Raw genomic sequence first — 55,834 nt, forward strand, 5'->3', positions numbered from 1 at the left:
CGTGCTTCAGAGTGTCTGTCTCACTTTGTCAGTCAAGATGTCCTTGACTGCGATGTGTTTCTGTTTTATAACTGCTACAATGACACCGAAGAACTCCACTTTCCTCTTCGTCGGCAGCGTCAGATGTGTATAAGTGAAAACGCTCCCACCCGCCCGTCACGCCTCACCATGACAGCGAATGCCCTGGAGTTACAGTACTGCCACGGAGCGTCAGTTGTCAATGTCTGCGTATCACCGTCATCATGGAAGATGACAGCGAGTGGCGCGAAAGGAATCAGGATGCGCGTGGAAGAGGCCATCGGAGCGCAGATCGCGCGCCTCCGGGAAGCGCGGCGGATGTCGCTGTCGCAGCTCGGCGAGGCGCTGGGGCGGTACCTGGAGCGGCCCTGGAGCCGCCAGGCCGTGCACCAGGCGGAGCGCGGGCGGCGGGCCTTCACCGCCGCCGAGCTGGCCGCGATCGCCCTGGTCCTCGACACCTCCGTCCCCGCCCTGTTCCTCGCCGAGCCGGAGCCCGGATCGGGCGAGCCGGCCGGGATCGACCTCCCCGGCGGCACGGTCAGCCCCGAGGAGTACCGGGGGATCCTCCTGCACGACGCCAAGGACGCCCCGCTCGACGGCATCGAGGAGTTGCTCGTGGCCCTCCACGACATAGGAGAAGTGCTGTCGCGCCCCACCCTGGCCCGCCTGGCGAAGATCGGCCGGGTGGCCGAGCAGGTCGCGAGCCGCCCCACCCCGGCCCGCTCCCCCGCCTGAGCGCCCACCTGACTTTGCGTCAGTCGCGTTCCGGCCCCAACGGCACACCGGAAGTACCGGCATTCCGTCATGCGTTCGGCATTGTCGAACGTCAGTCGGCATGCTACGTTCCACGCTGCCCGACAGCCGCGAAGAAGCCGCGAACGGGATATTCCGGAGGCTACATGCCACGCAACGCTCTGACCGGACGCCTCGCGCGCACCGTCCAACTCGGCCTAGCCGCCGCCCTCCTGTGCGGCTCGGCCCTCATCACCCCCGCCGGCGCGGCGGACACCACGCCGGCCGGCGCCCCGAGCCCGACCCCGATCCCGGACGTGACCGGCCCGATCCCCCAGACGGCCGACTCCCACGCCTTCGGCGCCGCCGCCCACCAGGGCGTCCCCGAGGACCTGCGCCGCTCCGGCTACGTCGAGGAGGAGTACTTCCTCAGCGGCGAGGCCAACGTCTACGACTGGCCCGAGCCCGGCCCCGCCGTCGTCCGTACCGCCGATGTCCCCTACACGACCCGCATGCTGGTCCGCCGCCCCGCCAACCCCCGCCAGGCCAGCGGCAATGTGGTGGTCGAGATGCTCAACCCGTCCGCGTTCTACGACCTCAACATCGGCTGGGCCGCGATGCGCCGGCAGATCATCGAGAACGGCGACGTCTGGGTCGGCGTCACGATCAAGCCCATCTCGATCGACGCCCTCCAGGACTTCGACCCCGAGCGGTACGCGCCCCTCTCCATGGCCAACCCGCTGCCCCCGGACGACCCGCGCAACTGCACGGACATCCAGACCCTCTTCCCCGGCGACAGCACCCAGGCCACCGAGAACGGCCTCGTCTGGGACATCTACAGCCAGGTCGGCGCCCTGCTGCACAGCGACGACCGCGCCAACCCGCTACGCCGCCAGGTCGAACACCTCTACGGCTTCGGCTACTCGCAGACCGGCGGCTATCTCTACACCTACGTCAACGCCGTCCACCCGCTCGCCGTCCGCGGCGACGGCCGTCCGCTCTACGACGGTTACATCGTGGGCGTCTCCGGCGGCGCCTTCGTCGGCTCCGCCCCGATCAACCAGTGCTCCCCCGAGCCGCCGCTCGGCGACCCGCGCCGGCAGTTCGAGGACGTCGGCGTGCCGATCATGCACGCCATGGCCCAGACGGACTTCCTGTGGGGCATCGACAGCAGGCGCCCCGACAGCGACGAACCCGCCGACCGCTACCGCCACTACGAGCTGGCGGGCGCCGCCCACGCCACCGCGGAGGAGCTGATCTACTCGGCCTCCGCCGCCGACGTCGCACAGGCGGGCCGCACCTTGCCCGCGGCGGAATGCAATGAGGGGCCGCGCAGCCGCCTCCCCGGCTGGATCTTCTGGGACGCCATCCTGCGCAACCTCGACCAGTGGGTGCGCCACGACATCGCCCCGCCGCACGCCGACCCGATCCAGATCGCCAACGGCCAACCGGCGCTGGACGAGTTCGGCAACGTGATCGGCGGCGTCCGCTCGCCCTACCTCGACGTCCCGACGAGCACCTGGAACGCCAACTCCACCGGCTCCATCGTCTGCCCCATCGCGGGCCACGAGGTCCCGTTCACCGCTGAGCGCCTGGCGGAGCTCTACCCGACCCACGGCGCGTACGTCCGCGCGGTCACCCGGTCCGCGCTGGGCCTGATCGCCGACCGCCACCTCACCCCGGCCGACGGCATGTACCTGATCCGCGAAGCGGTCAGGGCCGACATCCCGTAGCCCACCGGGCAGGCCCCCGATCGACCCGAATCGGGGGCCTGCCCAGCCGTGATAGGCTGCATCAGCGACAACAGCCCGGCATCCGGGTGATCGCGACAAGCCGGGTCCTGTGGAGCAGTTTGGAGTGCTCGCCACCCTGTCAAGGTGGAGGCCGCGGGTTCAAATCCCGTCAGGACCGCTCCGGCTGGGTAGCTCAGTTGGTACGAGCGTCCGCCTGAAAAGCGGAAGGTCGCCGGTTCGACCCCGGCCCCAGCCACCTTCTTCCCCACCAGCACAAAGGCCCTCGCGGACCCCGTCCGCCAGGGCCTTTCGCGTTGTCCGTCACGCGCCCGGCCTACCCGCTCGTCACCAGCTCGGCCAGGTGGTTCTGGAGCCGCTTCAGCTCCGCGTACGTGGTGATCACGTCGCGGCCGAACTCCACCGGCCAGTTGGTCGCCGCCGTCCACCGGTACGGGACGCCCTTCTCCCGCCACCGCAAGTGGCTGACGCGCCACGAGTTGTAGTGGTCCATGAACGCGAGGTACGAGTCCGGCATGGTCTCGCCGACGATGAGGTGCGCCTTCGAGGACAGGAGGCGCTGCACCTCCTGATTGCGCGGCATGAAGTCCTGGTCGACCCAGAACAGCCAGACGTCGAGGTCCTCGGGCGTGATCGTCCCGCCCGGCCCGAAGACGTACGGCCGCCCCAGATTCCGGCAGAAGTCCTCGAACGACGACTTCCCCTCGTGGACGAGGAAGAAGAGGGGGCCGTACAACTCGCTCAACTGCCTCTCCACATGGGCGAGGCGCGCCTCGCGGCGCCTTCGCAAGCGTTCCGCCCGGGTCGCGAGCAGGTGGTTGGCCAGCCATCCGCCCGCTGTCACCACCGCCGCGATCAGTGCGGCTGCCAGCGTCACGTCCATGCCTGCCCCCTCGTCGTCTCATGCCCTCAGTCCCGGCCGCCCGGGTGGTGGTGGCGGTAGTGCCAGAAGATCGCTGTGGACAGGGTGGCCCAGGCCGTCAGGACCAGGTAGGGCTGGGGGTGGAGGTGGCCGGGGAAGTAGACCGCCGTGTGCTGGGCGTTGACGCAGGCGCCGGGGATCAGCCAGCGGCCGATCGTGCCGAGCAGGGAGGGCAGCAGGGGCCAGGAGACCGCGCCGCCCGACGAGGGGTTGCCGAGCATCACCATCAGAACCCAGGTCGGCAGGATCGCCCAGCGCCCGACCAGGGTGTTGAACATGGTGAAGACCATGCCGGAGGCGAACATGGTCAGCGCGAGTGTCCCCCACGACGGGAGGAACGGCAGCCGCACCGCGTCCAGGACCCAGTCCACCGCCGCCGTGATCGCCAGGCCGCCCAGGGCCGCGTAGCCCGCCGTGAACGCGATCCGCTCGCCGGGACGGAGGGAGGCGGCCTGCACGCCGAGCTGGACCGCGCCCAGGAAGCCGACGATCACGGCCGCGATCGAGACGTAGAACAGGGCCAGGCCGCGCGGGTCTCCCGGGGAGAGCGGTTTGAGGTCCCCGACGGTGAGATCGACGCCGGCCGAGCGGGCGGCGGGGCGGGCCGCCTCGGTCAGCAGTTCGGCGACGGACGCGCCGGCCGCGCTCGCCGTGTCGAGGTGGACGCCGTCGCCGTCCCCCTCCCGGATGACGGCGAAGACGCGCTGTGTCTCCACGGCGTCCACAGCCTGTGGAAAATCGGCGTAGGCGTGGAGCTCCAGCGTCGTGTCGAGGCGGCATTCCAGGGCGGCGACGAACGCGTCGTGGTCGCCGACGACGGCGACCGGCACCTCGCTGGGCGCCGGGTCGGTGATCGCGTAGGTGTACGACCCCGCGAAGAGCCCGGCCGAGACGGCGACGATCAGTCCCACCACCACGGCGGGAAGGTACGGGGAGCGTCGCGGCCCCTCCCGGAGTTCACTCACATCATCACCATAAAGGGACATAACGCCACCAACACGCCCAGCTCAATAACCGGCTCGCCCCCCGCCGCGCGGAGGTGAGACGCTTGAATGCGTATGTCTACCGACCCCGCCCCCGTATCAGCACTGGCCGAGCGGCTGCCCGGACTCATGGCGCGCGACCAGCGGCGGCTCGGCCGCCGCCTCGACGGCGCGCGCCGCATCCGCAAGCCGGCCGACCGGCAGAAGGCGCTCGCCGAGATCGCCGAGGCGCTCGACGCCGCCGAGCGCGTCATCGAGCGCCGGCGCGCCGCCGTGCCCGGGATCACCTATCCCGAGCAGCTTCCGGTCAGCCAGAAGAAGGACGAGATCCTCACGGCGATACGCGACCACCAGGTCGTGATCGTCGCCGGGGAGACCGGCTCGGGCAAGACGACGCAGATCCCCAAGATCTGTCTGGAGCTGGGCCGCGGCGTCCGCGGGCTCATCGGCCACACCCAGCCGCGCCGGATCGCCGCCCGCACGGTCGCGCAGCGCGTCGCGGACGAGCTGCGGACCCCGCTGGGCGAGGCCGTCGGCTTCAAGATCAGGTTCACCGACCAGGCGAGCGACAACACCCTGGTCAAGCTGATGACAGACGGCATCCTGCTGGCCGAGATCCAGCACGACCGCGAGCTGCGCCACTACGACACGATCATCATCGACGAGGCCCACGAGCGCAGCCTCAACATCGACTTCCTGCTGGGCTACCTCGCGCAGCTCCTCCCCCGCCGCCCCGACCTCAAGGTCGTCATCACCTCCGCCACCATCGACCCCGAGCGCTTCGCCCGCCACTTCCGGGACGCCGAGGGGCGGCCCGCCCCGATCGTCGAGGTGTCCGGGCGGACGTACCCCGTCGAGGTGCGGTACCGGCCGCTGCTGGAGGAGGACAGCGAGGCGCCCGACCGCGACCAGATCACCGCGATCTGCGACGCGGTGGACGAGCTCCAGGCCGAGGGCCCCGGCGACATCCTCGTCTTCCTCTCGGGCGAGCGCGAGATCCGGGACACCGCGGACGCGCTGGAGAAGCGGAACCTGCGGCACACCGAGGTGCTGCCGCTCTACGCCCGCCTCTCGCACGGCGAGCAGCAGCGCGTCTTCCAGCAGCACGCCGGGCGGCGGGTCGTGCTGGCCACCAACGTCGCCGAGACGTCGCTGACCGTCCCCGGCATCAAGTACGTGGTGGACCCCGGCACCGCCCGCGTCTCGCGCTACAGCCACCGCACCAAGGTCCAGCGGCTGCCCATCGAGGCGGTCTCCCAGGCCAGCGCCAACCAGCGCAAGGGCCGCTGCGGCCGGACCAGCGACGGCATCTGCGTGCGGCTGTACGCCGAGGAGGACTTCCTCTCCCGGCCGGAGTTCACCGACCCGGAGATCCTGCGCACCAACCTGGCCTCCGTCATCCTCCAGATGAACGCGGCGGGGCTCGGCGAGATCGAGCGCTTCCCCTTCATCGACCCGCCCGACCACCGCTCCATCAAGGCGGGCAGGCAGTTGCTGGAGGAGCTGGGCGCGCTGGACGGCGCGAAGCTGACGCCGATGGGCCGCAAGCTCGCCCAGCTCCCGGTGGACCCGCGGCTGGCGCGGATGGTGCTGGAGGCGGACCGCAACGGCTGCGCCCGCGAGGTCATGGTGATCGCCGCCGCGCTGTCCATCCAGGACCCGCGCGAGCGGCCGGCGGACAAGCAGCAGCAGGCCGACGCCAAGCACGCGCGGTTCCGTGAAGGGCCGGGCGAGGAGTCCGACTTCCTGGCGTTCCTCGCCCTGTGGAACCACGTGCGCGAGCGTCAGCGGGAGCTGTCCTCGTCGGCGTTCCGCCGGATGTGCAAGACCGAGTTCCTCAACTACCTGCGGATACGCGAGTGGCAGGACATCTACGCCCAGCTCCGCACGGTGGGGCGGTCGTTGGGCATCGAGCCCGGTGACGACCGGGAGGACGCCGATCCGCGGCTGATCCACCAGTCGCTGCTGGCGGGCCTGTTGTCGCACATCGGCCTGAAGGACACCGAGAAGCACGAGTATCTGGGCGCGCGCGGCGCGAAGTTCGCGGTGTTCCCCGGCTCGGCGCTGTTCAAGAAGCCGCCGCGCTGGGTGATGTCGGCGGAGCTGGTGGAGACGTCCCGGCTCTGGGCGCGGATCAACGCGAAGATCGAGCCGGAGTGGATCGAGCCGCTCGCCGGCCATCTCGTGAAGCGCGCCTACAGCGAACCGCACTGGGAGCAGAAGCAGGCGGCGGTCATGGCGTACGAGCGGGTCACGCTGTACGGCGTGCCGATCGTGGCGCAGCGCAAGGTCAACTACGGCCGGATCGACCCCGAGAGGTCCCGCGACCTGTTCATCCGCCACGCGCTGGTCGAGGGCGACTGGCGGACGCGGCACCAGTTCTTCCACGACAACCGGAAGCTGCTGGCCGAGGTCGAGGAGCTCGAACACCGGGCCCGCCGCCGGGACATCCTCGTGGACGACGAGACGCTCCACGCCTTCTACGACGAGCGCGTGCCGGCCGACGTGGTCTCCGGCGCGCACTTCGACGCCTGGTGGAAGAAGGCCCGCCGCGCCGACCCCGACCTGCTCACCTTCGAGAAGTCGATGCTCATCAACGAGCGGGCGCGGGACGTCACCAAGGACGACTATCCGGACACCTGGCGCCAGGGGCGGCTCGCCTTCCCGGTGACCTACCAGTTCGAGCCGGGCGCGGACGCCGACGGCGTCACCGTGCACGTTCCGCTCCAGGTGCTCAACCAGGCGACGCCCGACGGCTTCGACTGGCAGATCCCGGGCCTGCGCGAGCAGTTGGTGACGGAGTTGATCCGTTCGCTGCCCAAGCCGGTCCGACGCCACTGCGTTCCCGCGCCGAACTTCGCCCAGCGCTTCCTGCGCGAGACGCCGGAGCCGACGGCCGAGTCGCTGCGCGCCGCGCTGGCGCGCGGGCTGACCCGGATGACGGGGGTCAGGATCGCGCCGGAGGACTTCGACGAGGAACGGATCCCCGGCCATCTGCGGGTCACGTTCCGGGTGGTGGACGAGCGCGGCGGGAAGCTCGGCTACAACGCCGAGAGCAACGCCGAGAGCAAGGACCTGGAGGCCCTGAAGGTGCGGCTGCGGCCCAGCGCGCGGGCCGCCCTCGACCGCGCCTTCACGGCCGCCGCGAGCCGCGACAGCCAGGCCGCGCCCGTGCAGCGCACCGGGCTCACCTCCTGGACGATCGGCACGCTGCCGCGCACCTTCGAGACGCGGCGCGGCGGGCAGCCGGTCAAGGCGTACCCCGCGCTGGTGGACGAGGGCGCGACGGTGGCGGTGCGGCTGTTCGACACCGAGGCCGAGCAGGAGCGCGCGATGCGCCGCGGCACGCGGCGGCTGCTCCTGCTCAACCTCCCCTCCGATCCGGCCAGGTTCGCGCTGCGGCAGCTCGACAACGCGGCCAAGCTCGCCCTGTCCAGCACCCCGCACGGCGGCGTGCAGGCCCTGTTCGAGGACTGTGTGACGGCCGCGGCCGACCAGCTCGTCGCGGCGCACGGCGGACCGGCGTGGGACGAGGAGGGCTTCACCAAGCTGTTCGACGCGGTCCGTTCGGACATCGTGGACCTGACGCTGCGGATCGTGCGCCAGGTGCGGGAGGTGCTGACGGCGTGGCAGGCGTGTGAGCGGCGGCTGGGGTCCCTGACCAGCCCGGTGCTGGCGCCGTCCCTGGCGGACGTCAGGGAGCAGGTGAACGGCCTTGTCGGGCCCGGGTTCGTCACCGAGCACGGGGCCCGGCGGCTGCCGGACCTGCTGCGCTATCTGACGGCGGCCGACCGGCGGCTCCAGCAGTTGCCGCACCAGGCGGAGCGGGACCGGGCCAGGATGGCGAAGGTCCACGAGATGCGCGACGAATACCTGTGGCTGCTGGAGCAGTTCCCGCCGGGCCGGCCGGTTCCGGCGGCGGCGCGGGAGATCCGCTGGATGATCGAGGAGCTGCGCGTGAGCTACTTCGCGCACGCCCTGGGCACGGCCTACCCGATCTCCGACAAGCGGATCATCAAGGCCGTCGACGCCCTGGCGCCCCCGCGCTGACCCGGCGCGGAGGCGATTGGCTACGCGCCCCCGCGCTGCGGTAGAGTCACGTCCGCACGCCGAGGTCCTGTGGAGCAGTTTGGAGTGCTCGCCACCCTGTCAAGGTGGAGGCCGCGGGTTCAAATCCCGTCAGGACCGCTCGTCCCACGAGAATCTGTCAGCCCGGATCCCCCACAAGGGGTCCGGGCTTTCTGTTTGGGTAGGCGTGAGGGGGAGGGACGGCGGAGGAGGATCACCGGGACGCGTACTACCGCAAGATCATCGCTACCATCAAGGCAAGTAGTGTGTGACGGGTGTCACTCAACTCCGTCGCGCACCGAGCTCGTTCGACCCCGTAGAGACACCCGCCAATTTTATATGTGCAATTGCACTGGGTGTACGTAACGTCACCGATACACAAAAAGATCGCGCCGGACCCGGCGGAGTCCGACGCGATCGACAGCCAAGCGGCCCGGAGTGGGGGCTCCGGGTGCCCGGTTCGTGCGGGGTCGTGCTGATCTGCTCAGGCCTCGCCGCGCTGCTGCGGGATGCCCGCGAGCAGTGCGCGCACCTCCGCTTCGCGGTAGCGGCGGTGCCCGCCGAGCGTGCGGATAGACGTGAGCTTGCCCGCCTTTGCCCAGCGTGTGACCGTTTTCGGGTCTACGCGGAACATCGTGGCAACCTCAGCCGGGGTCAGCAGCGGCTCGGCATCAGGGGTGCGAGCGGTCATGAGCGGCCTCCTCGGGAGAACCGAACCATCACGGTTCTTTCCTCTAAATTCTGCACCTTGACCCGCGTTGCCCGAAATGGGCAGGCGCGAGTCGAGTCGGTTATAGGACGAACGGCTTGTCCTCGGCACTACAACTACACCATCCGTCCAGCCGGGTCGGCCAAACCGATGGAATTGCCCTCTCAGGTGTTCAACCTCGGCGGAAGCCGACTGGACTATGCCAGAACGGACAGTCACTCGCCCATAACGGTCCGTCACCGAGCGATGACTCGCCATCGACCTTGCCGAGAAGGAGCCCCTCCGAACTCCTTGTCCTATTTTGACACGAGGAGACTACTTGAAGGCAAGAGTTCCTTACAGTGCCTTCCATCACGCTTGAGGCATAAGTCCGGGATCAGTTGGCGAACTGCCGCTCCCGGATCGCCATCCACCGATCGGTGAGCTCCTCGTAGACACGGCTCGCGCGCTCCAGGTCGCCCGCGGCGAGCGCCGCGAGCCCCTCGGACACCTCGGCCGCCGAGTGATCGGCCGCGAGCTGGTCCTCGGAGATCGTATAGATCAGCCCCCCGTAGTCCAGTTCGACCAGTGAGCGCGGGTGGAACTCCTCCAGCCACCGCCCCACATCGGTGAGCGCCTCCACCAGAGGCCCCTGCGGCATCGCCTCCCGGACCGTGCGCAGCCCGCGCGCCACCCGGCGCCGCGCCTGCACCATCGGCGTCCGGTACGTCAGCCCCGCCACCGCGGTGTCCGCCGGCCCCCGCTCGGCCGGTGCCTCCCCCGCCTTGCGGAAGACCCGCTCCTCGTCCGTGAAGAGCGCGAACCACCGCACCGGGACGTGCCACAGCGCCGAACGGATCCACGGCCTGGCGTCCGGGTTCCGCTCCCGCCAGCGGGCGTAGTCGGCCGCCGCGCGCCGCCGCACGCCCGGCGGCAGCGCCGCGTCCAGCACCGAGTCCGGCATCAGCCAGTGCCCCACCTCGCCCAGGGCCTGCCAGGACCGCAGCCGGGTCCGCCACGGACAGACACACACCACGCCGTCCACCGCCGCCACGAAGGCGTCCGCGCTCTCCCGCGCCGGGGCCACCCGCGGCGGCATCGCCAGCAGCCCCGCCAGCGCGTGGCCCACCTCGTCCTGCGCGGTGGGCAGCCGGTCGCGCCGGGCGTACTCGGCCCAGTACGAGCGCTCCGGCTCCGGAAAGGCCGCCAGCGGCTCGTAGACCCTGAGATACGCCGCGTACGGAACCTTCGCCACGCCACCCTCCCTCTGCCCGTCGGCGCCCGCGGCCGACCTCCCGATCGTGTCAGCCGCCCCGACCCGCGGCACCCCGCGCGCCCTGATCGCCGTAGTCTCATCTCATCAATGCCCTCACAACCAACCGGGGGCATCCGCCTCGACATACAGGAGTCACCACCGTGACTGACGTACGTCCCGCCGTCACCGTCGACGGCCCCGCCGAGGCCGGCCTGTTCGAGACCCTGTTCCAGTCGGACCAGGGCGGCCACGAACAGGTCGTGCTGTTCCAGGACCGGCCCACCGGCCTCAAGGCAGTGATCGCCCTCCACTCCACCGCCCTGGGCCCGGCCCTCGGCGGCACCCGCTTCCACGCCTACGCCGACGCCGCCCGGCCCGAGGAAGCGGCCCTGCGCGACGCGCTGAACCTCGCCCGGGGCATGAGCTACAAGAACGCCCTCGCCGGCCTCGCGCACGGCGGCGGCAAGGCCGTCATCATCGGCGACCCCGAACGGATCAAGACCGAGGAACTGCTGCTCGCCTACGGCCGCTGCGTGGCCGCGCTCGGCGGGCGGTACGTCACCGCCTGCGACGTCGGGACGTACGTGCGGGACATGGACGTCGTCGCCCGCCCCTGCCGCTGGACCACCGGACGCTCCCCCGAGCACGGCGGCGCCGGGGACTCCTCCGTGCTGACCGCCTTCGGCGTCTTCCAGGGCATGCGCGCCTCGGCCGCGCACCGCTGGGGGTCGCCCGACCTGTCCGGCCGGACGGTCGGCGTGGCGGGCGTCGGCAAGGTCGGCCACCTGCTGGTGGAGCACCTGGTGGGGGCCGGCGCCCGGGTGGTGATCACGGATGTCCGGCCGGACGCCGTCGCCCGCGTCCTGGCCGCCCACCCGGAGGTCACCGCCGTGGCCGGGACCGAGGAGCTGATCACCACCGAGGGCCTGGACGTGTACGCCCCGTGCGCGCTCGGCGGCGCGCTCGACGACCGCGCGGTGGCGCTGCTGAGGGCGAGCGTGGTGTGCGGCGCCGCGAACAACCAGCTCGACCATCCGGGCGTGGAGAAGGACCTCGCCGACCGGGGCATCCTCTACGCCCCCGACTACGTCGTGAACTCGGGCGGCGTGATCCAGGTGGCGGACGAGTTGCACGGTTTTGACTTCGCACGTGCGAAGGCAAAGGCGGCGTTGATCTACGACACGACGCGGGAGATCTTCGAGCGCGCCGACACCGAGGGCGTGCCCCCGGCCGTCGCCGCCGACCGGATCGCCGAACACCGGATGGCCCAAGCGCGGGGCCGCTGAACGCGCGTTTACGTAAGACATGTCACCCCCCGCTGGCGAGTCGCGTCCCGAAAGAAGGTAAAATCGCGTCTGACCAGCAAAGAGAGGTCTGTCGGGCATCGTGCGCGCGGCCCGGTCCCGCGGACGGCGTACCGCGGGCCCGGATAAGCAGGTACGGTTGAAGGCCGATGGATCGGGCTCTCGTCCGAGAGCCCGCTCTCGATCATGAACGGATGTCAACACTCCGGGGCCGTCGTGCCCCGTCGTTGAGGGGGTCGAGCCAATGGGGCGCGGCCGGGCCAAGGCCAAGCAGACTAAGGTCGCCCGCCAGCTGAAGTACAACAGCGGCGGGACGGACCTTTCTCGCCTGGCCGAAGAGCTGGGTGCATCGTCAACGCCTGAGGCGCCGCCGAACGGCGAGCGGTTCGAGGACGACGACGATCTGGACGACGACCTGTACGCACGGTACGCGGAGATGTACAACGAGGAGGATGACGACGAGGACGAGTCCTCGCCCGACGCCCCCTCGAAACGGCGTGGAGCCTGAGCGCATCTCGGAGCGGAACAACATCACGACCAGTCGCACCCGACCCGGTTCGGCGACCGCCGGACCGGGTTAAGTGCGTCCGCATGCCCGCCGGGACGCCCCGGTCCGGCCCTTCCGGGACCGGGCCGGGGCGTCCCGTCTCAGGTCGCGTACGCGCCGGTCAGCGTGGCCGCCGCCGGGGGCAGCTCCTCGGTCGCGGGGGTGATCTCGCCGGCCACCCAGGCCGGGACGCCCCGGTCCGCCAGGACCGCGAGCGCCGCCGCCTCCGCCGCCCGCGGAACCACGGCGACCATGCCGACACCCATGTTCAGCGTCTTTTCCAGCTCGCCGCGCTCCACTCCGCCCAGCTCGCCGACCAGGCCGAAGACCGGCGGCGGCGTCCACGTCGCGCGGTCGATCCGGGCGTGCAGCCCGTCCGGGACCACCCGGGCGAGGTTGGCCGCCAGGCCACCGCCCGTCACATGCGCGAACGCGTGCACCTCCGTCGCGCGGGTCAGCGCGAGGCAGTCCAGGGAGTAGATCCGGGTGGGCCGCAGCAGTTCCTCGCCCAGCGTGCCGCCCAGCTCCGGGACCTCCCGGTCCAGCGCCCAGCCGGCCCGGTCGAAGAACACGTGCCGGACCAGTGAGTACCCGTTGGAGTGAAGGCCGGAGGCGGCCATCGCGATCACCGTGTCACCCGCGCGGATCCGGTCCGCGCCCAGCAGGTCGTCGGCCTCGACGACGCCCGTGCCGGCGCCCGCCACGTCGAACTCGTCGGGGCCGAGCAGCCCCGGGTGCTCGGCCGTCCCGCCGCCGACCGGGGCGCAGCCCGCCAGCACGCAGCCCTCCGCGATGCCCTTGACGATCGCCGAGACGCGCTCGGGGTGGACCTTGCCCACGCAGATGTAGTCCGTCATGAACAGCGGCTCGGCGCCGCAGACCACCAGATCGTCCACGACCATCGCCACCAGATCGTGACCGATGGTGTCGTACACGCCCATGCGCCGCGCGATCGCGACCTTCGTGCCGACGCCGTCGGTGGCCGAGGCGAGGAGGGGGCGGCGGTACCCCTTGAGGGCGGAGGCGTCGAAGAGCCCGGCGAAGCCGCCGAGGCCCCCCACGCTCTCCGGCCGCTGGGCCTTGCGGACCCACTCCTTCATCAGCTCGACGGCGGTGTCGCCCGCCTCGATGTCGACGCCCGCCGCCGCGTAGCTGGCTCCGGGCACGTTCTTGGTCATCGGGTCTCTCTCGTGCTCGTGAAGATACGCGCGCGCCCTACGGACGGCGCAGCGCGTCGGCGCCGCCGGGGTGTCCGGTCAGCAGGGGGAGCGGCTCCCGGGGCTCGCCGCCGTCCTGCGGCTGCTCCAGCACGTCCTTGCCGAGGACCGCCGGGTCGGGCAGCTCCATCGGGTAGACCCCGTCGAAGCAGGCCCGGCACAGGTCGGGCTTGGCGATGGTGGTCGCCTCGACCATCCCGTCCAGCGAGATGTAGGCGAGGGAGTCCGCGCCCAGCGAGGTGCCGATCTCCTCGACCGACAGGCCGTTGGCGATCAGCTCGGCGCGGGTGGCGAAGTCGATGCCGAAGAAGCACGGCCACTTGATCGGCGGCGAGCTGATCCGGACGTGCACCTCGGCCGCGCCGGCCTCGCGGAGCATGCGGACCAGGGCCCGCTGCGTGTTGCCCCGGACGATCGAGTCGTCCACGACGACCAGGCGCTTGCCCCGGATGACTTCCTTGAGGGGGTTGAGCTTCAGGCGGATGCCGAGCTGCCTGATGGTCTGGCTCGGCTGGATGAAGGTCCGGCCGACGTAGGCGTTCTTCACCAGGCCGGCGCCGTAGGGGATGCCGCTGGCCTCCGCGTACCCGATGGCCGCGGGCGTGCCGGACTCCGGGGTCGGTATCACCAGATCGGCCTCGGCGGGCGCCTCGGCCGCGAGCCGGCGGCCCATCTCCACCCGGGAGAGATAGACGTTGCGGCCGGCGATGTCGGTGTCGGGCCGGGCGAGGTAGACATACTCGAAGACGCAGCCGCGTGGCTTCGCTTCCGCGAACCGTGTGGAACGCAGCCCGCGCTCGTCCACCGCGATCATCTCGCCGGGCTCGACCTCGCGGACCACGGAGGCGCCGACGATGTCCAGCGCGGCGGTCTCGGAGGCGACGACCCAGCCGCGCTCCAGGCGGCCGAGGACCAGCGGGCGGATGCCCTGCGGGTCGCGGGCGGCGTAGAGCGTCGACTCGTCCATGAAGACGAAGCTGAAGGCCCCGCTCACGCGCGGCAGCACCTTCGGCGCGGCCTCCTCGACGGTCAGGGGCTCACCGTTCTCGTCGCGCTGTCCGGCGAGCAGCGCGGTGACGAGGTCGGTGTCGTTGGTGGCGGCCACGCGGTGGCGCGGGCCGCGACCGCCGGGCAGGGCGGAGACGAGCTCGGCCAGCTCGGCCGTGTTCACCAGGTTGCCGTTGTGGGCCAGGGCGATGGAGCCGTGGCCGGTCGCCCGGAAGGTGGGCTGGGCGTTCTCCCAGGTGGAGGCGCCCGTCGTCGAGTAACGGGCATGGCCAACGGCGATATGCCCGGAGAGGGAGCCGAGGGACGTCTCGTCGAAGACCTGGGAGACCAGGCCCATGTCCTTGAAGACCAGGATCTTGGAGCCGTCGCTCACCGCGATGCCCGCTGACTCCTGTCCCCGGTGCTGGAGTGCGTAGAGGCCGAAGAACGAGAGCTTGGCGACCTCTTCGCCGGGGGCCCAGACTCCGAAGACGCCGCATGCGTCCCTGGGGCCCTTCTCACCGGGGTCGAGGTCGTGGTTGAGGAAACCGTCACCACGTGGCACAACCCCGAGTCTAGGCCAGGTCGGGGGGGCACCGAGAACCCCGCGGTGGTGAGACATGCCCCATAGGGACAGCGCGCGGTCAGCCGAGCACGGGCAGTTGCGCGGCGAGCGCTCCGGCCCGTTCGCCGCCGGCCCGGAGGCGGCCGGTGGCGGTGGCCGCGTCCCACGTGGTGCGGCCGGTGGCCAGCCGCACCCAGGTGACGGGGTCGGTCTCGACGACGTTGGGCGGCGTTCCCCTGGTGTGCCGGGGGCCGGGGAGGCACTGCACGGCGGCGAAGGGCGGCACGCGGACCTCCGTCGAGGAGCCGGGTGCCTTGGCGGCGAGGGCGTCGGCCAGCACCCGGACCGTGATCGCGAGGGCCTGCCGGTCCAGCCGGACGGCGACGGCGGTGGCCCGCGTCAGGTCGTCGCTGTGGACGACCAGTTCCACGATCCGGGTGACCGTGAAGTCCAGTGCGCGCATCGCGCCGAAGCGGTGCGGGATGAGGACGTCCTCGCGGACCGCCGTCTCCAGGACGGCCTCCATCTCCTCGGCCGCCGCGTCGATGGCCGCGATCTGGTCGGGGGTCGCCTCGGCGTCGCGCCGCGTCGTCCGGTCGAGGTCGTCCGCGACGGCGGCGGTGGAGACGGCCCAGCGGTTGAGGTCGGTGGCCGGCCGGGCGACGGCGGGCGCCGGCTGGGCCAGCAGGCGCGGCAGCGCGTCGATCTGGCCGGCGATGTGCGCCAGCAGCGTGCGCACGTCCCAGCCGGGCAGCCCCGACGGCTTCTCCTGCTGCCCCTGGCTCAGTCCGTGCGCGGCCAGCCGGACGAACTCGAGCTGGGCGAGCAGCGCGTCGCGGACCCGATCGGGGTGGTAGGCACGGGGCTTGCCTCGGACTGCGGACATACGAGGGAGCTTACGACGAAGATCCCCGGCCGGAAGGTGACAAGGTCATACCGAGTGGGCCGGCCGGACGCCGCGCCTTGGGGCGCTGTGCCACCATGCGCGCATGCCTATATCGGACCGCCACCTCGCCGAGGACGAAGAGCTGATCTACGAGACGCGGCAGCACTGGACCACGATGGTGGGCGAGTTCCTCCAGCTCTGCCTCATCGTCGCCGTGGCCGCCGTCCTGATCGCGGCTCTGCCGGACGGCGAGGACCGGAACGGGACGGCCGTGTGGGCGATCCTGGGCGTCGCGGTCGTCGCGGCGGTCTGGCGGTGGCTGGTGCCGCTGCTGAAGTGGCGGTCCACGGTCTACTTCCTCACCACCAAGCGGCTGCACAAGCGGGCGGGATTCCTGACGAAGACCGGCACGAGCATCCCGCTGAGCCGGGTGAACGACGTGACGTTCAAGGCGACGCTCTGGCAGCGGATCATGGGGTACGGCACGCTGCGCGTGCAGTCCGCGTCCGAGCACGGGCAGATGACCCTGCGGGCGGTGCCCGAGCCGGAGGCGCTGAAGAACCGCGTCTACCAGGCCATCGACGAGCTGGAGAGCGACGACCCCGGCCACTGACCCGGGGACCGGCCCGGACGTGACCGGGCACGCCGCGAGGTGAATCGCCTCGGCCCCGGCGGGTACTCCGTCGGCATGGCTGGAATCGAACTACGCAGCACCGCTTTCAACGACCAGACGCCCATCCCCGACCGGTACACCAAGGACGGGGAGAACCTCTCGCCACCCCTGGACTGGTCACGGCCCCCGCCGGGCACCCGGGAACTCGCCCTGCTGTGCGAGGACCCGGACGCGCCCTCGGGCACGTTCCTGCACTGGCTGGTGACCGGCATCGACCCGGCGAGCGGCGGGGTGGCGGTCGGCGAACCGCCGCGAGGCGGCACACCGCACACCAACGGCTTCGGCGACCGGGGCTGGGACGGACCCAGGCCGCCGGTCGGCGACCGGGCACACCGTTACTTCTTCCGCCTCTACGCGCTCCCCGAGCACGTGGAGCTGCCGGAACACGCCACGGCCGCGGACGCGCACCGGATGCTGGACGGCCGGAGCCTGGCCGGCGGCACGCTGCGCGGGCTGTATCAGCGACGAGATCAGCGATGAGGAGGACACCCGTATGACTTCCACCGATGTCGGCGAGATCCTGCGCGCGGTCAAGAACGTGGACTTCCCGGCGGGCAAGGAGGAGCTGATCCGGGAGGCGAAGCGGGCCGGCGCGTCCGAACCGGCCGTCAAGGCGCTGCGTGGCATCCCGCCGGAACAGTACGACAGCCGCGCCGAGGTGGCGCGCTCCGTGCGGGTGCCGGCCGACTCCGACCTCGGCCACAGCCCGGCCCAGCGCGCCGAACAGGCCCGCGAGGGCGGCAGGCACGGGCAGGCGCAGCAGTTGCGCGACGTGCCGAAGCCGCCGATCCAGGAAGAGCTCGATCGCTGAGAGGAGGGCGTGCCATGGTGCGCAAGAAGGTCGAGGGCGACGAGGACCAGCGCCGCGCGTGGGCGCGCGAGGCGGAACGGGTGGGCGAGCTGCCCAGCGGCCGGGGCACGACCACCGGCGCGTCGAAGCAGCGGACCCACGTGCCGCACCGGTCGTCGCTGACGCACGACGAGAAGACCGAGCCGCTCGGGCGCGGCAAGCAGCGCCAGGAGCAGGAGGAGGTCGCGGCGGAGCGCCGGGCGGACCGGCCCACGCCGCCGGTGGGCCGGACGTTCACCGGCCGGGGGCGTCCCGAGTACGGCGCGGACCACGAGAAGGTGTTCCAGGCGCTCGGCGACGCGGAGCGGCGGCACGGCGGCGAGGCCGTGTACGTGCAGGAGGTCGCCCGCACGGCCGGGCTGCCGGACGAACGGACGCGGGTGCTGCTGCACGATCTGGTGTCGACGCACCGGCTGGTGACCGAGTTGCAGGGAACGGACCGGCCCGACCTGGGTCCCCGTTACGAGACCAGGCCGGGCCGTTGATCCGCTGATCCGCCCGCCGGGCGGCTCCCAGGCTCGCCGTCAGGCGAAGAGCCCGGGAAGCGTCCGCTCGTGGGCCTCGCGCAGCTCCGCCAGGCCGATGGTGAACGCGTCCTGCACCTCGACGGCGTCCCCGTCGATCACCCCGACGCGGGTCGCCGGCAGGGCGCGGGCGCGGCACATGTCCGTGAAACGGACCTCCTCGCCGCGCGGGACGGCGACGATCGCGCGGCCGGCCGACTCGGAGAAGAGGAACGTGAAGGCGTCGAGGCCGTCGGGCACGACGAGCCTGGCGCCCTTCCCGCCGCGCAGGCAGGACTCGGTGACGGCCTGGATCAGGCCGCCGTCGGACAGGTCGTGGGCGGCGTCGATCATGCCGTCGCGCGAGGCGGCGATCAGGATCTCGGCGAGCAGCCGCTCCCGTTCCAGGTCCACGCGCGGCGGCAGGCCCCCGAGGTGGCCGTGGACGACCTGCGACCAGGCGGAGCCGCCGAACTCCTCGGCGGTGTCGCCCAGCAGGTACAGGAGCTGGCCCTCCTCCGCGAACGCCATCGGCGTGCGGCGCGTGACGTCGTCGATGACGCCGAGCACGCCGACCACGGGGGTGGGGTGGATGGCCGTGTCACCGGTCTGGTTGTAGAGCGAGACGTTGCCGCCGGTGACCGGGGTGCCCAGTGTCCGGCAGGCGTCGGCCAGGCCCCGGGTGGTCTCCGCGAACTGCCACATGACGGCCGGGTCCTCGGGCGAGCCGAAGTTCAGGCAGTCGGTGACGGCGAGCGGGCGGGCGCCGGTGGCGGCGACGTTGCGGTACGACTCGGCCAGCGCGAGCTGGGCGCCCGCGTACGGGTCGAGCTTGGCGTAGCGGCCGTTGCCGTCGGTGGCGATCGCGACGCCGAGGTTGGTCTCCTCGTCCACGCGGATCATCCCGCTGTCCTCGGGCTGGGCGAGCACGGTGTTCCCCAGCACGTAGCGGTCGTACTGCGCGGTGATCCACGTCTTGGCGGCCTGGTTCGGCGAGGCGACGACCTGGAGCACCTGGGCGCGCAGCGCGTCGCCGTCCGCCGGGCGGGGCAGCCGGGCCGGGTCGTCGGCCTGGAGGGCGTCCTGCCAGGCGGGCCGGGCGTAGGGCCGCTCGTAGACCGGGCCCTCGTGGGCGACGGTGCGCGGCGGCACGTCCACGATCTGCTCGCCGTGCCAGAAGATCTCCAGCCGGTCGCCGTCGGTGACCTCGCCGATCACGGTGGCGATGACGTCCCACTTGGCGCAGATCTCCAGGAACCGGTCCACCTTGTCCGGCTCCACGACGGCGCACATCCGCTCCTGCGACTCGCTCATCAGGATCTCCTCGGGGGAGAGCGACGAGTCGCGCAGCGGGACGGCGTCCAGGTCCACGCGCATGCCGCCGGAGCCGGCCGAGGCCAGCTCGGACGTGGCGCAGGACAGGCCGGCGCCGCCGAGGTCCTGGATGCCCGCGACGAGCTTCTCCGCGAAGACCTCCAGGGTGCACTCGATGAGCAGCTTCTCCTGGAACGGGTCGCCGACCTGGACCGCCGGGCGCTTGGCGGGCTTGCCGTCGTCGTCGAAGGTCTCGGAGGCGAGGACGGAGACGCCGCCGATGCCGTCGCCGCCGGTGCGGGCGCCGTAGAGGATGACCTTGTTCCCGGTGCCGGACGCCTTGGCGAGGTGGATGTCCTCGTGTCGCATGACACCCACGCACAGCGCGTTGACCAGCGGGTTCCCCTGGTAGCAGGGGTCGAAGACGACCTCGCCGCCGATGTTGGGCAGGCCCAGGCAGTTGCCGTAGCCGCCGATGCCGGCGACGACGCCGGGCAGGACGCGGCGGGTGTCGGGGTGGTCGGCGGCGCCGAAGCGCAGCGGGTCCATCACGGCGACCGGGCGGGCGCCCATCGCGAGGATGTCGCGCACGATGCCGCCGATGCCGGTGGCGGCGCCCTGGTACGGCTCGATGTACGAGGGGTGGTTGTGCGACTCGACCTTGAACGTCACCGCGTAGCCCTGGCCGACGTCGACCACGCCGGCGTTCTCCCCGATGCCGACCAGGAGGGCGTCGCTGGCCGGGGCCTTCTCGCCGAACTGCCGCAGGTGGACCTTGCTGGACTTGTAGGAGCAGTGCTCGGACCACATCACGGAGTACATGGCCAGCTCCGCGCCGGTGGGGCGGCGGCCGAGGATCTCGCGGATCCGCTCGTACTCGTCCTGCTTCAGGCCGAGTTCGGCCCAGGGCTGGGCGGTCTGGGGGGTGCTCGCGGCGTGCTTGACGGTGTCGAGCGCGGGGGAGGTTCCGGGCATCAGGCGACCAGCTTCCTGAGAACCGAGGTGGTGACGGAGGTGAAGAAGGCGAGGCCGTCGGTCGTCGGGCCGGTCAGGGCCTCGACGGCGTGCTCGGGGTGCGGCATGAGGCCCACGACATTCCCCGCGGCGTTGGTGACGCCGGCGATGTCGCGGCGGGAGCCGTTGGGGTTGCCGCCGAGGTACCGGAAGACGACGCGGCCCTCGGCCTCCAGCTCGTCCAGGGTCCGCTCGTCCGCGACATACCCGCCCTCGCCGTTCTTCAGCGGGACGGTGATCTCGTCGCCCTCGGCGTAGTCGCGCGTCCAGGCGGTGTCGGCGTTCTCCACGCGCAGCCGCTGATCGCGGCAGATGAAGTGAAGATGGTCATTGCGGGTGAGCGCGCCGGGCAGAAGGTGTGATTCACACAGCATCTGGAAGCCATTGCAGATGCCAAGGACGGGCAGCCCGGCCCGCGCCTCTTCAATGATCGTCTCCATCACGGGCGAGAAACGCGCGATGGCGCCGCAGCGAAGATAGTCCCCATAGGAGAATCCGCCGGGCAGGATCACGGCATCGACCTGCCGCAGCGATTTGTCACCATGCCAGAGCGCGACCGGCTCGGCACCGGCGAGCTTTACGGCGCGCTGGGCGTCACGCTCGTCGAGCGAGCCGGGAAATGTGACGACTCCCACACGAGTGGTCACCGGGACTCCTCCTCCGTGACCTCGACGCGCACATCGAAGTCCTCGATCACGGTGTTCGCGAGAAAGGTCCTCGCCATCTCCCGGACACGGTCGAGAACGGTGTCGTCGACCGGACCGTCCATCTCCAGCTCGAACCGTTTGCCCTGACGGACGTCCCGGACGCCGTCAAAGCCCAGCCGGGGCAGTGCGCGCTGCACCGCCTGGCCCTGGGGGTCGAGGATCTCCGGCTTGAGCATGACGTCGACTACGACGCGAGCCACTGGTACTCCCGGTGGTGGTGCGGTGGTGTTGTGCGAGACGCTGCACGGCTCTCAGCCTACCCGGCCAGGAAATCTACGCGGGTAGAAAGGGCAGATTCGGTCACGTTAAGGTATCGAGGGCGGAAAACGCCTCCAAGAAACGGCCAAGAAAAAGTAAGGTCCCCGGTGGGGGAACGACGCGCGGTCGGGGAATTCATCCACTGGGTATTTACCGTCCGAGCGCGCACGGATAAAAGAACCATAGTCGCGAACTAGTGGGAGCGTCAGCATCGCGGCAGGCGAATCGCCGGTGACACCGCCCGGCGGCGTCGCACGGTTGCGAGCCTCCAGGAAGGACCGATACCCGTGGCACAGCGTGTAGTGGTCAGCCTCGCCGACGACATCGACGGCGGGGAAGCATCGGAAACGGTCGCCTTCGGACTTGACGGAAAGACGTACGAGATCGACCTCAGCTCGCGCAACGCGGAGAAACTGCGGACCGTTCTCGCCCCCTTTGTGGAGGCCGGACGCAAGCGAGCCCGTTCCGGCAGGACCTTCCACCACACCGAGGTGGCCCCCGACCCCCGGACGGTCCGGGCCTGGGCCGGCTCGAACGGCATGGGCGTACCGGCCCGCGGGCGCATCCCCAAGAAGGTGTACGACGCCTTCAACGAGGCCCACGCGCCTGTGCATTGAGCCGAGTTGCCATCAACCCCCCGTGTTCCGCTAGAGTCTGGAGTGCGCCGAGGGGCAGGGCCGAAAGGCCGAAACCCCGGGAGCCGCGCGGGTGTAGTTCAGTAGCAGAACACCCTCTTTCCAAGAGGGAGGCGCAGTGTGCGATTCCTGTCACCCGCTCCAGCCGCTGACCCGGCTCCGAGGACACTCGGGGATCAGGTACAGTAGGTGTCGCCCCGCCCGGTCACGGGTGGTGCGCAGGCGGACGTGGCTCAGTTGGTAGAGCATCACCTTGCCAAGGTGAGGGTCGCGAGTTCGAATCTCGTCGTCCGCTCCGCGTGAAGGGCCCGGTCCTGTTGGACCGGGCCCTTTCGCTGTGCTGTCGGGGACTTTCAGGCCGATCAGGTGACTTTCAGGCCGAGGGCCGTGGCGAGGGTGACGGCCTGCTCCAGGCCGATCCGCGCGCCGGCCAGTTCGACGGTCAGGGGGTCGAGGCTCGACAGATCGCTGCCGCGCAGATCGGCGCCGGTGAGCTTGGAGCCGTGCAGCATCGCCCCGGACAGATCGGTGCCGGTGATCACCGCCTTCTCCAGCCGGGCGGCCGTGAGGTCGGCCTCGCGCATGCGGACGCCGTCGAAGACCGCCTCGCGCAGATCGGCACCGGGAAAGCCGACGAACGACCAGTCGCCCCGGACGACGCGGAAGAGCGTGTAGTCGCACTGCTGGAAGAGGCTGCCGACCAGCTTGCAGTCGGTGAAGTCCGTGTCGAAGAAGACGCAGCGCCGGAACGTGCAGTTGGTGAAGGCGGCGGCGGTGTGGCGGGAGGCGTTGAACCGGACGCCGGAGAACACGCAGTGGTCGAAGACCGCGCCCTCGTCGGTCACCTCGGTCCAGTCGGTGTCGATGAAGCTGTGGTGGTCGTAACGGCGGCCGGAGATGTCCTGGCCGTACCAGTCCTCGTCGCGGATCACGAGCGCGGGATCGGGCACCGGCGGCTCGGGGGAGACGGGATCGATATGGGCGCGGGGGCGGGCGCGGTCACGGTCGTGGTCGGAGCGGGACATGACGCTATTCGACCACCTTTTCGAAGCGGGGGTGGTCCGGCCTGCGGCCGTGTCCGGGTGAGGGCCGGACCTTCGGCGAAGGACAGACACCCGGCGCCGCATGACGGGAGTCCGGTCGACCGCTATGGCGAGGGAGGTACTGGACCGCACGGCTCTGGCGGCGTCCCCGAAAGACGCTGCGCGTCATCCGCAGGCGGTGGGGGTGGTCCGGGCCCGTGGTCGTGTGCCTCACCCGCGCGGCGAGGCCCTGGCGTCGCAAGGTTGCGGCGGGGGGGGGGGGGGGCCGGGGCGGGGGGGCCGGCTCTTTTACACATCTCCGCGCCCCCCAGGAAGGGGGGAAAAACCGTTGCCGGCTTCTTGTGGGTAAAAAAAAAAAGCAGCAGACCGACTGACCTCTCCCCTCGCGTCACCGCCGCGCCAAGCGGGCGGGGGCTCGGCGCGGCGGTGACGCGAGGGGAGAGGTCAGTCCCAGGACTGGCCGGTCAGCAGGCGGTACGCCTCGGTGTAGCGGGCGCGCGTCTGGTCCACAACCTCCTGCGGCAGCGCGGGGGGCGGGGTGTCGCCGGTGCGGTCCCAGGCGGCCTCGGGCGAGCTGAGCCAGTCGCGAATGAACTGCTTGTCGTACGGCTTCTGCCGGCGGCCCGGCTGCCATTCGTCCTTGCGCCAGAACCGGGACGAGTCCGGGGTCAGCACCTCGTCGGCCAGCACCAGCGGGTCGTCCGGGCCCGCGTCGTCGGTCCGGCCGAACTCGAACTTCGTGTCGGCCAGGATCAGGCCGCGGTCCCGGGCGATGTTCCGGGCGCGGTTGTAGAGCGCGACGGTGGTCTGGCGCAGCTTGGCGGCGATGTCCGCGCCGACCTGGCGGGCGACCTCCTCGTAGCTCACGTTCTCGTCGTGCGAGCCGACGGCGGCCTTGGTGGCGGGGGTGAAGATCGGGCCGGGCAGCTCGGAGCCGTCGGACAGGCCCGGGGGCAGGGCGAGGCCGCAGACCGTGCGGTCCCGGTTGTACTCCTCCAGGCCCGAGCCGGTCAGATAGCCGCGGGCCTGCCTCCTATTCAAATCTGCCGCTGCCGACGAAGCGGATAGGGACCTTTCTCGGGTGCACATCATACTCTTACAACGAACAGACGGGCTAGAAAGTCGGATGGAGCAGTTACGTACACTGGCTTCAGAGTACGTAGTGGACTAGCGCGGGCCAGATCGGCGAGCTGGTCGAACCACCACAGCGAGAGTTTGGTCAGGATCCGGCCCTTGTCCGGGATCTCGCTGCCGAGCACCCAGTCGTAGGCCGAGACGCGGTCGCTGGCGACCATGACGAGATCGCCGGCCTCGTTCCGGTAGAGATCGCGCACCTTCCCGGTGTGCAGGTGCACAAGTCCCGGCACCGGCACGGGCTCGGGCTTCTCAACGAATCCTGGCACAGTGCCTCCTGGCTAACTTGGGGTGGATGAGCCGCGCCGAACCATTGTCACGCAGGCCGGTGTCCGTTTCGTCGCGGGGGCGCGAGGTGCCGTCAGTCGCGTTTGCAGATGCGGTCCAGGAGGTTCGCGGTGGCCCGCTGGATACGCGCGTCCGTGTGCCCGGGGCGGCTCAGGGCGGGTGACCACGCGAAGGTTCCCGACGCGAACACCCAGGCTCCGCTCGGCGCCCGGTACAGCGACGTCTCCTGGTGGCGGCGGGCGCCCGACTCGTCGCGGTACGGCGAGGGGGCGAGGAGGACGCGGCTGAGCGAGTCGGGCAGCGGCGTGCGGGGGTGGTAACGGTCGGCCTCGCCCGCGACGAGGCCGGGTACTTCGTCGCCCTCCCGGGCGCCGGTCGCCTCCCACAGCCAGTGCCCCGCGTTGCGCACGATCAGCGGGTGCGGGCGCGGGACGCGGCCGGCGTACTGGACGCCGAGGAGGAGCTGTTCGGGCCGGCCCTGCTCGCGCCAGAGGACGGCGCGGCCGGGGCCCTGGCGTTTGCGGCAGCTCAGCAGCCGGTCCTCGTCGCCGGAGGGCAGCGGGCCGAGCGACACCTGCCAGTACATGCTGTTGGCGGAGAGGAAGACCAGGGAGGTGCCCGCGTCCCTGGCCTCCTCGACGGCGGTGCGCATCGGCACCGACCAGTACTCGTCGTGGCCGCAGAAGATCAGGCCCCGGTAGCGGGAGGGCACGACGCGTCCGGCGTGCAGGTCGCGGGCCGTGGTGTACGCGAGGTCGTACCCGTACCGCTCGGCCCAGCGGATGAAGTCGTAGGCGTGCCCGGCGTGCAGGGGCAGCCCCGAGCCGGCGTAGGGGCGGTCGAACGAGACGGTGACGGCGGCGTCCCGCTCGCCCAGCAGGCGGCCGACGCCGTCCCACGCGTGGTAGAGGCTGGCGCCGCTGCGGCCGTCCTCGGGGAAGAGGTTGTACGCCTGCCAGGTGATGTCGGGCAGGACGAGCAGCAGGTCGGCGGGGCGGTCGTCCCGGACGGTGAACGGAATGTGCGACCTGAACTCGCCGTCCGCCGTGGTGAGGACGGCGACATGCGCGCCTGGCTGCCAGTCGTCGGGCACCTGGAGGCGCCAGGAGAGCCACCAGTGGTGGCAGGAGACGGTGCGGCCGGCGATCAGCGGGGGCGGCTGGCGGATGCCCATCAGCTTCGGGCTGCGCAGGAGCAACTGGGCGCCGTCGTTGTCGAAGTGGCCGATCCGGTAGATGTCGATGGTGAACTCGCCCGGCGGGTCCACCGTCACGCGGAAGTCCAGCGGCCGGCCGGGCGCGACGACTCCGTCGTCGGCGGCGAATCCCTTGATCTGGCACTGGAAGTCGTCGGCGGTGCGGGGCCCCGCCGGGCGGCGGGCCGACCCCCGGGTGGCCTGGGCGGGCAGGGCGGCGGGGCCGCTGCCGGAGAGATGCCCCTCACCCGCCCGGAGCCAGGGCAGCGGTCCCTGGCCGAACGGGTCGGAGACCGGATGCGTGAACGCGCCCGACTCCCAGCGTCGGATGCGCTCCGTGCTTTCTCTCAAGCTCCCCTCCCTGCGCCTCCGGACAGTGAATGCCGGAACCCAGCACATCACATATGGCAAGCGGGCGATCACCGCTCGTCGCGGGAACGGCGGGAGGTGATGGCCTGATACTGGCGCCGGGGGCGAAGTGTGTCGAGTACCCGTGAAGGGGAAATGTCGCGCCCGCCTTGTCCGTTCGGCGTGCGCGCGCCGTCGCGTCAGACGAGGCGCACCGGCTTGTCGGGGCGGACCCCGGCATGGGCGAGCCAGTCCAGCAGCGGCGCCGGGTCGCCGTCGTCGACGAGGCTGTGGACGGGCGCCGACAGGCCGTCGTGGCGCCGGCCGTCGAGGAGGAGCACCGGGCCGTCCAGCCAGTCGAGCCCCGGGGCCGCGTTCGACGTGTCGGCGGCGGCGCAGCAGACGGCGGCGGCGACGTGTTCGAGGAGCAGGTCGCGGTCGCTGCGCGGCGCCTGCAGCGGGAGCGGTATCGGGAGCGGCGCGCCGCCGGGCGGGCCCGCCGGCTGGGCGACGGGCGGGGCCTCGGCCCGCGCGGCGTCGGCGCCGAGGCGGGCGGCCAGCGCGTCCGTGCCGTCCGCGACGGCGGCTGCGTCCACCAGGCCCTTCAGGGCGCGGTCCAGGGTCGGGGTCTCGGCGGCGTCCAGCACGGTGAAGAGGCGGGCCGCGCGGTCGCGCCAGACGCGGTCCACGACCTCCTCGGGGTACGCGGCCCAGTCGACGGGCGCCCACGCGGCGCCGGGACCGGAGGGGATGCCGTGGAAGAGGCGGGCGGCGAGCAGCGAGATCTCCTCGTCCACCGCGCCGGGCTCCTCCAGCAGGTCGCAGGCGGGGCGCTCGGCCAGCCGGGCGGTGAAGCCCTCGGCGAGCCGGTCGCGGCGGGACAGCTCGGTGAGCGCGGCGGCGGCGCCCGCGTCCAGCCGTCTGGGCCAGCGGCCGATGCGCCAGGCCGGCAGCGCCACCCGGGTCAGCAGCCGGTCCCAGCCCGCGTAGGCGAGGCCGACCTGCTCCTGCGCGACGATCCGCAGCCCCTGGTCGACGCTCTGGGCGCGGGCCGAGGCCGCGGCGGCGACCCCGCGTTCCATCTCGGTGCTGTGGCCGGCCGCGGCCCCGAGCATGATCCGGGCGACGCGGGCGGACAGGGCGAGCAGCGGGCGGCGGAACGGCGAGGTGCCGGCGGCGAGACCTATGCAGGCGTCCCAGGAGCGCAGGCAGCGGCGGGCCGAGGCGATGTCGGGGTGGGCGGAGGGCCCGGTGCCCGCGACGACGGGCGCCAGCAGGGCGCGCAGCTCCGCCACCCGCATCCACCACAGGAACGGCGAGCCGATGACCAGCGTCGGGGCGACGGCCCCGGCCGCGCCGCCGCGGGGCGGCGGGCCCGGCGGCTCCTCCAGCCAACTGTCGCAGTCGGGGGTGAGGGCGATGGCGCTGGGCGGCGGCACGTCGAGGCGCTCCGCCAGCTCCCGTATCAGCCCGTGGAGAGCGGGCGCCGAGCGCTCGGTCACCTCGATCGTGGGGGTGACGGCGGGCCGGGCGCGGGCGATAGTCAGCCCGGCGGCGGCGGCCACGGCGCCGGTGAGGACGGCGACGGCGGCGGCGGGCCAGCGCAGGGTGGCCAGCGGGCCGCCGCTGCCGGCGAACAGGACGACGGCGAAGGCCGTGGGCAGCAGGCCCACGGCCAGCGCGTTGTTCCGCACGCGGAGCACTGCCAGGGCGTGATCCTGCGCGGAGTGTGTGCGGTCGCGCGACGCTTCGTGCTGCACCATGCCCTGCCCTCCGCTTCGCCGAACCCCGGCCGAACCCCACGAGTGCCCACTCCGCGCGGTCCGAAAGACCGGCGGCTCTCCCACTGTGGCACCGGCCGCTGACATCGCAATGCGCGGTGAGCCGAACGCCGTAGGGCGGGGCGGCAGCTGCCTCTTATACACCACCCCGCGCACACGAGACCGGGTCAAACACCGTATGCCGTCTTCTTCTTGAAAAAACAAGCTAGCGCGTGCACGTCAGCCGCTCAGCCCCACGGTCACTCGATGGTGGGGCTTTGGGGAGAGGAGGGAACCGCGCCGGCGGCCCGCGCGGCGATGTCCGTGCGGTGGTGCGACCCGGCCAGCCGGACGCGGGCGACGGAACGGTAGGCCAGCGCCCTGGCCTGCGCGAGGTCCGGTCCGGTGGCGGTCACGGACAGCACCCGGCCGCCCGCGCTGACGACGCGGCCGTCGGCGTCGAGCGCCGTCCCGGCGTGCAGGACGTACGCCTCGGGGCCGTCGTGGGCGGCCACGTCGTCGAGGCCCTCGATCGGGTCACCGGCGCGCGGCGCCTCGGGGTATCCCCCGGCGGCGATCACGACCGTGACGGCCGCGCCGTCGCTCCAGCGCAGCGGCGGGAAGTCCGCCAGTTCCCCGGTGGCCGCGGCGTGCAGCAGCCCGGCCAGCGGCGTGCGCAGGCGGGCCAGCACGACCTGGGTCTCCGGGTCGCCGAACCTGGCGTTGAACTCCACGACCCGCACGCCGCGCGAGGTGAGGGCGAGCCCGGCGTAGAGCAGCCCGGAGAACGGGGTGCCGCGCCGGCGCATCTCCTCGACGGTGGGCCGCAGGACGGTCTCCATCACCTCGTCGGTGAGCTTGGGGTCGGCCCACGGCAGCGGCGAGTACGCGCCCATGCCGCCGGTGTTGGGGCCGGCGTCGCCGTCGAGGGCCCGTTTGAAGTCCTGGGCGGGCTGGAGCGGTACGACGGTCACGCCGTCGGTGACCGCGAAGAGGGAGACCTCGGGCCCGTCGAGGTACTCCTCGATGACCACCCGGTCACAGGCGCGGGCGTGTGCGCGGGCGCTTTCGAGGTCGTCGGTCACCACGACGCCCTTGCCCGCGGCGAGGCCGTCGTCCTTCACCACGTACGGCGGGCCGAAGGCGTCCAGCGCCTCGTCGGCCTCCTCGGGGGTGACGCAGACGTAGGAGCGGGCGGTCGGCACGCCCGCGGCGGCCATGACCTCCTTCGCGAACGCCTTGCTGCCCTCCAGTCGGGCGGCGTCGCCGGACGGGCCGAAGACCGGGATCCCGGCGGCGCGCACCGCGTCGGCGATGCCCGCCACCAGCGGGGCCTCCGGGCCGACGACGACCAGGTCGGCGCCGAGCCGGCCGGCCAGCGCGGCGACGGCCGCGCCGTCGAGCGCGTCGACCTCGTGCCGGGTCGCCACGGCGGCGATTCCGGCGTTGCCGGGGGCGCAGTGCAGCTCACTGACGGCCGGGTCGCTGATCAGTGCGTGGCACAGGGCGTGTTCGCGGGCGCCGCCGCCGATGACAAGAATCCTCACGCGGGGCAGCCTAACGGCGGCGCTCGGCGGCCCACTCTTTCGGGTGAGGGGGTGGGGCCCGGGGCGGTCGGCCCGCCGCCGGTTCGTGCCGGTTCCGCCCGGGTCGGCGCGGAACGGGCGGAGCGGGGAGCGGTGCCGGAAACGGTAAGAAATGCGCTTATGCCCCCTGATCAGTTCGAGACACACGAGGAGTCCGAGGGCGTCGGCCGGAACGGCGGGACCGCCGGTAACGCTGCGAGCGCCGACGACGCCGGGGCGGCCCGGCTGGCGCAGCTCTACACCTGGGCGGAGGCGGAGGCGCTGCGGACCGTCGAGTGGTACTTCGCGGACCGGCTGTGGAAACGGCGGGCGGCCCGGCTGCTGCGGTCCGGGACGGTGGCGGGCGTGGCGGGCGGCGTCGCGCTGCCGCTGTTCGGCTCCGGTCTCGAACGCTGGGCCTGCCTCGCGCTGCTGGGCGCGGCGTTCTGCCTCGGCTGCGACCGGTACCTCGGGCTGACGTCGGGGTGGATGCGGGACGTGGCGACCGCGCAGGCGGTGGGGCGGCGGCTGACGGCGCTGCGCTACGACTGGGCGGCGGAGGACGTGCGGGAGCCGGAGGGCCCGCCGGGCGAGGCGGCGGAGCGGCGGCTGGCGGTGCTGCGGCGGTTCTCCGAGGACGTCACCGAGTTGGTGCGGACGGAAACGGCCGCGTGGATGCGGGAGTTCGGCGGGAACGCGGTCCCGGCGGCGGACCGGGCGCCGGGCGGGCCGGGGGCCGTGGAGGGCGAGCAGCCGCGCAGGCACCGTTACCCCGGCTTCTCCGGCGAGTTCGCCATGCGGCCGAGCATGCCGCGCCAGCGCCCCGGCGAGCCGCCCCGGCCGTGAACCGGTGGTGAACCGGTCGTGAACCGGGGCGGGGGCGGCTAGCTGAAGACGATCATCGAGCCCTGGGCGAGGCTGCGGGTGGCCGCCGCGTGGAGGCCGAGCCAGACGTGGCGCTCCTGGGCGAACGGACCGTCTCCGTAGCCCCGCAGCGCGGCGGGGGGTGGCGCGGGTCGATGTCCAGGACCGGGGCGACCAGCTCCAGTTCGCGCAGCAGCCCATGGCTGGAGCCCAGCGGGCCGCCGCCGGACAGCAGCGACTCGTTGACCAGCGGACGCGGGAAGTCCACCGGGACGTAGGCGCCCGCGTGGTCGAAGTGCCAGACGAGGTGCGCTCCTTGGGCGTTCGCCTCGAACATCTCCAGCAACTGCTGGTAGTCGCCGTCCAGTTCTTCGGCAGGCGTCACGGGCAGCCCGCTGAGCTGGAGCAGGTACGCCCGGCGCAGCAGGTGGAGCGCGGCGTAGTCGAAGCCGGCGACCGGGGCGACGGCTCCCGATGTGCCGGGGACGTACCCGTGGACCGGCACCGGGGGCAGTCCGGCCTCGGCCAGGGCCCGGTCGTACTCGGCGAGTTCTTCCGCGAAGGGGTTGTCGGGGCTGTGGCACAGCACATCGACGAGGGGGACCAGCCACAGGTCACAGGCCACGAAGCGGCTCTCTCTCGGCGCTTGGTCGGACGTTCGGCAACTGCCAGCCTAGTCGGCGAGTTGCACGGCGAGGGCCAGCGCGTGGGTGCGGTGGGCGCGGAGCAGCCGGTCGGCCTCGGCGGTGTCCCGGCGTTCGACGGCGTCGGCCAGTTCCAGGTGGCCCGCCCACAACCGCCCGGCCAGAGCGGTCGGTTGGCGGCGCAGGTGCGGCACGGCGAACGCCCAGCAGGCGACGCGCAGCCGGTCGAGGAACTCCCCGATGTGCGGGTTGCCGAGCAGCGCGTCCAGCTCGCGCCAGAAGCGGAGGTCGTAGGCGACGAGGATGTCCAGATCGCCGGCCAGGGCGGCCTGGCGGGCGGCGGCGGCGCGGCGGCGGATGGAGGTGAACGCCTCCGGGACCGCCTCGCGCAGGCTTAACGCCGGGTTCCCGTGCAGGATTCCGTCGCTGACGAGGGTCTGGGCCTCGATCATGTACCGGAAGTCGGCCAGCGAGAACCGCCTGATGCGGAAGCCGCGGTGCTGTTCCACCTCCAGCAGCCCCTGCGCCGACAGATCGACGAGGGCTTCGCGCACCGGGGTCGCGGAGACGCCGTACTGCTCGGCGATCTCGCGGACGGTGAACTCCCCCCCGGGGGCGAGCCGCCCGGCCAGGATCTCTTCCCGCAGGGCGTCGGCGAGCTGCTCGCGCAAGGTGCTGCGTTGAATCACGGCAGCACAGCCTACAGACGCCCCCGATGATTGACAGAATGCTGTCTAAGCGACAGAATCCTGTCATCGACATCGCCACCAGGAGGCACCGTGCGCACCACCCCCAAGTCCCCCGACTCCCGGCCCACCGTTCATCTGGCCGTCTACGACACGCTCGCCGACTGGGAGACCGGCCACGCCGTCGCCGAGCTGGCCCGGCGCGGGTACCGGGTGCTGGCCGTGGGCCCGACCACCGAGCCGGTCACCACCGTCGGCGGGCTGCGCTGGCTGCCCGACCTCGCCCTGGCCGACCTGCGGCCCGAGGACAGCGCGATGCTGATCCTGCCCGGCGCGGACCTGTGGATGACCGGGACGGCGCTGACGCCGTTCGCCCGCGCCGCGCGCGACTTCCTCGCGGCCGGTGTGCCGGTGGCCGCGATCTGCGGCGCGACGGTCGGGCTGGCCCGCGAGGGCCTGCTCGACGACCGCGCGCACACCGGCGCGGCGGCGCAGGTGCTGGCGCTCAGCGGTTACGCGGGCGGCGCGCTGTACCGGGAGGCCGACGCGGTCACCGACCGGGACGTCGTCACGGCCGGGCCGACCGACCCCGAGGCGTTCGCCCGGGAGATCTTCGCGCGGCTCGGCGTCTTCGGACCGGAGGTGCTGGACGCCTGGTTCCGCCTGTTCGCGCACTCGGACGCGTCGGCGTACGAGACCGTGGCGGCGGCCGGATGAGCGGCGACACCCACCGGCGCCAGGAGCTGCTGTCCGGCACCGCGCTGACCGCCTTCCGGCTCAACGGGCAGTTCCTGTCCGTGGCCGAGCGGCTGGCGCGGCCCGCCGGGCTGACGGCCGCGTGGTGGCAGGTGCTGGGCGCGGTGCTCGACGAGCCGCTGCCGGTGGCGGGCATCGCGCGGGTCATGGGCATCACCCGGCAGAGCGTGCAGCGCGTCGCCGACCTCCTCGTGGCACGCGGCCTGGCGGCGTACGAGCCCAACCCGGCCCACCGCAGGGCCAAGCTGGTCACCCCCACCGCCGAGGGCCGGGCCGCGATCCGGCGCATCGGCCCCGGGCACGCGGAGTTCGCCGCCCGGCTGGCGGAAGCGCTGGGCGGGGAGCGGGAGTTCACCGAGGCGCTGGACGCGCTGACGCGGCTGTCGGACGCGCTGGACCGGCTCGACGGCGGCGGGACGGTCACCGGAACGGCCTCCCCCCGAAGCGCCCGGTGACCCGCATAGGCTGCCGGGGCGTTCACCTCTATCCTCGGTGAGGCAACCAACGACACATCGGGGGAGCTGCTCCACATGGACCGGCTGATGCCAGACGACCCGCGCCGGATCGGTCAGTACCGCCTGCTCGGAAGGCTCGGGGAAGGGGGGATGGGGCAGGTCTTCCTGGCCCGCTCCGAGCGCGGACGCACCGTGGCCGTGAAGACGATCCGCCGCGAGCTGGCCCAGGAGCACGACTTCCGGCGCCGGTTCGCGCTGGAGATCACCGCGGCCCGCCGGGTGGGGGGCCGGTGGACCGCGCCCGTTCTCGACGCCGACACCGAGGCGGCCACGCCCTGGGTGGCCACCGGTTACATCGCGGGACCCTCGCTGCACGAGGTGGTCGGCCGCGACTTCGGCCCGCTGCCCGAGCGCAGCGTGCTGCTCCTGGCCAACGGCCTGGCCCACGCGCTGCGCGACATCCACGGCGCCGGCCTGGTCCACCGGGACCTGAAGCCGTCCAACGTGCTGGTCACCATCGACGGGCCGCGCGTCATCGACTTCGGCATCGCCCGCGCCCTGGAGTCCACCGGCGAGTCCGTGACCAGGACCGGCGCCACGGTCGGCTCCCCCGGCTTCATGTCCCCCGAGCAGGTGCGCGGCCAGCGGCTGACCCCCGCCAGCGACATCTTCTGCCTCGGCTCGCTGCTCGCCTACGCGGCGACCGGCCGCACCCCGTTCGGCGCGCTCGACTCCGGCGTGCACATCCTCATGTTCCGCATAGCCGAGGAGACGCCGGACCTGACGGAAGTCCCGGAGAACCTGCGCCGTCTCATATCCGGCTGTCTCGCCAAGGAACCCGAGCGCCGCACCACCGTCGAGGAACTGCTCGCCGCCACCGGGCCCGACGGCTCCCGCGAACCCTGGCTGCCCGGCGAACCCGTCGCCCAGCTCGGCCGCCACGCCATCGAGCTGCTCGACTCCGAGAACCCCGAGAGCCGCACCGACACCCCCGCCGTCAAGGCGCCGTAGGGGAGTAGGTTGGTATGAATTGAATGGCGGTGGGGCACCTGTAGTAGGCGTTGGCCTCTGCTTAGGCTGCGTGAGGAGGGAAAGAGAGACAGGCCCCCTCCCGGCGTAACTCGGGGGGCTATATGGAGATGTCGCCCTACGCCTCGCAGCCCCTCCCCCAGCAGCGCCGCTCCCGCCGCACGCCCGTCGCCATCGCCGCGGTCTCGGCGCTGGCGGTGCTGACGGTCGTCGGTGTGGTCATCACCCAGCAGTCGGCCGGCTCGGACGACTCCGCCATCGACGAGGCGTACCTCGGCGCGTGGCAGGGCGAGTACACCAACGAGAGCGACGAGGTGAAGGAGCTGCGGTTCGAGATCCACCAGGGCGGCGAGGGCGACATCATCGGCACCGCCATGACCCTCACCGCCACCACGCTGTGCGCCTACCAGATGGAACTGGACTCCTTCGGCGGCGAACTGGCGTTCACCGAGCAGTCCGACTGGGCGATTCCCGAGGACCAGGCCGACGAGTCCTGCCGCGACAACAGCACCATCCAGACCCTGCGCCTGTCCGAGGACGGCTCCTCGATGGAGTGGCGCTACAGCAGCCAGAGCGCGACGCTCACCTCGGCCCCGCGCAGCGGCACCGCCGACGTGCCCGAGACGCTGGTGGGCGAGTGGCGCGACGAGGGCACGAACGACGACGACGAGGACATCGAGGACATCATCACCATCAGCCAGGGCTCGATCGGTGACGCCGTCCTGCGCTACGCCAGGTCCGTGGACGGCGAGCCCACCTGCGTCTGGGAGAATCGCCTCGTCAAGGTGGAGGGCAGGGAGATCACCCTCGGCCCCGACGTCGTGGTCGAGAACCCGGGGGACGAGACATGTCACGCCTACGCGAGCTTCCGGCTGTGGAGCGAGGAGGGTGACGACGACACCATCCGGCTGCTGTGGCTCGACGACCTGGACGCCGACCCGGCCGAGATCGACCGCAACGACTAGGTAAGCCCCAGGTCACAAGTACGGCACGGGACCCAACCTCGCGACAGGACCGGGAACCGATTACGGTTCGGCCTCTGTCCCCCTCATTGTGTACGGGCGCCCGTATTCTCGTGGGGCTTACCGGAGCGAAGAGGAGTACGACAGCATGAAACCGCTCGGGCCGACAGATCCCCAACGCGTGGGCCACTACAGGCTGCTGGGGAAATTGGGCGCCGGCGGAATGGGCAGTGTTTATCTCGCCCGCTCCGACCGCGGGCGCACAGTGGCCGTCAAGCTGGTCCAGCCGGAGCTCGCGGCACAGCCCGAGTTCCGCCGACGGTTCCAGCAGGAGGTCGAGGCCGCGCGCGCGGTCGGCGGCGACTGGACCGCGCCGGTCCTGGGCTGCGACACCGAGGCCGAGACGCCCTGGGTGGCCACGGGGTATGTCGCGGGACCCTCGCTGCACGAGGTCGTCGCCCAGACGTACGGCAGGCTGCCGGAACGCACCCTGCGCATCCTGGGGAACGGCCTGGTGCGGGCGCTGCGGGACATCCACGCCGCCGGGCTCGTGCACCGCGACCTCAAGCCGTCCAATGTGATGATCACCATCGACGGGCCGCGCGTCATCGACTTCGGCATCGCCCGCGCCCTGGAGGGCAGCGGTGACGGCCTGACGCGGACCGGCGCGGCCGTGGGGTCGCCCGGGTTCATGTCGCCCGAGCAGTGCCGCGGCGAGGTGCTCACGGCGGCCAGCGACATCTTCTGCCTCGGCTCGGTGCTGACCTTCGCGGCCACCGGCCGGACGCCGTTCGGTGACGCCAACACGGCGATGACCGCGCTGATGCTGCGGATCGTGCAGGGCCAGCAGGACCTGACCGAGGTGCCGGACGGCATCCGCCCGCTGATCGAGCGCTGCCTCGCGCAGCACCCGGCCGACCGCCCCAGCCTGGACGAGCTGCTGGAGCTGACCTCGTCGCCCGACGACGACGAGGAGCCGTGGCTGCCCGGCGCGCTGATCGCCAAGCTGGGCCGGCACGCCGTCGAGCTGCTCGACTCCGAGGACCCCGCCTCTTATACACATCTGACGCTGCCGACGAAGAGGATAGTGCAGAGATGGGTAGACACGGGACGAAGAGAAAGAACGACGGCGACCAAGCAAACGGTTACGGCACGCCCCCGCCGCCCGGCGCGGGCGGCTACGGCTACCCGCAGGGGGCGCCCGGCACCCCGGCGTACGGCTATCCGCAGGCCGGTACGCCCGAGGTGGCCGGTCCGTACGGGCCCGGTTACCCCGGTGGTCCCGGCCCCGGTGGTCCTGGCGGCCCCGGCGGTCCCGGCAAGAAGAAGAACCTGGCCGCGATCATCGTCGCCGCGGTCGCCGTCCTGGCGATCGGCGCGGGCGTCGCGGTCTTCGCGCTCGGCGGCGACGACTCGGACGACAAGGCGGGCAGCGGCGGCACCACGGGCCAGCCCACCGACCAGCCCACCGACCAGCCGACGGACCAGCCGACCGATCAGCCCACCGATCAGCCGACGGACCAGCCCACCGACCAGCCCACGGACCAGCCGACCGACGACCCGCAGGTCGACCCGAACGCGACGGTCGGCAGCGAGTACATCGGCGCCTGGGAGGGCCCGGTCCTCGACGAGAACGGCGACGAGGTCGGCTACTACCAGCGCATCGAGATCGAGAGCGGTTACGGCGGCGACACCGTCGCCACCCAGTGGACCGTGCTCAACAACCTCCTGTGCGAGGAGCAGGCCCAGCTCGTCTCCTCCTCCGACGGCCTGGCGCTCAGCGGCACCGGCATCACCGGCGCCTATCCCGACGGCGCCACCTGCAACCCGTACACCTCGCAGACCCTGCGGATGAACGGCGGCTCGCTGTCGTGGGCCTCGGGCCCGTGGCACGCGGAACTGACGCCCGCCGAGATGCAGCCCGACTCGGACGGCATGCCGTACGACATCCACAGCCAGACGTACGAGGGCTCGGGCTACTCGATCGAGACCGAGACCACCAGCTACGCCGGCGTGCTCGCCCTCACGTGGTCCGACGGCTCCTGCACCTGGGAGTCCCCGATGATCTCCGGCGGCCTCCAGGCGTCGTCCATCCTCGTCGGGCCCGGCAGCGTGACGTCCGGGAGCTGCGACCCGCTGCCCTCCTACGTCATGGAGTGGGAGCCGGCCGAAGACAAGGCCGAGACCATCACCTTCACGCCGTACGCCGGCGACGGTGAATCGTTCACGGTGAACCGCCAGGTCCCCTGACCAGGGACGGCGGCGAGAACGGCCGAGGGCGGGTCCGGTGCGCCGGATCCGCCCTCGGCCGTTCCCCGCTACACGAACGGGTTGATCTCGATCGTCTCGTCACGCCCCGGGCCGACGCCGATCGCGGAGATCGGCGCCCCGGAGAGGTCCTGGAGGGCGAGGACGTACGCCTGCGCGTTCTTCGGCAGATCCTCGAACGACCTGGCGTCGGACAGGCTCTCCGTCCACCCCGGCAGGTACTCGTAGACGGGCACGGCGTGGTGGAAGTCCGTCTGGCTGTAGGGCAGGTCCTCCACCCGGCGGCCGTCGATCTCGTACGCGACGCAGACCGGGATGCGCTCCCAGCCGGTGAGCACGTCGAGCTTGGTGAGGAAGAAGTCCGTCAGGCCGTTGACCCGCGTCGCGTAGCGGGCGATCACCGCGTCGAACCAGCCGCAGCGCCGGTCGCGGCCGGTCGTCACGCCGAACTCGCCGCCGATGGTGCGCAGGGCCTCGCCGTCCGCGTCGTGCAGCTCGGTGGGGAACGGGCCGGCGCCGACGCGCGTGGTGTACGCCTTCAGGATGCCGATGACGCGGGTGATCCTGGTCGGGCCGATGCCGGAGCCGGTGCAGGCGCCGCCGGCGGTGGGGTTGGAGGAGGTGACGAAGGGATAGGTGCCGTGGTCGACGTCGAGCAGGGTGCCCTGGCCGCCCTCCAGCAGCACGACCTTGCCCTCGTCCACCGCCTGGTTGAGCACCAGCGTGGTGTCGCAGACGAAGTCCTTCAACTGCTCGGCATAGCCCAGCAGTTCCTCGACCACCTGCTCGGGCGCGATCGCCCGCCGGTTGTAGAGCTTGGCGAGGACCTGGTTCTTCTGGTCGAGCGCGGCCTCGACCTTCTGCCGCAGGATCGATTCGTCGAACAGGTCCTGGACGCGGATGCCCTGCCGGTTGATCTTGTCGGCGTAGGTGGGGCCGATACCGCGTCCGGTGGTGCCGATCTTCCGCTTGCCCAGGAAGCGTTCGGAGACCTTGTCCAGCGTCTGGTGATACGGGGTGATCAGATGCGCGTTGCCGCTGAGGAGCAGCCGCGAGGTGTCCACACCCCGGTCCTGGAGCCCTTTCAGCTCGGCGAGCAGCACCTTCGGGTCGACGACGACACCGTTGCCGATCACGGGGACGCAGCCGGGGGAGAGGATTCCGGAGGGCAGCAGATGCAGCGCGTACTTCTGGTCGCCGACGACGACGGTGTGGCCGGCGTTGTTACCGCCCTGGTAGCGCACCACGTAATCCACCGAGCCGCCGAGCAGATCGGTGGCCTTGCCTTTGCCTTCATCACCCCACTGAGCGCCGAGCAGCACAAGTGCGGGCACAGGCGTACACCCCTTTCGAGCGGGGCATCTACGCAAGGGCTGCCCCGGATCGACGAAAACCCCTGGCGCGCAATCGCGACAGGGGCTCTTGCACAGAGAGCTTACGGGAGACGCAGCCGGGAGGCGAACAGTCAGGTGCTCATCGTCATCGACCCGACGGCGCGGCAGACGGACGGGGAAGCGGTGCGGATCGCCAGGGATGTCCTGTGCGCGGGGACGGGCGCGGGGGACGTCAAGGTGTGCGTGCTGGACCAACCGCAGGCGATGACACGGGTGCTGGCCCGCGCGGGTGGCCGCCGGGTGGTGATCGTCGGGGACGACGGCGCGCTGCTGCGCGCGGTGCGGCTGCTGCTGCGCAGCGGTGACCTGGGGGCCCACCCGCTGGGGCTGGTGCCGGTCGGCCCGGGCGAGACGCTGGTCGTCGCGCGGGCGCTGGGGGTGCCGACCGACGCGGTCCGGGCGTCGCGCGCGATCCTCGCGGGCGCGGTCCGCCCGGTGGACGTGCTGACGGACGACGCCGGCGGGGTGGTGCTGGGCGCGCTGGGCATCCCGGCGCCGCGCGCCCGCGCCTCGGGGCCGGCCCTGTGGTGGCGGACGGTGCACCGGCCCCGGCAGCGGCTGCGTGTGGAGGCCGACGGGCGGGTGCTGGCGGACGGGGACCGGCCGGTGGCGGGGATCTCGCTGCGGGCGGCGAACGGTCTGGCCGAGGTGGTCGTCAGCCCCGGCACGGCCGGGAACGGCGATGTGCGGGCGCGGGCGACGTCGGTGACGGTCTCGGGCCCGGCGTTCAGCTACCGGGCGGACACCGAGGACTCCGGTCCGACGCGGGCGCGGACCTGGACGGTGCGGCCGGGCGCGCTGCGGCTGGCGGTCCCCATGTGACCAGCCGCCCGGACATCAGGTCGCCGGACATCAGGTCGCCGGACATCAGGTCGCCGGGCGGCCGGAGACTGCGGCGCGGTGCTCGCGCCAGCGCTCCAGGATGCCGTGCAGCTCGGACAGCAGGAACTCCATGAACTCCTCGGTCTCCGCCACCCGCCGGCCCGCCGTGCTGGCCGGGCCGACGACGTCGATGCCCGCGCGCATGGTGGACCCCCACCGCCGCAGCACGGCGTCCCGGTTGGCGATCGACTCGTGCCAGGCGTTGGGGAGCAGCCGGTAGCGCTCGCGCCGGGAGCCGGGCTCGCGCTCCCGGGTGACCAGATGGACCTGCGCCAGATACCGCACGGCCCCGGAGATCGCGGCGGGCGAGATGCGCAACCGCTCGGCCAGCTCGGCGGAGCTGAGCGCGGCCTCGTCCGACACCAGCAGGCAGGCGAAGACCCGGGAGGCCATGCGCTGCATCCCCGCCTCGGTGAGATCGGCGGCGAAGCGCTCGACGAACGCGGCCATCGGCTCGGTGTACTTCGGCACGTCATCCTCCCACCCGGCATCTTCCCATCTCCGCCGCCGGACCTCCGCTTCCATATATTCACAAGTTTATGAACTTACAGTAGATTCGGAAGCATGACCAAGGCAAGCAACGCCATCACCGTCTCGGGCCTGGTGAAGACCTTCGGCAGGACCCGAGCCCTCGACGGCCTGGACCTTGAGGTGCGGACCGGCGAGGTGCACGGCTTCCTCGGGCCCAACGGCGCCGGGAAGTCGACCACCATCCGCGTGCTGCTCGGCCTGCTGCGGGCCGACTCCGGCACCGCCCGGCTCCTCGGCGGGGACCCCTGGTCGGACGCCGTCGAGCTGCACCGGCGGCTCGCGTACGTGCCCGGCGACGTCGAGCTGTGGCCCAACCTCACCGGCGGCGAGGCCATCGACCTGTTCGCCCGGCTGCGCGGCGGCCTGGACCGGCGGCGCCGGGACGACCTCCTGGAACGCTTCGCCCTCGACCCGGGCAAGAAGGGCCGCACCTACTCCAAGGGCAACCGGCAGAAGGTCGCCCTGGTGGCCGCCCTCGCCTCCCACGCCGAGCTGCTCCTCCTCGACGAGCCGACGGCCGGGCTCGACCCGCTGATGGAGGTCGTCTTCCAGGACGTCGTCGGGGAGGCCAAGGCCGCCGGCAAGACGGTGCTGCTCTCCAGCCACATCCTGGCCCAGGTCGAGAAGCTGGCCGACCGCGTCAGCATCATCCGGCTCGGCAGGATCGTGCAGTCCGGGACGCTCGGCGAGATGCGCCACCTGACCAGGACCACCATCGAGGCCGAGACCAAGGAGCCCGCCACCGGCCTGGACGGGCTGCCCGGCGTCCACGACCTGCGCGCCGACGACGGCAAGGTCCGTTTCACCGTGGACGGCGCCCACCTCGACGGCGCCGTCCGGCGGCTCGCCGGCTTCGGCCTGACCAGCCTCGTCAGCCACCCGCCGACGCTGGAGGAGCTGATGCTGCGCCACTACGGCGACGAACTCGACGCCCTGGAGGGCGACCACCGGCGCGCGGGAGCGGAGCGATGACGGCCGCGAGCGCCGCCACCGCCGCCGGAAGCGGCAGCCGCGCCGGACGGCACGGCGGCGCGCTGACCGGCACGGGCGCGCTCATCCGGTTCGGGCTGCGCCGGGACCGCGTCCGGCTGCCCGTCTGGATCGCCGCCCTGCTGTTCGGCACGGTCTCCTCCGTCTCCAGCTTCGAGTCGCAGTACACCACCGCCGAGGACCGGGCCTCGCTCGCCGAGACGCTCAACGGGCCGGCCGGCCTGGCCATGTCCGGGCCCGAGCACTACCTCGGCGGCGACTACGGCTACGGCGCGATGACCGGCCACCAGCTCCTCGGCTTCTTCGGCATCATGATCGGGCTGATGAGCGTCCTCACCGTCGTCCGGCACACCAGGACCGAGGAGGAGACCGGCCGCGCCGAGCTGCTGCGCTCCCACGTGGTCGGCCGCCACGCCCACCTGACCGCCGCGCTCACCCTCGCCGTCGCCGCCGACCTCCTCCTCGGACTGCTGCTGGCGGGCGCGCTGGCCGGGACGGGCCTGGCCGGCGTCACCGCCTCCGGGTCCCTGCTGTACGGCGCGGCCAGCGCCGCCATCGGCGTCACCTTCGCCGCCGTCGCGGCCGTCACGGCGCAGATCACGCCGTTCTCGCGGGGCGCCTCCGGCCTGGCCCTGGCCGCCATCGGCGCGGCGTACGCGCTGCGGGCCGTGGGCGACGTGGGGACCGGCGCGTTCTCCTGGCTCTCGCCGATCGGCTGGGCGCAGCGCACCTACGTCTACGTGGACGACCGCTGGTGGCCGCTGCTGCTCAACGTCGCGCTGACCGCCGTCTGCTCCGCCGCCGCCTACGGGCTCAGCACCCGCCGCGACGTCGGTGCCGGGCTCAGGCCGCCGCGCCCCGGCCGGCCGTCGGCCTCCGCCGCGCTCACCCGCCCGGTCGGCTTCGCGCTCCGGCTGCACCGGGGCGTGCTGACCGGGTTCGCCGCCGGGGCGCTGCTGTTCAGTCTCATGTACGGCTCGATCCTGGGCGACGCGGAGGAGCTGCTGGAGGACAACGACACGCTGCGCGAGAGCGTGGCCGCGCTCGGCGGCGACATCGTCGAGTCGTTCGCCTCCGTGATCATGAGCATCCTGGCCATCGTCGCCGCCTCGTACGTGGTGATGGCCGCGCTCCGGCCGCGCGCCGAGGAGAGCGCCGGGCGGGCCGAACCGCTGCTCGCCACCGGGCTCTCCCGCGTCCGGTGGGCCGGCAGCCATCTGGTGGTCGCGCTGACCGGCGGCACGCTGATCATGCTGGCCGCCGGGCTCGGCTTCGGGCTCTCCGGCGCGGCCTCCGCCGACGACGGCGATCTGGTGATGAAGCTGACCGGCGCCTCCCTGGCCTACGCGCCCGCGCTGTGGGTCACGGGCGGGGTGGCGGTGGCGCTCTTCGGCTGGTTCCCGCGCGCCTCGGCGGCTGCGTGGATCGTTCCGGCGTACGCGTTCGTCGTGGTCTACCTCGGCGAGCTGACCGACATGCCGGACGCGCTGAGCAACCTCTCCCCGATCGGCCATGTGCCGCAGGTGCCCGCCGCCGGTCTGGAGTGGACGCCGCTGCTGGTGCTGACCGCGCTGGCCGCGGCCCTGATCGCCTGCGGGCTGGCGGGCTTCCGGCGGCGTGACCTGGAGTCGAAGTGACGGGCGCGGCCCGGAGCTGAACGCGCGTCAGCCGGCCCGGCCCCCGCCTTCCCGCGGGCGGCCGGGCCGTCGCGTTGCCCCGATGGAGCAGCGCGCCACCCGCTGGGACGCACTCCGGTCGCGGATCCGATAACGGGCTGTTCGCATAGGTGACAACCCGTCACGCCACCTCGCGTGCGGCAGACGACCGGAGGTCACCCGTCCATGAAGTCCCTGCACCCCCGAGCCAGCCGGCTGGCCGCAGCCGCCGCCACCGCCGTGATCGCCCTCGGCATCGGCGCCCCCGTGGCCGCCGGCCTCGGCACGCCCGCCACGCTCGTCGACGACGGGGCCAACCCCGTTCAGACCACCACCAGCCCCCCCCCCGCCCCCGCGCCCCTCACCATCTCGCCCAGCTCCGGCGGCGCCAACCCCGCCGTCACCGTCAGGTCGAGCTGCGCGCCGAGCGGCCCGGCCACCTCGGACGCGTTCCAGCAGAGCATCACGCTCCAGCAGAGCGGCAACCAGTGGGTCGGCACCGGCCGCATCAGGACCAGCGGTCTCACGGTCGGCCGGACCTACACCGTCACCGTCCGCTGCACCGACGGCGTGACGCTGAGCACGTCGTTCACGTACACCTCGACCACGCCCTCCGGCGGCGCCTCGGCCGGGTTCGGCGGCGCGGCCGGCGGCGCGGGCGGCGCGAGCACGGCGGCGACCATGCTGGCCGTCGGCGGCGGACTCGCCATCGCCGGAACGGTCGGCTACGCCTTCTTCAACCGGCGCCGCCGCGTCGGCAGCCACTACTGAGAGAGGCGGGCGTGCCCAAGATCCCGTGGCTCCGGCGGCTGAGGCGGCCCAAGGGCTCCGAACGGCCCGCGCGGGTCAAGACGCCCAAGGCGCCCAAGGCCCCGAAGGAACCGAGGACGCCGAAGGCACCGAAGGTGTCCAAGCCGCCGAGGACCAAGGGAGTCGAGGCCAAGGCACCGAAGCCGCCGAAGGCACCCAGGATGCCCCGGGCGCCGAAGACGCCCACGGCGCCCGGGGCGCCGCGGGCCGGAAGGCCGCGGCGATCCGGGCCGCTGGGCCGCGCCGAGCGGATCCCGGGCGCCGGGCAGCCCGGACGCGGCAAGCACCGGAAGCGTTCCAGGAGCCCCGGGAAGCCCAGGAGCCTCACCGGGCTGAAGGTGCTGAACGCGCCGAAGGAGCCGAAGAGCGCGAAGGGGCCGAAGGGCCCCCGGCGGGCCGAACGGGCCAAGCGGCCCGCCCGTCCCCGCCGCGCCGGATGGCGGCCGTGGCCGGGGCGGCCCCGGCGGCAGGAACGGCTGCGCCGGCCCAGGCCGGTCAAGCCGCGCGCGCGGCTGCGGCCGGTCCTGCGGCGGCAGGCCGGGCGCCTGCGCGTCCTGGTCAGGCCCCTGCACCGGCTCGGCGAGTGGTACCGGCGGACCGTGCCCCTGCTGGGGGCCAGGTGCCGGGCCCGCGCCGGACGGGCCGCCGCCACCCTCCGGGCCGCCGCGCGGCTCGGCCCGGCACCGGCACGGCCCCCGGCGCCGACGGACACCCCCGACACCGGCACCACCCGGGCCGCACCCGATCCTGGCTCCTATAGCCATCTGGCGCCGCCGACGTCACGGGTAGCGCATCTGCGGTGTGGCGCGTCAGTTCCAACCTACGTCCACAAGAGGCAGTACGAAGCTGTGCTACGCGCACCTCGGGAAAAGACGGCATACGATATTCCTGCCTGTCTCGTGGGCGCGGAGATGTGTAAAAGAGCCGGACCCGGGCCGCACCCGATCCCCCCGCTCCCGGCCAAGCCGCTCCCACCGCTCCCGCTCCCGGTGCCGGGGAGCCGCGCCGGCCGGCCGCGCCCAGCCGGGCCGGCCGGCTCGTCGGCCGGCTCCTCCGGGTCGTCGGGCTCGGCAGACGCCGCCGCAGACCGTCCCGTCCGCCCCGCCCCGTCGTCCGCCCGTCCGCGCAGACCCGGCAGCAGCGGCTGGCGATCCGCTGCCGCCGCCTGGAGACGCTGGCCGCGACCAGCGCCGTCACGGTGGGCCTGCTCGCCGGAATCCTCGGTCCCGACCCCGACGACGGCGTCCGGGAGGCCCGCGCCTCCAGCAGCATCGCGGAAGGCGTCTCCCGCCCCGGCGCGGTCGACGCGCCCGGCGCCGCACCCGACGCGGGCTCCACGGCCGACCTCGACCAGTCGCTGACGGGCGAACCCTCCTCCGTGGTGGCCCCGCCGCTGATGCGATCCGCCCCGACCCGGGTCCGTATCCCGCAACTGGCCACCGACGTCGAGGTCTTCGGCGCCGATCTGGCACCCGACGGGGCACCGCCCTCGCCGTCCGTCGAGGACGCGATGCGCGCCGCCTGGTACGCGGGCGGAGTGGCCCCCGGCGAACGGGGCGCCGCCATCCTCGTCGGACACCTGGACACCTACGACGGCCCGGCCGCCTTCGCGGGGCTCGGTTCGCTGCGTCCCGGCGAGAACATCGAGATCGACCGGGCGGACGGCACCACGGCCGTCTTCACCGTCGACTCGGTGGAGCAGTACCCGAAGACCGACTTCCCCGACGAGCGGGTCTACGGCTCGGTCGACACTCCGCAACTCCGGCTGATCACCTGCGGCGGCCGGTGGACCCAGGACGGCGGCTACGACTCCAACATCGTCGCCTACGCCCGGCTCACCGGATCCAGCAGCGGCTCCGGCGGCCAGCCCCAGGGCTCCGGCGGCCCGGGAACGACCGGCCCCTAGCGAGACCCGGTGGGCCCGGCGCACGGGGCCGGGCACGCGAAAGGCGCCCCGCGCGTGCGGGGCGCCTTCCGCCGTCCGGTGCCCGGATGCTCAGGACAGCGTGTCGGCGGCGGTGGGCGAGCTGTCCCGCAGGAACTGGGAGCAGCGCTCGTACTCCTCCTGCTCGCCGATGGCCTGAGCGGCACGGGCCAGGGCGTGCAGGGCGCGCAGGAAGCCGCGGTTGGGTTCGTGCTCGAACGGGATCGGCCCCTGGCCGCGCCAGCCGCTGCGCCGCAGCGCGTCCAGACCCCGGTGGTAGCCCGTGCGGGCGAAGGCGTAGGACTCGACGGTCCGGCCCTCCGCGAACGCGTCGTCCGCGAGCTGCGCCCAGGCCAGGCTCGACGCCGGGTACTTCGCCGCGACCTCGCCGGGAGCCGTGCCGGCCGCCAGCAGCTCGCGGGGTTCGGGATCGTCGGGCAGGTGGGTCGGGGGCGGACCCCCGAGGAGGTTCTCGTGAATGGCCATGGTGTCCAGTCTGCCGTTTCTCCCCCGGTTGCGGCCCGGTCGTCCCCGGGCGCGGGCGTTACTTCAGCTTGGTGGCGGTGGAGCGCAGGTCGGCGCACGCCTGGGTGACGCGCTTGGCCATACCGGCCTCGGCGAGCTTGCCCCAGCTCCGCGGGTCGTAGGTCTTCTTGCTGCCGACCTCGCCGTCCACCTTGAGGACGCCGTCGTAGTTGCGGAACATGTGGTCCGCGACGGGCCGGGTGAAGGCGTACTGCGTGTCGGTGTCCAGGTTCATCTTGACCACGCCGTTGTCGAGCGCGGTGGCGATCTCCTCGCGGGTGGACCCCGAGCCGCCGTGGAACACGAAGTCGAACGGGGCCGGCCGGCCGTACTTGGCGGCGACACCCTCCTGGAGGTCCTTCAGCAGTCCGGGCCGCAGCACGACGTTGCCCGGCTTGTAGACGCCGTGCACGTTGCCGAAGGAGGCGGCCAGCAGGTACCGGCCCTTCTCCCCCAGGCCCAGGGCCTCGGCGGTGCGCAGGGCGTCCTCGACGGTCGTGTACAGCTCGTCGTTGATCTCGTGGCTGACGCCGTCCTCCTCACCGCCGGTCGGGGTGATCTCGACCTCCAGGATGATCTTGGCGGCGGCGGCCTGGGCGAGCAGCTCCTCCGCGATCTCCAGGTTGTGCTTCAGGGTCTCGGCGGAGCCGTCCCACATGTGCGACTGGAAGAGCGGGTTCTCACCACGGGCGACACGCTCTGCCGAGAGGGCGATCAGCGGGCGGACGTACCCGTCCAGCTTGTCCTTGGGACAGTGGTCGGTGTGCAGCGCGATGTTCACCGGGTACTTCTTGGCGACCACATGGGCGAACTCCGCCAGCGCCGTCGCGCCGGACACCATGTCCTTGCTGTACTGACCGCCCAGGAACTCGGCACCGCCGGTGGAGATCTGCACGATCCCGTCGCTCTCCGCCTCGGCGAAGCCACGCAGCGCGGCGTGCAGGGTCTGCGTCGAGGTGACGTTGATGGCCGGGTAGGCGAACTTGCCTGCCTTCGCCCGGTCGAGCATCTCGTTGTAGACCTCGGGGGTCGCGATGGGCATCTGTCCGCTCCTTCGGGGTGAGGATTGCGTTCGACTGCGCGAATATCCTCCCAGACGGCCTCTGCGGCCGGGACGGCACGCGACAGTTTCACGTGAAACCACTACGCGGCGTGAGGGCCCGGTCCGGCCGGGTGGGGTTGTCCGGGTCAGTCGAGATCGGCGAGCGCGTACGCCTGGTAGTACGGCAGTCCGGCCTTCTCGATCGCGGGGGCCGCGCCGCGTTCGACGATGACCGCCACCGCGACCACCTCGGCGCCCGCCTCGCGCAGCGCCTCGACGGCCGTCAGGACCGAACCGCCGGTGGTCGAGGTGTCCTCCACCGCCAGCACGCGGCGCCCGGCGATGTCCGGTCCCTCGATCCGCCGCTGAAGGCCGTGGGCCTTCCCGGCCTTGCGCACCACGAACGCGTCGAGCGTCCGGCCGCGCGCCGCGGCGGCGTGCAGCATGGCGGTGGCGACCGGGTCGGCGCCCAGGGTGAGGCCCCCGACGGCGTCGTAGTCGAGGTCAGCCGTCAGGTCCAGCATCACCTGGCCGACCAGCGGCGCGGCGGCGCCGTCGAGGGTGATCCGGCGCAGATCCACATACCGGTCGGCCTCGCGGCCGGAGGAGAGGATCACCTTGCCGTGGACGACGGCCTTGTCCTTGATCTGCCGGAGCAGTTCGTCACGCACGCTCATGGCTCATGACCCTATGACAGCCGTCGCCACGCCCAGGTGGTGGATATCTCCAGCGGCTCCAGCGGGGTGACCAGACGCGGGTGGGTGTTGAGACCGTTGGGCGGCCCGGACTGCGGCTCGACGCAGACCGCGTCGGCCGTCTCGTCGTAGATCACCACCCAGGGGCTGCGGCTGGTGACCGTCAGCTCCAGCTCCCCCGGCCAGGTGAGGGTGACCGCGACGCCGTCGGCCATCCCGAAGCAGTCGTCCCAGGGGCCGGGCAGTGGGGCGACGCGGCGGCCGGTGGGCAGATGGTCCTCGCCGCGCTCCTCCTGCCAGTCGGCGGCGAAGGAGAGTTCAGCACCCCGGCCGCCGGGCGTCAGCACGCGCGTGAACCAGGGGTGCCAGCCCGCCTGGGCGGGGAACGAGGCACCGTAGGTCTCCACGCCCAGCATCAGGGTGACACTCGCGCCGTCCTCGGCCAGTTGCACGGTCTGGGTGACGCGGCCCGGGTAGGGCCATGGATCGGTGAGGTCGCAGAACAAGGCGGCGCCGGTCGCGTCGGCCCGCGCGATCCGCCACCGGCGGTCGCGGACCGTGCCGTGGAGGGCGTGCGGGCCCGCGTCGGCGGGGAGCTGGTGGATCGTGTCGCCGTTGCGGAACAGGCCGAACCCGGTGCGTCCGCACCAGGGCGCCATCACGAAGGAGCCGAGCCGGGCGCCCTGACGCAGCAGTTCGGCCCCGCCGACCCGCAGGGACGCGATCCGGCCGCCCTGGTCGGGACGGAGGACCAGCTCGGCGTCGGCGGCGCTCAGACGGAGGCCGCGCTCGGTGTCATGGGTGGTCACCCCACGACGATAACGATCCGATCAGCCGACAGCCGCATGAAAACAGGGACCGAGGGGAGGAGAGGCCGGGGCGGTGCGCTACGGGCGGCGGCGCAGGGCCCGGCCCGCGCGCACCGCCGAGGCCAGGGCGACGGCCGCGGCGGGCGCCGCCCAGCGCAGCTTCGCCACCCTGGCCGGGGCGGCACCGGGGGCGGGCGCCGGGGCATACCGTCCGCGCGGCGGCGCGTGGTCGACCTCTTCGGCGCTGCGGCCGATCATGGTGCGCCGCGCGAAGTCGGCCTCCGGCTCGGGAACGACGGCGGCCACGGCGGGCTCCTCGTCCTCCTCCGGGCCGAGCGAGGGCGGCGGGATCTCGATGTCCGGCAGGGCGGCGCGGAAACCGGCGTCCGGCTCCGGCTCGGGCGCGGCCGGGATGCCGGGGATGGCCCGCTCGTTGTCGTCGGGCTCGCCGATGCCGCCGGCTCCGCCCAGGGCGGCGGGCGGCGGGGCCTCGGCGCCCGTCAGCTCGTCGGCCAGCGCCTCGGCGAAACGGTCCAGCAGCCGCCGCCCGGCCGCCTCGCGCTGCGCGGCGGTGAACTCACCGATGCGGCCCTTGGCCTCGATCACCGCGCTGAACGCGACCGTGGTGCCCGAGCCGTCCTCGACCGGGCGCGGCACGGCGGTGATGATCAGGCTCACCGTGCCCGAACCCCGCGCCTCGGTGCCCTCGGCCTCGGCCGTGACGCCCTCGCCCCGCTCGCTCAGCGTCAGCCCGCCCCGGTAGGTGATGGTGGAGGAGCCGATGCGCACGCGCAGCCTCCCCTCCGGCCGGGCCGGGTCGGTCTCCGGCTCCATCTGGAGCCCGGGCACGCAGCGGGTCACCAGCTCCGGGTCGGCGAGCGCGCTCCGCACGGCGCTGACGGCATACGGCAGGAAGACCTCGTGCTCCATGGCGCGGAGCCTACCCACTCGGCGGGGCATATAGCACCGGTGTGACCCGCGACGCCAATCGCGCCGCGGCGCCCTCGTCCACCGGCCCCGCGGCCGCCTCGGCGACCGGCTCGGGCGTCACCTCCGGGGTCACCGGGCGGATCAGGGCCCGCTCGGCGGCCCGCTCCAGCGGGCCCACCGCGGGGACGCAGGCCAGCAGCAGGGCCGTCACACACAGGTTCAGCAGGAGGATGCGGCGCCTGGTGCGCCGCGAGAGGTCCTCCCGGAAGAGCCAGAGCACGACGACGGCGCCGGCCAGCGCGTTGACCACGCCGGTGCACAGGGCCGCGTTGAGCCGGCCGAGCAGCGGGAGGAGGAGAAAGGGGAACGCGAGCCCGCCGAGCAGCGCCCCGACATAGTCCGCCGCGGAGAGGTCGGCCACCGCGCGGCCCGCGTCCTGCTCCCGGATGCGCTGGATGAGCGTCATCAGCAGCGGCATCTCGGCACCGATGAGCACGCCTATCGCGAGCGAGAAGGCGACCAGCAGCGGCCGGGCCCCGCCGAACCACAGGAGGCTGAGATAGAGGACGGTCGCGGAGGAGCCGCCGATCAGCGCGAGCATGGCCTCGATCACCCCGAAGCCGACCGAGGCCCGGCGCCGCAGCCGCTTCGCGCCCAGGGACCCGATGCCCATGGCGAAGACCATCGTGGACAGCACGATGGAGGTGTGGGTGACGGTGTCGCCGACCAGATAGTCGGCGAGGGCGATCAGCTCCAGCTCGTACACCAGGCCGCAGGCGGCGCACACGAAGACGGCGACCAGCACGAGGAATCGCCCGATCCCGGCCGACACGGGCAGCGCGACGACCGGTGAGTGCTCGACCGTTGAGCGCTCGGCTTCGGGCGTCTCGATCATGAACCGAACGTTACGTCACACTTCGCGTTCACCCTGTCACCCACAGGAGTGGACTTCTCCCGCTCCCGCGTGCCGCTCACCCGGGTACGCGTCGCGACCAGGCGCCGTTCGCGTGGATAGGCGTGCCAGGTGCGCCAGTGGACCTGGCCTCCCCGGCGCTGGGCCAGCAGGGCGGTGAACGCGTTGGGGTCGCCCGGGAAAAGCCCGGCGAGGCCGTGCGGATGGTCGGCGACCAGTGCGAGCAGTTCCTGCGCACGGCCCGCGAAGGAACCGGCGCTCAGGCTTTCGACCCGGGCGGCGAATTCATATTCGAAATTCCCCAGGCGCTTGGAAACGCCCAGCGGCAGCGGGGTATTACTGCCCGGCATGCAGGCGACGGTCTCCGAACAGGTGCCTTCCCGCGAGTCAAGCAGCACCTGGTGCGAGGCTCCCAGCACGCGCAACTGCACACGGGCGTCCGCGAGGTCGAGATCCAGGGTGGCCAGGGACGGCAGGGGCTCCTGCCCCAGGGCCCAGGCGAGGTCGTTCGCCCGGGTATCGGTGTAGGCGGTATGGATAGTGGTGAGCATGGGTCGGCTCCCGCGTGCGCGCAGTCGAGGGTGGCGCGGACCGCCCCTCCGGGGGCAACGGGAACACCGAATCATGTAACGCGCCGCCCCCACAGCGGTTTTACCCATCTTCGTCGGATTTCCATCCCGACGGGGAGGGGATGGGTCACCTGTTCACCATTCGGCCGACCGCATGACGAACTTTTATGTTCGTTCAACGTACGAAGAGCAATTCCTGTCGCGCCAATCGCTCCGGAAATGCACCGGATTCCCGGCGACCACTCACCGTTCTTCACGCGGCGGCCACACAAAGGGCACCTCCGGCCCGGACCCGGCTCCGCCGCCCGGGGGTCCCGTCCGCCCCGCGACGGCGGGCGGGCCCCGGAGCGGCGCCGGTGGCAACTGCCAACGGCAACCGTCCTGTTGCCTGTTTCCCCGGGGACGGGGATTTCACGCCCCCCGCGCTACGACGGCGGCGCGAGCAGCCGTTCGATCCGCTCGACCTTGGTGGTCAGCCCGTCGGTGACGCCGTCGCGCACATCGGCCTTGAGGACCAGGCTGACCCGCCCGGACCGGGCGCGGACCGCCTCCACGGCCCGCTTCACCACGTCCATGACCTCGTCCCACTCGCCTTCGAGGCTGGTGAACATGGCGTCGGTGCGGTTCGGCAGGCCGCTCTCGCGGACCACGCGCACGGCCTCGGCCACCTCCTCGCCCACGTCCTCGCCGGTGCCGATGGGCGTCACGGAGAAGGCGACGATCATGCCCCGGCCTCTCCACCGGCCGTGTCGTCACCGGCGCCACCGGCATCATCGGCGTCACCGGCGTTCCGGGGGCCTTCGGCCGACTCCTCGACGTCCTTGGCCAGGCCGAGCCGCTCCACGATCCACTTGTCGAACTCGCCGGCCGCGCGCACCCAGCTCACGACCGTCGCCACGAAGTGGTCGAACGCGACGCCGGCCCCGAGCAGCAGGTGGAAGTCCCCCACCATCCGGACGACGCCGTCGTCCTGGGTGTGGGTGTAGACCTTCGGCCACAGGGACGAGTGGTTCCACTCGTCGACGCTCTCCAGCAGCCGCGGCTTGTCGTCCACGCTGTGCGGATACCCGTAGAACGTCCGTACGATCAGCACCCGCTGGCGCTCCTCGCCGCGGAACATGAAGTAGACGCGGAAGTTCTTCCAGGGGGCGACGACATCGCCCTCCTTGTCCACGATGTACTTCACCTTCATCCGGTCCAGGAGCTGCTTGACGAGGTCCTGGTTCGGCGTGACGGGCCCGGTGGGCTTGGCGGCCTGCGGGGCGCTCGGCGGGGTGCTCTTCCGCTTGTCCTGCGAGCCCCCGAAGTTCGGGATCGCGGACGGATCGACAGACACGGGACGATTCCCTTCGTACGACTGCGGGCTTTCCCCATCCTCCCCCATACCGGCTTCCGGCACATCATCGGACCATCGGGCCGGAGCCGGTACGGGAGCGGGGCGGGGCCTAGCGCACGGCCTCGATCGCGAGCCCGCCGTCCACCGCCGCGTCCACCCGGACGGTGTCGCCGTCTCTTACCTCGCCGGCGAGGATCTTCCGGGCGAGCGGGTCGCCGATCGCGGTCTGCACCAGCCGCCGCAGCGGCCGGGCGCCGTACGCCGGGTCGTTCCCCTCGGCGGCGAGCCAGCCGAGGGCCAGCTCGGTGACGTCGAGGGTGAGCCGCCGGTCGGCCAGCCGCCGCTGGAGCGAGCCGATCTGGAGCCGCGCGATACGGCCCAGTTCCTCGGGCCCGAGCGCGCCGAAGATGACGACGTCGTCCAGCCGGTTGAGGAACTCCGGCCGGAACGCGGCCCGCACCGCCGCCAGCACCTCCTCGCGCCGGTCGGCCGCCTTGGTCAGGGGGTCGATCAGGTGCTGGCTGCCGAGGTTGGAGGTGAGGATGAGGATGGTGTTGCGGAAGTCGACCGTCCGGCCCTGTCCGTCCGTCAGCCGCCCGTCGTCCAGCACCTGGAGCAGCACGTCGAACACCTCGTGGTGCGCCTTCTCCACCTCGTCCAGCAGCACCACCGTGTACGGGCGCCGCCGCACCGCCTCCGTGAGCTGGCCGCCCTCCTCGTACCCCACGTATCCGGGGGGCGCGCCGACGAGCCTGGCCACCGAGTGCTTCTCGCCGTACTCGCTCATGTCGATGCGGACCATGGCCCGCTCGTCGTCGAAGAGGAAGTCGGCCAGCGCCTTGGCCAGCTCGGTCTTGCCCACGCCGGTCGGGCCCAGGAAGAGGAACGAGCCGGTGGGCCGGTCCGGGTCCGCCACGCCGGCCCGGCTGCGGCGCACCGCGTCGGACACGGCCCGCACCGCCTCGGTCTGGCCGATCAGCCGCTTGCCCAGCTCCTCCTCCATGCGGAGCAGCTTCTCGGTCTCGCCCTCCAGCAGCCGCCCGGCCGGGATGCCGGTCCAGGAGGACACCACGTCCGCGATGTCGTCCGGGCCGACCTCCTCCTTGACCATGGTGGTCGCGGCGGCTTCCTGCTCGGCCTCGGAGGCGGCGGCCAGCTCCCGTTCCAGGGCCGGGATCTCGCCGTAGAGCAGCTTGGAGGCGGCTTCGAAGTCACCGTCGCGCTGGGCTCGTTCGGCCAGACCGCGCTGCTCGTCCAGGCGCTCCTTCAGCTCGCCGACGCGGTTGAGGCTCTGCTTCTCCTTCTCCCAGCGGGCCGTCAGGCCGCGCAGCTCCTCCTCGCGGTCGGCCAGCTCGCGCCGCAGCCGGGCCAGCCGCTCCCGGGAGGAGGGGTCGGACTCGTTGGCGAGCGCCATCTCCTCCATCCGCAGCCGGTCCACCGAACGCTGGAGCTCGTCGATCTCCACGGGCGAGGAGTCGATCTCCATCCGCAGCCGCGACGCGGCCTCGTCCACCAGGTCGATCGCCTTGTCCGGCAGGAAGCGTGACGTGATGTACCGGTCGGAGAGCGCGGCGGCGGCGACCAGGGAGCCGTCCGCGATCTGCACCTTGTGGTGGGCCTCGTACCGGCCCTTGAGGCCGCGCAGGATCGCGATGGTGTCCTCGACGCTGGGCTCGGCCACCAGCACCTGCTGGAAGCGGCGCTCCAGCGCGGCGTCCTTCTCGATCCGCTCGCGGTACTCGTCCAGCGTGGTCGCGCCGACCATCCGCAGCTCGCCGCGCGCCAGCATCGGCTTGAGCATGTTGCCCGCGTCCATGGCCGAGTCGCCGCCGGCGCCCGCGCCGACGACCGTGTGCAGCTCGTCGATGAAGGTGATGATCCGGCCGCCGCTGTCCTTGATCTCGGCGAGCACGGCCTTCAGCCGCTCCTCGAACTCGCCGCGGTACTTGGCCCCGGCGACCATGGCGCCGAGGTCCAGGGAGACGAGCCGCTTGTTCTTCAGCGACTCGGGCACGTCCCCCTTGACGATGCGCTGGGCGAGCCCCTCGACGACGGCGGTCTTGCCGACGCCGGGCTCGCCGATGAGGACCGGGTTGTTCTTGGTGCGGCGCGAGAGCACCTGGACGACGCGGCGGATCTCGTGGTCCCGGCCGATCACCGGGTCGAGCCGGCCCTCGCGGGCCGCCGCCGTGAAGTCCGTGCCGAACTTCTCCAGCGCCTTGTACGTGCCCTCCGGGTCGGCCGTGGTGACGCGCTGTCCGCCGCGGCCGGCCTGGAAGGCGTCGAGCAGCTTGCGGTCGGCGGCGCCCTGGCCGGTGAGCAGCTCCCCGGCCTGTCCGCCCTTGGCGGCGAGGCCGATCAGCAGGTGCTCGGTGGAGACATAGGCGTCACCCAGCTCCTGGGCGCGCCGGGAGGCGTCGGCGAGGACGGCCAGCAGCTCGCGGTTGGGCTGCGGCCGGGCGACGGACGCGCCGCGCACGCTGGGCAGCGCGGCGAGCAGCCGCTCGGCGCCCGCGCGCAGAGTCGCCTGGTCGGCGCCGACGGCGGCGAGGAGGTCCTGCACGTTCTCGTTGTCCTGGCCGGAGAGCAGGGCCAGCAGCAGATGCGCGGGGGTGATGTCGGGGTGGCCGCCGGTCAGGGCGCGGTCGTTGGCCGCGCTGATCGCGTCCCGGCTCCTGTTGGTCAGCTCGGCGTTCACTGGGCCGTTTCCTCCGTAAGCATATGATCTTGAGAGCTAAGCCTGCTAGATCCAACGTACGATAAGTTGAGTCTATTCCACTCAAGACGCTTACGGTCCCCCTCGGGGGCACATCACGCTCCGGCGGCCCCCGCCGTGGCGAGCAGGGCCCGCGCGGCCTCGGGGAACGGCCGGCCGACCACCTGGCCGTCGCCGCTGCCCACCGACATCACGGCGACCAGCGTCCCGGACTCGGTGGCCTCGTCGTACTCCTCCAGCCACGGGCCGCCGCTCGACCCGGCCGTCATGTCGCAGTCGTTCAGCAGCAGCCCGCCCAGGTTCGGCTCCTGCGCCTCACCCTCCGTCAGCACGTCGGTCTCGCCCGCGCAGTACCGCAGCGACTCGCCGTCGTACGGCGCCGCCGCCGGGTACCCCAGCGCGGTGACCGGATCCCCCTCGCGCAGCGGTTCGAACGCGATCCGGTTCGCGCCGTGCGCCTCCCGCACCGTCCGCCCGTCCTTCTCGGCCAGGGTGAGGAACGCGTAGTCGTGCGGCAGGATTTCGGCCGTGGGCCGCGTGACGTCCCAGCCGTCCGGCGTGTGGAACGAGGCGACCCGCCAGGCGTCCTCGCGCCACGCGTCGCCGGCGTGGTCGTAGCCGGGCACGAACCACACCTCTTCCGGCGGCTCCGGCTGCTCGCGGGTCCGCACGCAGTGCGCCGCCGTCGCGACCACACTGCCGTTGGGCGCGTCCACCACCGCGCCCGAACAGAACCCGAGCCGCCCGCCGCCCGCGTCCCAGATCAGCTTGCCCACGGTGGAGACCGCGCCTGTCTCCCACGGCTCGGCGGCCACGGCCGGCGGCGCCGCGACGACCAGCAGGACGGCGGTGAGGGCGGCGGGTATCGGCAGGCGGGTGAGACGCATAGGGACCACCCTGTGATCACCGCTCCGGCATGTCCAGTCACCGTCCGCCGAACGGGTATGACACAGGCCCGCGTTGACGGACCGGCGCCGGCCGGTCGCCGCGACTAGAGTTGCTCAGCATGCCGCAGCGCCGCTTCCTCACCGCCTCGGCCGCCGCTCTCGCGCTGGCCGTGCTGATCGCGGTGGTCACCGCACGCGGCGACCACCCGTTCGCCCTCGACACCGCTCTCCACGACTGGGCGCTGGAGCACCGCTCCCCGGGCTGGGTCGACTTCTTCACGGTCGTCACCGACAGCGGGAGCCGGGGCCTGCCGCATCTGCTGGCCGCCCTCGCCGGTGCCCTGACGGTGCC

The 55,834-nt window shown here is 72.3% G+C and carries 48 protein-coding genes, 5 tRNA genes and 6 pseudogenes (1 of these 59 cut by a window edge); 28 read left to right on the plus strand and 31 right to left on the minus strand.

Going from position 1 to position 55,834, the window contains the following annotated elements:
• Positions 1-279 precede the first annotated feature (279 nt).
• From BN2279_RS14650 to BN2279_RS14665, 4 genes are all read left to right on the plus strand, one after another.
• Entirely contained in the window at positions 280-753 is a 474-nt protein-coding gene (locus BN2279_RS14650) for a helix-turn-helix domain-containing protein (protein WP_059009718.1), read from the plus strand.
• A gap of 164 nt (positions 754-917) precedes the next feature.
• Complete coding sequence (locus BN2279_RS14655; protein WP_059009720.1) at positions 918-2,483, plus strand: alpha/beta hydrolase domain-containing protein; 1,566 nt, start codon at positions 918-920, stop codon at positions 2,481-2,483.
• 103 nt (positions 2,484-2,586) lie between these two features.
• Positions 2,587-2,661, plus strand: a tRNA-Asp gene (locus BN2279_RS14660).
• Between the two features lie 4 nt (positions 2,662-2,665).
• Positions 2,666-2,739 (plus strand) — tRNA-Phe (locus BN2279_RS14665).
• Positions 2,740-2,817: 78 nt separating this feature from the next.
• On the opposite strand, the gene BN2279_RS14670 is transcribed toward BN2279_RS14665, so the two are convergent.
• Both BN2279_RS14670 and BN2279_RS14675 read right to left on the minus strand, forming a co-directional pair.
• Entirely contained in the window at positions 2,818-3,384 is a 567-nt protein-coding gene (locus tag BN2279_RS14670; RefSeq protein WP_059009722.1) for a hypothetical protein, read from the minus strand.
• A 26-nt stretch (positions 3,385-3,410) separates the two neighbouring features.
• The gene (locus tag BN2279_RS14675) at positions 3,411-4,388 is read right to left on the minus strand and encodes an ABC transporter permease (RefSeq protein ID WP_234347872.1); all 978 of its coding nucleotides are present in this window, start codon (positions 4,386-4,388) and stop codon (positions 3,411-3,413) included.
• Between the two features lie 93 nt (positions 4,389-4,481).
• On the opposite strand from BN2279_RS14675, the gene hrpA reads away from it, so the two are divergent.
• Together hrpA and BN2279_RS14685 are read left to right on the plus strand one after the other, a co-directional pair.
• Entirely contained in the window at positions 4,482-8,456 is a 3,975-nt protein-coding gene (gene hrpA, locus BN2279_RS14680; RefSeq protein WP_059009726.1) for an ATP-dependent RNA helicase HrpA, read from the plus strand.
• A gap of 63 nt (positions 8,457-8,519) precedes the next feature.
• Positions 8,520-8,594 (plus strand) — tRNA-Asp (locus BN2279_RS14685).
• 364 nt (positions 8,595-8,958) lie between these two features.
• On the opposite strand, the gene bldC is transcribed toward BN2279_RS14685, so the two are convergent.
• Both bldC and BN2279_RS14695 read right to left on the minus strand, forming a co-directional pair.
• Positions 8,959-9,165 carry a developmental transcriptional regulator BldC gene (gene bldC / locus BN2279_RS14690; protein ID WP_019431930.1) on the minus strand — a complete coding sequence of 69 codons (207 nt, stop codon included), beginning with the start codon at positions 9,163-9,165 and terminating at the stop codon, positions 8,959-8,961.
• A gap of 394 nt (positions 9,166-9,559) precedes the next feature.
• Positions 9,560-10,417 (minus strand): DUF8083 family protein, encoded by an 858-nt coding sequence (locus tag BN2279_RS14695; protein WP_059009728.1) that lies wholly within the window; start codon positions 10,415-10,417, stop codon positions 9,560-9,562.
• Positions 10,418-10,578: 161 nt separating this feature from the next.
• Here BN2279_RS14695 and BN2279_RS14700 point away from each other — a divergent pair, with 161 nt between their 5' ends.
• Positions 10,579-11,703 (plus strand): Leu/Phe/Val dehydrogenase, encoded by a 1,125-nt coding sequence (locus BN2279_RS14700; RefSeq protein ID WP_059009730.1) that lies wholly within the window; start codon positions 10,579-10,581, stop codon positions 11,701-11,703.
• Between the two features lie 262 nt (positions 11,704-11,965).
• A complete protein-coding gene (locus BN2279_RS14705) occupies positions 11,966-12,229 on the plus strand; it encodes a DUF3073 domain-containing protein (protein WP_059009732.1) in 264 nt (87 codons plus the stop codon).
• Between the two features lie 140 nt (positions 12,230-12,369).
• Here BN2279_RS14705 and purM read toward each other — a convergent pair whose 3' ends face one another.
• The 3 genes from purM to BN2279_RS14720 form a co-directional block, all read right to left on the minus strand.
• Positions 12,370-13,446: a phosphoribosylformylglycinamidine cyclo-ligase gene (gene purM / locus BN2279_RS14710; protein ID WP_059009733.1), complete on the minus strand. Its 1,077-nt coding sequence runs from the start codon at positions 13,444-13,446 to the stop codon at positions 12,370-12,372.
• 37 nt (positions 13,447-13,483) lie between these two features.
• Positions 13,484-15,037, minus strand: coding sequence for an amidophosphoribosyltransferase (gene purF / locus BN2279_RS14715; protein ID WP_059009736.1), 1,554 nt, complete (start codon positions 15,035-15,037; stop codon positions 13,484-13,486).
• 79 nt (positions 15,038-15,116) lie between these two features.
• Positions 15,117-15,923, minus strand: a complete 807-nt coding sequence (locus BN2279_RS14720; protein WP_059009738.1) for a sterol carrier family protein — start codon at positions 15,921-15,923, stop codon at positions 15,117-15,119.
• 103 nt (positions 15,924-16,026) lie between these two features.
• Between BN2279_RS14720 and BN2279_RS14725 the strand changes: the two genes are divergently transcribed.
• From BN2279_RS14725 to BN2279_RS28590, 4 genes are all read left to right on the plus strand, one after another.
• Entirely contained in the window at positions 16,027-16,536 is a 510-nt protein-coding gene (locus BN2279_RS14725) for a PH domain-containing protein (RefSeq protein ID WP_059009740.1), read from the plus strand.
• A gap of 75 nt (positions 16,537-16,611) precedes the next feature.
• The gene (locus tag BN2279_RS14730) at positions 16,612-17,076 is read left to right on the plus strand and encodes a YbhB/YbcL family Raf kinase inhibitor-like protein (protein WP_059009742.1); all 465 of its coding nucleotides are present in this window, start codon (positions 16,612-16,614) and stop codon (positions 17,074-17,076) included.
• 13 nt (positions 17,077-17,089) lie between these two features.
• A complete protein-coding gene (locus BN2279_RS14735; RefSeq protein ID WP_059009745.1) occupies positions 17,090-17,407 on the plus strand; it encodes a DUF2795 domain-containing protein in 318 nt (105 codons plus the stop codon).
• 14 nt (positions 17,408-17,421) lie between these two features.
• Positions 17,422-17,931 (plus strand): hypothetical protein, encoded by a 510-nt coding sequence (locus tag BN2279_RS28590; RefSeq protein WP_059009747.1) that lies wholly within the window; start codon positions 17,422-17,424, stop codon positions 17,929-17,931.
• A 39-nt stretch (positions 17,932-17,970) separates the two neighbouring features.
• On the opposite strand, the gene purL is transcribed toward BN2279_RS28590, so the two are convergent.
• Genes purL through purS form a run of 3 tightly spaced genes read right to left on the minus strand, consistent with a single transcriptional unit; the run spans position 17,971 to position 21,184 of the window.
• The gene (gene purL, locus BN2279_RS14745) at positions 17,971-20,238 is read right to left on the minus strand and encodes a phosphoribosylformylglycinamidine synthase subunit PurL (RefSeq protein WP_059009749.1); all 2,268 of its coding nucleotides are present in this window, start codon (positions 20,236-20,238) and stop codon (positions 17,971-17,973) included.
• Positions 20,238-20,924, minus strand: coding sequence for a phosphoribosylformylglycinamidine synthase subunit PurQ (purQ, locus tag BN2279_RS14750; protein WP_059009751.1), 687 nt, complete (start codon positions 20,922-20,924; stop codon positions 20,238-20,240). The genes purL and purQ overlap by 1 nt, the downstream gene beginning before the upstream one ends.
• Positions 20,921-21,184 (minus strand): phosphoribosylformylglycinamidine synthase subunit PurS, encoded by a 264-nt coding sequence (gene purS / locus BN2279_RS14755; protein ID WP_059009753.1) that lies wholly within the window; start codon positions 21,182-21,184, stop codon positions 20,921-20,923. The genes purQ and purS overlap by 4 nt, the downstream gene beginning before the upstream one ends.
• A 345-nt stretch (positions 21,185-21,529) precedes the next feature.
• Here purS and BN2279_RS14760 point away from each other — a divergent pair, with 345 nt between their 5' ends.
• The 3 genes from BN2279_RS14760 to BN2279_RS14770 all read left to right on the plus strand — a co-directional run bounded on the left by BN2279_RS14760 (position 21,530) and on the right by BN2279_RS14770 (position 22,172).
• A complete protein-coding gene (locus tag BN2279_RS14760; RefSeq protein WP_059009755.1) occupies positions 21,530-21,859 on the plus strand; it encodes a histone-like nucleoid-structuring protein Lsr2 in 330 nt (109 codons plus the stop codon).
• A gap of 87 nt (positions 21,860-21,946) precedes the next feature.
• A tRNA-Gly gene (locus tag BN2279_RS14765) sits at positions 21,947-22,021 on the plus strand.
• A gap of 78 nt (positions 22,022-22,099) precedes the next feature.
• Positions 22,100-22,172: transfer RNA gene (locus tag BN2279_RS14770), tRNA-Gly, on the plus strand.
• Positions 22,173-22,239: 67 nt separating this feature from the next.
• Here the strand turns inward: BN2279_RS14770 and BN2279_RS14775 are convergent.
• The 6 genes and pseudogenes from BN2279_RS14775 to purD form a co-directional block, all read right to left on the minus strand.
• Positions 22,240-22,902, minus strand: coding sequence for a pentapeptide repeat-containing protein (locus BN2279_RS14775; protein ID WP_104531036.1), 663 nt, complete (start codon positions 22,900-22,902; stop codon positions 22,240-22,242).
• 462 nt (positions 22,903-23,364) lie between these two features.
• Positions 23,365-23,946 (minus strand): annotated as a pseudogene (locus BN2279_RS31490) (phosphoribosylaminoimidazolesuccinocarboxamide synthase); the annotation flags it as partial.
• Between the two features lie 148 nt (positions 23,947-24,094).
• A pseudogene (locus BN2279_RS31495) lies at positions 24,095-24,323 on the minus strand (phosphoribosylaminoimidazolesuccinocarboxamide synthase); the annotation flags it as partial.
• A gap of 92 nt (positions 24,324-24,415) precedes the next feature.
• Positions 24,416-25,888, minus strand: coding sequence for a N,N-dimethylformamidase beta subunit family domain-containing protein (locus BN2279_RS14785; RefSeq protein WP_059009757.1), 1,473 nt, complete (start codon positions 25,886-25,888; stop codon positions 24,416-24,418).
• A 197-nt stretch (positions 25,889-26,085) separates the two neighbouring features.
• Complete coding sequence (locus BN2279_RS14790) at positions 26,086-27,648, minus strand: M48 family metalloprotease (RefSeq protein WP_059009759.1); 1,563 nt, start codon at positions 27,646-27,648, stop codon at positions 26,086-26,088.
• A gap of 257 nt (positions 27,649-27,905) precedes the next feature.
• Positions 27,906-29,192, minus strand: coding sequence for a phosphoribosylamine--glycine ligase (gene purD / locus BN2279_RS14795; protein WP_059009761.1), 1,287 nt, complete (start codon positions 29,190-29,192; stop codon positions 27,906-27,908).
• A gap of 159 nt (positions 29,193-29,351) precedes the next feature.
• Between purD and BN2279_RS14800 the strand changes: the two genes are divergently transcribed.
• A complete protein-coding gene (locus BN2279_RS14800; RefSeq protein ID WP_059009763.1) occupies positions 29,352-30,056 on the plus strand; it encodes an SLATT domain-containing protein in 705 nt (234 codons plus the stop codon).
• Between the two features lie 38 nt (positions 30,057-30,094).
• Here BN2279_RS14800 and BN2279_RS14805 read toward each other — a convergent pair.
• Positions 30,095-30,699, minus strand: a pseudogene (locus tag BN2279_RS14805) (hypothetical protein).
• A 48-nt stretch (positions 30,700-30,747) separates the two neighbouring features.
• On the minus strand, positions 30,748-31,407 hold the full coding sequence (locus tag BN2279_RS14810) for a GntR family transcriptional regulator (RefSeq protein WP_059009765.1): 660 nt from the start codon (positions 31,405-31,407) through the stop codon (positions 30,748-30,750).
• A gap of 90 nt (positions 31,408-31,497) precedes the next feature.
• Here BN2279_RS14810 and BN2279_RS14815 point away from each other — a divergent pair, with 90 nt between their 5' ends.
• The 6 genes and pseudogenes from BN2279_RS14815 (at position 31,498) to BN2279_RS31060 (ending at position 36,856) form a co-directional block, all read left to right on the plus strand.
• The gene (locus BN2279_RS14815; RefSeq protein ID WP_059009767.1) at positions 31,498-32,121 is read left to right on the plus strand and encodes a DJ-1/PfpI family protein; all 624 of its coding nucleotides are present in this window, start codon (positions 31,498-31,500) and stop codon (positions 32,119-32,121) included.
• Positions 32,118-32,615 (plus strand): MarR family winged helix-turn-helix transcriptional regulator, encoded by a 498-nt coding sequence (locus BN2279_RS14820; protein WP_059009768.1) that lies wholly within the window; start codon positions 32,118-32,120, stop codon positions 32,613-32,615. The genes BN2279_RS14815 and BN2279_RS14820 overlap by 4 nt, the downstream gene beginning before the upstream one ends.
• A 75-nt stretch (positions 32,616-32,690) precedes the next feature.
• A pseudogene (locus BN2279_RS14825) lies at positions 32,691-33,593 on the plus strand (serine/threonine-protein kinase); the annotation flags it as partial.
• Positions 33,594-33,754: 161 nt separating this feature from the next.
• Positions 33,755-34,609, plus strand: a complete 855-nt coding sequence (locus tag BN2279_RS14830; RefSeq protein ID WP_059009770.1) for a hypothetical protein — start codon at positions 33,755-33,757, stop codon at positions 34,607-34,609.
• 145 nt (positions 34,610-34,754) lie between these two features.
• Positions 34,755-35,654 (plus strand): annotated as a pseudogene (locus tag BN2279_RS31055) (serine/threonine-protein kinase); the annotation flags it as partial.
• Positions 35,655-35,701: 47 nt separating this feature from the next.
• Positions 35,702-36,856: a PT domain-containing protein gene (locus BN2279_RS31060; protein WP_059009774.1), complete on the plus strand. Its 1,155-nt coding sequence runs from the start codon at positions 35,702-35,704 to the stop codon at positions 36,854-36,856.
• Between the two features lie 68 nt (positions 36,857-36,924).
• On the opposite strand, the gene BN2279_RS14845 is transcribed toward BN2279_RS31060, so the two are convergent.
• A complete protein-coding gene (locus tag BN2279_RS14845; protein WP_059009775.1) occupies positions 36,925-38,208 on the minus strand; it encodes an adenylosuccinate synthase in 1,284 nt (427 codons plus the stop codon).
• A 135-nt stretch (positions 38,209-38,343) separates the two neighbouring features.
• On the opposite strand from BN2279_RS14845, the gene BN2279_RS14850 reads away from it, so the two are divergent.
• The gene (locus BN2279_RS14850) at positions 38,344-39,090 is read left to right on the plus strand and encodes a diacylglycerol kinase family protein (RefSeq protein WP_324612836.1); all 747 of its coding nucleotides are present in this window, start codon (positions 38,344-38,346) and stop codon (positions 39,088-39,090) included.
• Between the two features lie 45 nt (positions 39,091-39,135).
• On the opposite strand, the gene BN2279_RS14855 is transcribed toward BN2279_RS14850, so the two are convergent.
• Positions 39,136-39,621: a GbsR/MarR family transcriptional regulator gene (locus tag BN2279_RS14855; protein ID WP_407702252.1), complete on the minus strand. Its 486-nt coding sequence runs from the start codon at positions 39,619-39,621 to the stop codon at positions 39,136-39,138.
• A gap of 93 nt (positions 39,622-39,714) precedes the next feature.
• Here BN2279_RS14855 and BN2279_RS14860 point away from each other — a divergent pair, with 93 nt between their 5' ends.
• From BN2279_RS14860 to BN2279_RS14880, 4 genes are all read left to right on the plus strand, one after another.
• A complete protein-coding gene (locus tag BN2279_RS14860; protein ID WP_059009777.1) occupies positions 39,715-40,653 on the plus strand; it encodes an ABC transporter ATP-binding protein in 939 nt (312 codons plus the stop codon).
• Positions 40,650-42,308: an ABC transporter permease gene (locus tag BN2279_RS14865; protein ID WP_059009780.1), complete on the plus strand. Its 1,659-nt coding sequence runs from the start codon at positions 40,650-40,652 to the stop codon at positions 42,306-42,308. The genes BN2279_RS14860 and BN2279_RS14865 overlap by 4 nt, the downstream gene beginning before the upstream one ends.
• 204 nt (positions 42,309-42,512) lie before the next feature.
• Positions 42,513-43,097, plus strand: a complete 585-nt coding sequence (locus tag BN2279_RS14870; protein WP_059009782.1) for a hypothetical protein — start codon at positions 42,513-42,515, stop codon at positions 43,095-43,097.
• Positions 43,098-44,334: 1,237 nt separating this feature from the next.
• A complete protein-coding gene (locus tag BN2279_RS14880) occupies positions 44,335-45,042 on the plus strand; it encodes a class F sortase (protein ID WP_059009788.1) in 708 nt (235 codons plus the stop codon).
• Positions 45,043-45,132: 90 nt separating this feature from the next.
• On the opposite strand, the gene BN2279_RS14885 is transcribed toward BN2279_RS14880, so the two are convergent.
• From BN2279_RS14885 to BN2279_RS14935, 11 genes and pseudogenes are all read right to left on the minus strand, one after another.
• A complete protein-coding gene (locus BN2279_RS14885) occupies positions 45,133-45,546 on the minus strand; it encodes a DUF3151 domain-containing protein (protein ID WP_059009790.1) in 414 nt (137 codons plus the stop codon).
• A 58-nt stretch (positions 45,547-45,604) separates the two neighbouring features.
• On the minus strand, positions 45,605-46,627 hold the full coding sequence (fbaA, locus tag BN2279_RS14890) for a class II fructose-bisphosphate aldolase (protein ID WP_059009792.1): 1,023 nt from the start codon (positions 46,625-46,627) through the stop codon (positions 45,605-45,607).
• A 146-nt stretch (positions 46,628-46,773) separates the two neighbouring features.
• Complete coding sequence (pyrE, locus tag BN2279_RS14895) at positions 46,774-47,304, minus strand: orotate phosphoribosyltransferase (protein ID WP_059009795.1); 531 nt, start codon at positions 47,302-47,304, stop codon at positions 46,774-46,776.
• Between the two features lie 11 nt (positions 47,305-47,315).
• Positions 47,316-48,131 carry an aldose epimerase family protein gene (locus BN2279_RS14900; protein ID WP_059009797.1) on the minus strand — a complete coding sequence of 272 codons (816 nt, stop codon included), beginning with the start codon at positions 48,129-48,131 and terminating at the stop codon, positions 47,316-47,318.
• Positions 48,132-48,209: 78 nt separating this feature from the next.
• Positions 48,210-49,061: an SRPBCC domain-containing protein gene (locus BN2279_RS14905; protein ID WP_059009798.1), complete on the minus strand. Its 852-nt coding sequence runs from the start codon at positions 49,059-49,061 to the stop codon at positions 48,210-48,212.
• Positions 49,062-49,203: 142 nt separating this feature from the next.
• Positions 49,204-49,956 (minus strand): annotated as a pseudogene (locus tag BN2279_RS14910) (spermidine synthase); the annotation flags it as partial.
• Positions 49,953-50,525, minus strand: coding sequence for a DUF2617 family protein (locus tag BN2279_RS14915; protein ID WP_059009800.1), 573 nt, complete (start codon positions 50,523-50,525; stop codon positions 49,953-49,955). The pseudogene BN2279_RS14910 and the gene BN2279_RS14915, both read right to left, overlap by 4 nt.
• A gap of 443 nt (positions 50,526-50,968) precedes the next feature.
• Positions 50,969-51,268, minus strand: a complete 300-nt coding sequence (locus BN2279_RS14920; protein WP_059009802.1) for an MTH1187 family thiamine-binding protein — start codon at positions 51,266-51,268, stop codon at positions 50,969-50,971.
• Positions 51,265-51,879 carry a type III secretion system chaperone family protein gene (locus BN2279_RS14925; protein ID WP_059009804.1) on the minus strand — a complete coding sequence of 205 codons (615 nt, stop codon included), beginning with the start codon at positions 51,877-51,879 and terminating at the stop codon, positions 51,265-51,267. Before BN2279_RS14925 ends, BN2279_RS14920 begins: the two co-directional genes overlap by 4 nt.
• 109 nt (positions 51,880-51,988) lie before the next feature.
• A complete protein-coding gene (gene clpB / locus BN2279_RS14930; protein WP_059009806.1) occupies positions 51,989-54,577 on the minus strand; it encodes an ATP-dependent chaperone ClpB in 2,589 nt (862 codons plus the stop codon).
• A 113-nt stretch (positions 54,578-54,690) separates the two neighbouring features.
• On the minus strand, positions 54,691-55,482 hold the full coding sequence (locus tag BN2279_RS14935) for a trypsin-like serine peptidase (RefSeq protein WP_059009808.1): 792 nt from the start codon (positions 55,480-55,482) through the stop codon (positions 54,691-54,693).
• A 119-nt stretch (positions 55,483-55,601) separates the two neighbouring features.
• On the opposite strand from BN2279_RS14935, the gene BN2279_RS14940 reads away from it, so the two are divergent.
• Positions 55,602-55,834 carry the 5' portion of a phosphatase PAP2 family protein gene (locus tag BN2279_RS14940; RefSeq protein WP_059010841.1) on the plus strand. 403 nt of this gene lie beyond the right edge of the window, so the window shows 233 of its 636 coding nt (coding positions 1-233); the start codon lies at positions 55,602-55,604; its stop codon lies beyond the right edge, outside the window.

The sequence above is a fragment of the Streptomyces specialis genome (assembly GCF_001493375.1).
Classification (GTDB): Bacteria; Actinomycetota; Actinomycetes; order Streptomycetales; family Streptomycetaceae; genus Streptomyces; species Streptomyces specialis.

What these genes read in the sequence shown, in the direction of transcription:
- BN2279_RS14670 (WP_059009722.1), bottom strand. Translation starts at nt 3,384, where the DNA reads ATGGACGTGACGCTGGCAGCCGCACTGATCGCGGCGGTGGTGACAGCG.
- BN2279_RS14655 (WP_059009720.1), top strand. Translation starts at nt 918, where the DNA reads ATGCCACGCAACGCTCTGACCGGACGCCTCGCGCGCACCGTCCAACTC.
- BN2279_RS14820 (WP_059009768.1), top strand. Translation starts at nt 32,118, where the DNA reads ATGAGCGGCGACACCCACCGGCGCCAGGAGCTGCTGTCCGGCACCGCG.
- BN2279_RS14800 (WP_059009763.1), top strand. Translation starts at nt 29,352, where the DNA reads ATGCCCCCTGATCAGTTCGAGACACACGAGGAGTCCGAGGGCGTCGGC.
- BN2279_RS14775 (WP_104531036.1), bottom strand. Translation starts at nt 22,902, where the DNA reads ATGTCCCGCTCCGACCACGACCGTGACCGCGCCCGCCCCCGCGCCCAT.
- BN2279_RS14860 (WP_059009777.1), top strand. Translation starts at nt 39,715, where the DNA reads ATGACCAAGGCAAGCAACGCCATCACCGTCTCGGGCCTGGTGAAGACC.
- hrpA (WP_059009726.1), top strand. Translation starts at nt 4,482, where the DNA reads ATGTCTACCGACCCCGCCCCCGTATCAGCACTGGCCGAGCGGCTGCCC.
- purL (WP_059009749.1), bottom strand. Translation starts at nt 20,238, where the DNA reads ATGCCCGGAACCTCCCCCGCGCTCGACACCGTCAAGCACGCCGCGAGC.
- BN2279_RS14725 (WP_059009740.1), top strand. Translation starts at nt 16,027, where the DNA reads ATGCCTATATCGGACCGCCACCTCGCCGAGGACGAAGAGCTGATCTAC.
- BN2279_RS14650 (WP_059009718.1), top strand. Translation starts at nt 280, where the DNA reads ATGCGCGTGGAAGAGGCCATCGGAGCGCAGATCGCGCGCCTCCGGGAA.
- BN2279_RS14920 (WP_059009802.1), bottom strand. Translation starts at nt 51,268, where the DNA reads ATGATCGTCGCCTTCTCCGTGACGCCCATCGGCACCGGCGAGGACGTG.
- BN2279_RS14735 (WP_059009745.1), top strand. Translation starts at nt 17,090, where the DNA reads ATGACTTCCACCGATGTCGGCGAGATCCTGCGCGCGGTCAAGAACGTG.
- BN2279_RS14885 (WP_059009790.1), bottom strand. Translation starts at nt 45,546, where the DNA reads ATGGCCATTCACGAGAACCTCCTCGGGGGTCCGCCCCCGACCCACCTG.
- BN2279_RS14730 (WP_059009742.1), top strand. Translation starts at nt 16,612, where the DNA reads ATGGCTGGAATCGAACTACGCAGCACCGCTTTCAACGACCAGACGCCC.
- bldC (WP_019431930.1), bottom strand. Translation starts at nt 9,165, where the DNA reads ATGACCGCTCGCACCCCTGATGCCGAGCCGCTGCTGACCCCGGCTGAG.
- BN2279_RS14790 (WP_059009759.1), bottom strand. Translation starts at nt 27,648, where the DNA reads ATGGTGCAGCACGAAGCGTCGCGCGACCGCACACACTCCGCGCAGGAT.
- BN2279_RS14705 (WP_059009732.1), top strand. Translation starts at nt 11,966, where the DNA reads ATGGGGCGCGGCCGGGCCAAGGCCAAGCAGACTAAGGTCGCCCGCCAG.
- BN2279_RS14870 (WP_059009782.1), top strand. Translation starts at nt 42,513, where the DNA reads ATGAAGTCCCTGCACCCCCGAGCCAGCCGGCTGGCCGCAGCCGCCGCC.
- BN2279_RS14905 (WP_059009798.1), bottom strand. Translation starts at nt 49,061, where the DNA reads ATGGAGCACGAGGTCTTCCTGCCGTATGCCGTCAGCGCCGTGCGGAGC.
- BN2279_RS14830 (WP_059009770.1), top strand. Translation starts at nt 33,755, where the DNA reads ATGTCGCCCTACGCCTCGCAGCCCCTCCCCCAGCAGCGCCGCTCCCGC.
- fbaA (WP_059009792.1), bottom strand. Translation starts at nt 46,627, where the DNA reads ATGCCCATCGCGACCCCCGAGGTCTACAACGAGATGCTCGACCGGGCG.
- BN2279_RS31060 (WP_059009774.1), top strand. Translation starts at nt 35,702, where the DNA reads ATGGGTAGACACGGGACGAAGAGAAAGAACGACGGCGACCAAGCAAAC.
- BN2279_RS14915 (WP_059009800.1), bottom strand. Translation starts at nt 50,525, where the DNA reads ATGCTCACCACTATCCATACCGCCTACACCGATACCCGGGCGAACGAC.
- purM (WP_059009733.1), bottom strand. Translation starts at nt 13,446, where the DNA reads ATGACCAAGAACGTGCCCGGAGCCAGCTACGCGGCGGCGGGCGTCGAC.
- BN2279_RS14720 (WP_059009738.1), bottom strand. Translation starts at nt 15,923, where the DNA reads ATGTCCGCAGTCCGAGGCAAGCCCCGTGCCTACCACCCCGATCGGGTC.
- BN2279_RS14935 (WP_059009808.1), bottom strand. Translation starts at nt 55,482, where the DNA reads ATGCGTCTCACCCGCCTGCCGATACCCGCCGCCCTCACCGCCGTCCTG.
- pyrE (WP_059009795.1), bottom strand. Translation starts at nt 47,304, where the DNA reads ATGAGCGTGCGTGACGAACTGCTCCGGCAGATCAAGGACAAGGCCGTC.
- BN2279_RS14865 (WP_059009780.1), top strand. Translation starts at nt 40,650, where the DNA reads ATGACGGCCGCGAGCGCCGCCACCGCCGCCGGAAGCGGCAGCCGCGCC.
- BN2279_RS28590 (WP_059009747.1), top strand. Translation starts at nt 17,422, where the DNA reads ATGGTGCGCAAGAAGGTCGAGGGCGACGAGGACCAGCGCCGCGCGTGG.